Here is a 56,670-nt window from a genome sequence, read left to right as displayed (position 1 = left end):
TGACCCGTTCCCGGCAGCCCTTCCGGGGGTTCCGCCTGCCAGAGATATGTGGGGGCTTTCCGCATATCCGGCCAGACGGCATCCAGGGTTTCCGCCTCGTACATCCGTCCGTTCTTGACCACATATCGGACGGTATTCGTATTGCGCAGGTCGTCCAGCGGATTCGCATCCAGGATAACCAGGTCTGCCAGTTTTCCGGCTTTCAGGCTGCCCAGGTCGCCATCGAGTCCCAGGGAACGGGCCCCCAGCAGGGTGGCTACCCGCAGGGCGTCTGAGTTTTCCATGCCGCTGCTGGCCACGGACCATAACTCCCAGTGGTAACCCAGGCCCTGCAACTGGCCGTGGGACCCTATCCCGGCCAATCCCCCGGCGTCTACCAGGTCCTTCATGAATTCGGCGTGCTTTTCAAAGACGTGTTCCTCGTCCATAAACCAACCCGGGCGTCTCCGAGATTTTGAGGCGAGTTCTTCGTAGGGCGTGAAATGCCGGATTTTTGAATCCCCCCAAACGTCTTCGGTGGCGTAGAAATAGTTCTCCGCCCAGGGCCCGCCATAGGCCACCAGCAAGGTAGGGGTCACCGCCATCCCCGCATCCGCAATGGTGCGGACCACGTCGTTGTAGATCGGGTAGATGGGCAGGGAGTGTTCGTGCCCCGGGTACCCGTCCAGGAGCTGGGTCATGTTCAGCTTAAAATCCAGCCCGCCCTCTGTGGTGGGCATCAGGCCGAGTTCTTTGGCCGCCATGATCACCCATTGCCGGTGCTTCCGGTTCCCGGTCAGGTACATCTTGATGGTCTTCGTATCGTAGTATTCGCTGTACTGCCGCAAAACTTTTTTGGTGTGCTCCAGGCTGGTCAGCTTATAGCGCCAGTACCCCACCCCGGGCCCGGTGCTGTAGATCCGGGGGCCCGGCATCATCCCGGCATTGACCATGTCCGAATAGGTCAGGACATCCGTGGTGGCTGTCTGGGGGTCGCGCGTGGTGGTGACCCCATAGGCCAGATTGGCCCCGTAGATCCAAATCCGGTTCTTGTGGATGCCCCAGGCCGGCCACATATGTGCGTGCGTATCGACAAAACCCGGGACAATTGTCTTCCCGCTCATATCCCTTACCTCGGTCCCCTCCGGGATTTGCAGGCTCCCCGCCGGACCCAGGGCGGCGATGCGGTTGTCCCGGATGAGCAGGTCCCCGGTTTCATGGACCGTATCCCCTTCCATGGTGATCAGGCGGGCTCCTGCAAGCAGCAGGGTCCCTTTGGGGATATCCTGACGGTATTTCAGGGGGATGCGAAACTCGTCTGCTTCGAAAACCGGTTCCTCCTCATCCTTGTCCGCCCCGCTTACGGAATCTTTTTTCACCGGGTTTTCCTTTTCGGCCTTTTTAACGGCTTCCAGGCTGTCCCGGAATTGTTCCCCGGCGGCGAGGTCATAGGTAAAATGGCTGGCGCCCAAAGACCAGTGTACCTTACCGCTATCCCCCGACCAGGCCGGGAATTCCCCGCCCAGTTGTGTGAGCTTTACTGCCGGGAATGCGGCATCCCCGGGCTTGGCTACCGAAACGGTGGGTGTTTTCCCATACCGGGGTACGTGCACCGAGTAAATGTCGTTGTTAATTTGTGCCAGGGCCCGCTTCCCGTTCGGGGAAATTCGCACTTCGGCCGGGCGGGAGGCCTTGTCGTCTTCTTCTCGCAAGCCGGAATCCTGGGGCAGCAATCCGTGTCCGCCATGCCCGGACTCCGTCAGGATATCCCGGGACCCATAGGTCTCAATCCCTTTGAGGATCAGGTGTTGTTTTTCGTCCGTCCCGTCCCACCGAAGCGACAGCAACCCGCGCTGCGGGTGGCTCAGGTAGATCCGGTCGTCCCCCCTGGTAAAATGCGGGGTTGTCCGACCCTCTGATTTGTCGATCAGCGTTTGCGCCCCGCCATCGGACGGGATCCAGACCAGGTCTTCCCGGCTGCCCCTGGTGTTCGGGCCCGTCCCTTCGTCATAAGCCTGGGCATAGCCCCGTAGGAATACGATGCGGTCCGAGTTGTAGGACCAGGCCGGCTGGGAATAGATACCCGGGACGCGGGTTATGGCACGCGCTCCCCCGCGCCCGTCAGTGCGGACCTTGTAGAGGTGCCCCCCGCCGGGTTGCCAGCCTGAAAAAACCAGTTCGCCCCCATCCGGGGACCAGGCCGGTTGCGCCTCGGTAAATTCGTGGTCGGTGAGTCGCCGGGGGGTCCCGTCCGGGAGCTCCATCACATAGAGCCGGTTGAGGGCCGTAAAGGCCAGGTGTTTCCCGTCCGGGGAGGGAACGGCATCCCGGATTTGCGTTACGGGGAGTTCCGGGGTGTCGGAAATCGGGTATTTGAAATCCAGGCGCGGGCCCAGGTCCAGGGAAACCGGGGCAGTAAAGGGTATTTCGCGAACGGAATTGTCCGCAATGGACAGGGCCCGGATCTTCCCGCCATAGGAGAGGAAGAGCTCTTTGCTATCCGGGGAAAAGGCCATGGCCGGGAGTACCCCCAGCGGGGCGATGGATTCCTGTTCATCCCGCTGCACCGGGTAGGCGAGCCAGCGCTCCTCCCCGGTTTCCAGGTTGCGCAGCCGCAGCCCGGTGTGTTCTTCATAACGGCTCCCGAACACCAGCCATTTCCCGTCCGGGCTGGGCGTGGGGGTAAAAGCCGACCCGTATCGGGAGGTTATTACCGCCATACCGCCGTCCTCCATATCATAGGTACCTATCTGGTATTGGGGCAGTTGGGCATTGTAATTCCAGGCGCCCGTCCGCCGGGAGAAGTAGATGCGTTTGCCATCCGGGGAAAAGGCCGGGTCGATGGTTTTGAGATTCTCGGGTTTGTCCAGCAACTGGCTCCCGCCGCCACCCTCCCTGTGATACAGGTGCAATTTGATGTTGCGGCGTCCGGCAGCCCCTACCACATAGGTCCCGTCCGGCGACCAGTCCGCTGAAAAGTAGTGTTTGTTCTCCGATTTTGTAAGCTGGGTTTCCTCCCGGGATTCCAGGTCCATGATCCAGATATTCTCGGAGCCGCTTTTGTCGGAAATATACAACAGGGAGTTGCCGTCCGGGCTGAACCGCGGATGCACCTCATAAGGCAGGCCCCGGGTCAGGGCGGTGGCCGTGCCCCCGGTTGCCGGGATGGTGTAAATATCGCCCATCAGGTCAAAGGCAATCGTTTGCCCGTCCGGGCTGACATCCAATGAGATCCAGGTTCCCTGTTGGGCCTGAAAGGAAATTTTGCGGGACGGCTCCAGGGGGAGGCCTTCCTCTTTCTTTCCGGCGGTATCTTTTTCGGTGGAATCCTTCCCTGAATTCTGGGAATGAGCAGTCAGGAGAAATAACCCGGTGAGCAGCAGCAAGGCCCTGCGCACAAAGAATTTGGCAAACATTTTAAACGTATTAGCGGTTTCTCCGCTAAATATAGGGAATTATGCCCCCTGTCTGCGGGGGTCGACCTGCTCTTTTCCCGGATCGGCCATGCGGTTCAACAGGGGTTTCCCATACGTCGCCGGGGTCTATCCTTTCTTCCCGGGTGTGTTTGCGGGGGCAGGTCCGCTCCCGTCTGCATCCGCTTCCTGGCCCTCCTCAGCAGCGTCCGGGTCCGAAAAATCTTCAAAACCGTTGTCCAGCAACAGGTTGTACCATTGGATCACCTTGCGGATGTCGCTCGGGTAGACGCGGTCCTCGTCGTAATTCGGAAGCACCTCAAAGAAATATTCCTCGAGCTCCAGTTTTCCCGCCTTGTGGTTGATGGAGGTGTTGCCCCCGTCCTCCTTCTTCTGGATCCTGGCAAAAACCTCCCGAAGCGGCAGCTCCTCATCCAGTGTGTAGATGGCAATTTCGGAGAGGACGCTTACATTGCCGGTCATCCCGACGCTGATCTTCCTCCCGTCAGCCAGGGATTCGGCCACAAAGCCGGAACGGGTTTGCGTTACCAGACGAAACAGGCCCGGCTTTCCGGCGATGGACAATATCTTATCTAAACTCATAAAGTGATTTTCGGCTGCAAATATGCTAAAAATTAAGTCTACCGCCCCCGTTTTACGGCCGGGAACCGCATCTTATAATCAATCTGTACCTTCCCTTTGGAAATATTGGTCAGTTTCCCCTTGAGCAGGCGCTTTTTCAGGGAGGAGATGTGATCCGTAAAAAGGATCCCCTCAATGTGGTCGTACTCGTGCTGGATGACCCGGGCCAACAACCCGTCAAAGGTCTCCGTATGCTCCTTGAATTCCGCATCCTGATAGCGGAGGGTAATCGTGTCCTGCCGGGTGACGTCCTCGCGGATATCCGGGATACTCAGGCAACCCTCGTTGAAAGCCCATTTCTTCCCGGTCTCCTCCTGCATCTGCGCATTGATAAAAACGCGCTTGAACGCCCGGAGCTTTTCCTGCTCCTCGGGGGAGAAATCCTCGTCCTCCGCAAAGGGCGAGGTGTCGACCAGGAACAGCCGGATGGGCCGGCCCACCTGGGGGGCTGCCAGCCCCACCCCGTTGGCCTGGTACATAGTTTCCCACATATTCTCGATCAGGGTGGCGAGTTCCGGGTATTCCGGCCCAATCGTTTCGCATTTCCTGCGCAGTACCGGGTCTCCGTATGCGACTATTGGTAAGATCATAATTCTTTGCTGCTTAAATACGATTGCAGGATCAGGGTGGCGCTGATTTTGTCCACGGCTGCCTTATCGCGTCGTTTCTTTTTCTTCATCCCTCCTTCTATCATGGCCCGGACCGCCATTTGCGAGCTGAACCGTTCGTCCTGCCGGCTCAGGGGTAGATCCGGAAAACGTTTTTTTACACGCTCAATAAAGCTGCGGATTTCGGCTTCGATCCCGGACGGGCTGTTATCCATCCGACGCGGCTCCCCGATCACAATTCGTTCCACCTGCTCCTCCCCCATATAGCTTTCCAGGAAATCCAGCAATTCCGGGGTCCGTACTGTGGTCAGCCCGGAAGCGATCATCTGCAACGGGTCGGTCACGGCAATGCCGGTGCGTTTCTGCCCATAGTCCAAAGCGAGTATCCTGCCCAAATAAATTTTTTGGCAAAAATAACGGATAAATCGTTACAGGTATAAATCCGGCAGGACAATTGGGCAACAGCAGCTATCTTTGCGCAAATTCTAAAGACCCGATGGACACGTTAAAAACCAAGATCGAAGCCGCCTGGGAAAACCGGGAATTGCTCATGGAAGCAGAAACACAACAAGCGATCCGGGAGGTCATCGACCTGCTCGATGCCGGGGAATTGCGCTGCGCCAACCCGGGGCCTGACGGCTGGGAAGTCCAGGAATGGGTAAAGAAAGGCGTCGTACTGTATTTCCCCATCCAGAAAATGGAAACCCTGGAAGCCGGGATTTTTGAATACCACGACAAGATTCCCCTTAAGAAAGGGTATCGCGAAAAAGGCATCCGCGTGGTTCCCCATGCAGTAGCCCGCCACGGTGCATACATTGCCGGGGGGACGATCCTGATGCCCAGTTACGTGAATATTGGCGCTTATGTGGACCAGGGTACGATGGTGGATACCTGGGCCACAGTGGGCAGTTGCGCGCAGATCGGGAAGAACGTTCACCTGAGCGGCGGCGTCGGGATCGGCGGGGTCCTGGAACCCCTCCAGGCCGCCCCGGTCATCATCGAGGACAATGCCTTTATCGGCAGCCGGTCCATTGTTGTAGAAGGCGTGCGGGTGGAACGGGAAGCCGTACTCGGGGCCAACGTGGTGCTCACGGCATCCACGCGGATCATCGATGTCAGCGGGGCATCCCCTGTGGAATACAAAGGTCGCGTTCCCGCCCGTTCCGTAGTAATCCCCGGCAGCTATACCAAGGAGTTCCCGGCCGGGACCTACCAGGTGTCCTGTGCGCTGATCATCGGGCAGCGCAAGGAGAGTACGGACAAGAAGACCTCCCTGAACGACGCGCTCCGGGAATACGACGTCGCGGTCTGAGGCAAAAGGGCCGTTCACAGGGGCCCCGGTAGGACCGGGCGTTCCGGAAATACAGCGCCGGGGAAGCTCTTTTTTGGCAAAAATTATACTAATCGGGCCGATTTGCTGTTATAACTAGGCAGCCCTTAAATCCATCCCGATATGCGTGTCCCTCAGAAGGAAACACCCGAGATATCCGCACTCATCATTACCTACAACGAAATCGAACAGATAGCAGCCTGCATCGAAAGTATCGATTTTGTATCGGAAATCGTCGTGGTGGACTCCTACAGTACGGACGGCACCTATGAGTACCTGCAGGCCCATCCCCGGGTACGCGTCATTCGCCATGCCTTCAGGAATTTTACCGCCCAGAAGAATTTTGCACTGATGCACGCCCGCCACGACTGGGTCCTGTTCATCGATGCGGACGAACGAATCCCGGCGGGCCTCCGGGATGAAATCCTCGGCGAGCTTTCGAATCCCGGGAATGAAACAAATGCGTATTGGTTCTACCGCAAATTCATGTTTTGCGGCAAACCGCTCCGGTTCAGCGGCTGGCAGACCGATAAGAACATCCGGCTCTTCCGCCGCAGCAAAGCGCGTTATTCCTCCGAACGGATTGTCCACGAGCGCCTGGAAGTGGAAGGCCAAACCGCCTGCCTCTCCGAGCGAATGATTCATTACTGTTACCAGGGGTATTCCGATTACAAGGGCAAAATGCAACTCTACGGCCAGATGAAAGCCCTGGAGGCGTTCCGGAAAAACCGTCGATTCACCTACCTGAAATGGGTGGTCAAACCCCTCTGGAGGTTCCTCTTCAATTTCATTTGCCGGCTGGGCTTCCTGGACGGCTACCGCGGGTTGGTTATATGCTTTCTCGGCGCTCTGGAAGACGTACAGCGCTACCGGGTGCTGCGATTGATTGAACGGGAGTACCGGGCCGCACAGTACAGTCTGCCCCGCCTCAGTAAAAAAGGCTTCCTGGTAAGCGCCCTGACCCCTCAGCAATAGGGAGCGGCTTCACTACACGTGCCATTTCCCGTCGCCCCATTTACGACTTCGCTTGATTTCCGGCCCGTTGTTGCCGATATAACAACGCCACTCCCAAAAACCTCCCAGGTTCGCAAAAAATAAAAATTCATTTTGTTCATACTTTGAGAATGCTTTTTTTCGTTCTCTGAAAGTAATCGGAATCGTACGCACCCATGAATAAGGCCGAAGGTAACACCCGGTTGACCGCGCTCATTATCACCTACAACGAAATCGGGTATATTGAGCGATGCCTGGAATCGATTGCCTTTGCGGATGAAATTGTGGTAGTGGATTCCTTCAGTACGGACGGCACGTACGAATACCTGCTGGAACAACCCAATGTTCGGGTAATCCAGCATCCCTTCGAAAATTTCACCCTGCAGAAATCCTTTGCGCTGACCCAGGCCTCCAACGACTGGGTCCTGTTCCTGGATGCGGATGAGGTAGTACCCGGGGCCTTGCGCCGGGAAATCCAGGATACCATTGCAGGCAATACCGACCACGCAGCCTTCTGGTTTTACCGGCAATTTATGTTTGCCGGCAAACCGCTAAGGTTCAGCGGCTGGCAGACCGATAAAAACTACCGCCTGTTCCGACGGAGCAAAGCCCGGTTCACGGACCGGAAAATCGTTCACGAAACCCTGGAAGTAGACGGGTCTTCGGGAATCCTGCAGGAGCGCCTGATCCATTACTGCTATAAGAACTACGAAGACTACCGGTCTAAAATGTTGCATTACGGCCGGCTGAAGGCGCGGGAAGATTTTTTCAGGGAGAAAGGCTTTAATTACTTCTTTATGATGTTGAAGCCCCTGTGGAAATTCTTTAACCACTATATACTCCGCCTCGGGATCCTGGACGGCCGAAAGGGTATGGTCATCTGTTACCTGAACGCCCTGGGCGTCCTGGAGCGATACCGGGAATTGAAGAAGCTCGAACAGAAAAATGAGCTGGCCTACTACTTGTTGATGCCGTAGTGCGTCCAGACGTGCCTGCCGCGGCGCGTTTCCTTTCGTATCGCCGCGTTCTTGGCCAGTGTCTCCGGCGTCTTGTACCCCCGCTTGTGGTCCAGGTGTACACACACCGCGCTGTAGCGCAATTGTTTCGGCCGGATTCCGAAGTTTACCAGCCGCTCGCCCAGTTCCCGGTCCTGCCCCCCGTACTGCATGCGCTCGTCAAAACCATTGACATTCAGGATGTCCTTTTTCCAGCCCGATGAATTGTGCCCGTTCCAGCTGGCATTGGTGGGGGTGAGCCGGTTGAAGAGCCTGGAAGCCAACCCCCTGACGATCAGTTTCGTGTTCTTGAAAGTCTTCGGGATTCCCTGTTCCTTGAGCCAGTGGATATTGAAGCAGCGTTGCTTCTCGATATCCTCCCGGGTAATGGCCAGGGAGATATTCATCGGGAGCATGTAATAGCCCCCGGAAATAAAACATCCCTTTTCCTTGTTGAAGTGGTGGACCTGTACAAAATCGTTTCGCGGGATGCAATCCCCGTCGGTCATGATGATGTACGCTGCCCGGCAGGCCAGCAGCGCCTTGTTCAATATCCGGGATTTCTGGAATCCGTCATCCTCCTGCCAAACGTGGAGGATGTCGTAGAACACCTCCCCCCGCATCCGGTCAATCAGTTCCCGGGTGGCCTCCCGGGAGCCGTCATCCGCAATGACAACCTCAAAGTCCCTGAACAACTGGCAATTGAAGCCGATCAGCACTTTTTCCAGCCATTTCTCGGCATTGAAGGTGCTGATGATTACCGATATTTTTGGTTGATCCATAATCGAAAATACGCAAAAGCAAAAATAACGAACGCATATTGCATATTTTTGTCCGAAGCCTGGAAATTGCCCGGAATTTTCCGGAAACCGACCTGAGATGAAAGTAAAGGAAATCCCGAAATCGCTGTACCGCCAATTCCGGTTGCGGGCCACTCCGGTTAAAAAGCTGAAAAATTCCAGCCAGCCGGAAGCCCCGCTTGTGGTGTCCCTTACCTCTATCCCCGAGCGGATCCGATCGGTAGACCTGGTCATCCGGAGCTTGCTGAAACAGCGTTTGCTGCCGGAGCAAATTGTAATTTGGCTCCCGGAATCCCTGCAGGGGCACATACCGGATAGCCTGAAATCCCTGGAACACGGACGTTTCCGGATTGCTTTCAGCCCGCTCACCTGCCCGCATAAAAAACTGATCCACAGCCTGGAGGAATTCCCCGGCAACCCCATTGTTACCTGCGACGACGACTTGATGTACCCGCCGGGCTGGCTGGAAAAGCTCTACCGGACGCATCTGGAATATCCGAAGGACATCGTCGGGCACCAGATTCGTTACATCCGCTATGCGGAAGACGGGACGCTGCTCCCCTACCCGCAGTGGGTAGTGCCCCCGGACGGCGGCAGCAACCCCAAGGCGTTTATGGCAGTTGGTGCGGGGGGCGTGCTCTACCCGCCGGGCTCCCTGGACCCCCGGGTTCAGGACCGGCAATTATTCCTAAAGCTCAGCCCGCGGGCCGACGATCTCTGGTTCAAGGTTATGGGGCTCCTGGCAGGCACCCGGGTCCGGGCTGCCCTGGAGGCTTCAGGGGAACCCGTCCCCATCCTCGGTTCCCAGAAAACTTCATTGAAAAAAACGAATATCAATAAAGACAAAAACCGCGTACAGTGGGAGCAACTAACCGAATATTTCGGCCTGCACCCCCTATAACCGGGTATCCGGCAAAACAGGGGGTACGCGATGAAAACCGCTATGAAGAATATATTGGACAATTGCCTGCAAGTTCTTGAATCCGGGGGGCTGATCCTGTATCCGACCGATACGGTCTGGGGCATTGGGTGCGACGCCACAAACCCGGAAGCCGTTGCCCGGGTCTACACCCTGAAACAACGGCCGGACAGCAAGGCGCTCATCTGCCTGGTGGGGTCCGGGCGGCAGCTCGAACAGCTCATCCCGGAAGTCCCGGACGTGGCCTGGGACATAATGGACCTCTCCGAAAAGCCCGTTACGATCGTATATGACAACCCGCAGGGTGTGGCGCCGAACCTGGTGGCCGCAGACAACTCGCTGGCGGTACGCATTGCATCGGACAACTTTTGCCGCGAGCTGCTCCGGCGCTTCCGCAAACCCCTGGTTTCGACCTCGGCCAACCTGGCAGGGCAGCCGACGCCCGATTCCTTTTCCGGGATCGCCCCGGATATTTTAAATGGTGTGGACTATGTGGTACCTTTGCAACAGGAAACCGAGCTCCGCACGCCTTCCTCCATTATCCGGCTGAAGGCAGACGGACAGGTGCAGGTGATCAGAAAATAACTATGTCCGAGCCCTATTACAGAGAAGCCCTGGATCATCCCATATTTAAGAAACTCTCCGATACGGCCAGGGAACTATCCCTGGAGACCTATGTGATCGGCGGGTTTGTCCGCGACTATTTCCTGGGCCGCGAACAGAAAAAGGATATCGACATCGTAGCCGTGGGCAGCGGGATTGCCCTGGCGGAGAAATTGGCCGCCGGTCTCCCCGGGAAGCCCAGGGTGAGCGTATTTCGGAATTTCGGGACCGCCATGGTCCGGCACGGCGAACTGGAGCTGGAGTTTGTCGGGGCCCGCAAGGAGAGTTACAACCGGGACAGCCGGAAACCGGCCGTGGAGGACGGAAGCCTAGAAGACGACCAGAAGCGACGGGATTTTACCATCAACGCCCTGGCGCTGTCCCTGAACCCCGAAGACTTCGGTAGGTTGCTGGACCCGTTCGGAGGGATGGACGACCTGGAGGCCGGGCTTATCCGAACGCCCCTCGCCCCGGCCGAAACCTACAGCGACGATCCGCTGCGCATGATCCGGGCCATCCGGTTTGCCGCACAACTCGGCTTTCGCATCGAACGGGATTCCCTCAATGCGATCGCCTCCCAGCACGAACGCCTCCGTATCGTTTCCATGGAACGCATCGTGGAGGAGCTCAATAAAATATTACTCACGGAAAAACCGTCTGTGGGCCTTGGACTCCTATTTAAAACCGGCTTGCTACGGCATATCCTCCCCGAGCTCGTCGCCCTCCAGGGAATTGAGGAAAAAGAAGGGCAGCGCCACAAGGACAATTTCTGGCATACCCTGGAAGTTGTGGACAACATCTCCAAAAACACAGACAACCTCTGGTTGCGCTGGGCAGCCCTGCTGCACGATATCGGGAAGGCCCCCACCAAGCGGTTCGACAAGAAAGTCGGCTGGACCTTCCACAGCCATGAATTTGTCGGGTCCAAGATGGTGTATAAGATCTTCAGGCGCCTCCGGCTGCCCCTGAACGAGAAGATGAAATACGTCCGGAAGCTCGTGATGATGAGTTCCCGCCCGGTTGGTCTGTCGGGAGACGACGTCACCGATTCGGCTGTGAGGCGGCTCGTCTTTGATGCCGGGGACGATGTGGACGACCTGATGACGCTCTGCGAGGCGGATATCACCACCAAAAACCCGCGGAAGCAAAAACGCTACCTGGAGAATTTCGGGGAGGTGCGGCAGAAAATCGCGGAGGTCGAGGAACGGGACCGGGTACGGAATTTCCAGCCGCCCGTAAGCGGGGATCAGATCATGGCGGCTTTCAACCTGGAGCCCTCCCCGGAAATCGGCCGGGTAAAAGACGCCATCAAAGAGGCCATCCTGGAAGGTGAAATCCCGAATGAAACCGGGGCCGCCTGGCAGTTTATGCTGCGAAAAGGCCGGGAAATCGGGTTGGAACCCACCCCGGAGGCCTTGAAATACACCCCCGAAAACCATGCGTAACAGGCTGAAGAAAAATTACATCCGCTTTGCGCGCATCTCCCTGGTACTCGTATACCTGGTCATTTTGGCCGGGGCAGTGGTGCGCATGACGGGAAGCGGGATGGGGTGCCCGGACTGGCCCAAATGCTTCGGGTACCTGATACCCCCCACGGAGGCCTCCCAACTAAACTGGTCCCCGGGCAAAGCCTTTGATAAAGGGCAGGTGATCATCCGGGACGAAGCCCTGCTGCTCGCCCGGGCCGACTTCGTCACGGGTACAGATTTCGAATCCGGGAACTGGGAACCGTATACCCGGCACGATTACGCGGTCTTCAACGCCGCCCATACCTGGACGGAATACATCAACCGCCTCCTCGGCGCGCTGGCGGGCCTCTCCATCCTGATCATGGCCGGGTGTTCCCTGGCCTGGTGGCCCGAGCGAAGGTCCCGCGTGATTTTTGCCTGGCTCACCGTACTTGCCATCGGGTTCCAGGGGTGGCTGGGGGCGACGGTCGTCTACTCGGTCCTGGCACCCGTACGCATTACGCTGCATATGATGATGGCCCTGGTACTCGTGGGCATGCTGCTGTGGATTGTCTTCCGCAGCGAAGCGGGCAGGCGCGTCCGCACGTACGACCGGTTAACCGCCCGCCTCTGGCTGGCAACCGTGGCCCTGAGCCTGTTGCAAATCCTGCTGGGGACCCAGGTCCGCCAATATGTCGATGACCAGACGGATATTCTGGGATACGGCGCCCGGGACCAGTGGCTGGCCAACCCCACCTGGGTCTTTTATGTCCACCGCTCCTTTTCGGCCCTGCTGCTCCTGCTCCACCTGTGGGTCGCCTACCGGATTGCCACACTCCGCCTGGGGTTCCGGAAAATATTCCCCACCCTCGGTGTCCTGTTGCTGATACTGGTGAGTGGCCTGGCCATGGCTTACCTGGATTTTCCCTGGGGCTCCCAACCGATCCACCTGGTGATGGCCTCGGTACTCTTTGGCCTGCAGTGGTATCTGCTCCTGGAAATGCAAAGGGCTGCCCGTGCCGGTATTTCTTTGTAACTTTGCCGGAATCTCAAAACGATCGCGCAGATGGTATACAAAATCCGGATCATACTGGACGCCCAGGAGGATATTTTCCGGGATTTGGAGGTAGAAGCAGACAGCAACCTGGAGGAATTGCACAATGCAATCTCCCAGGCTTTCGGCTTTCTGGGAGAGGAGATGGCGTCATTTTACACCTGTGACGAAAACTGGAACCAGGAAGAGGAAATCCCGCTGTTCGATATGAGCGAGGGCGGAAATGATATCCGGCTGATGCAGGACACCCCGATGGCCGAGGTCCTCAACGAGGACGAACCCAAATTGCTGTACGTCTACGATTTCCTGAATATGTGGACATTCTTCGTGGAACTGGCGGATATTGCCGAAAAGGAAGACGGGAACAGCTATCCGAACCTGTTGTTCAGCTTTGGAGAATTGCCCGAATCCCCGCCGGAAAAGCGCTTTGAAGCCGAATCGGAAGGTCCCGTGGAGGATGAACCCTTTGGCAGTTACGACGACCTGGATTTTGACGAAAACTGGAATTAGCCCTGCCTTCCCGCGGCATTTCCACATCCTGCCACCCCAGAATTTATTCCCAATTTAAACCGGCACCCGCATGTTAAACCTGTATGCAACCCAAATCGAAACCGTTTCCCTCCACCGCGTGGGAAACAAACACCGGGCAGAGCCCCTGTTCCTGTCCGAGGCCCCCTATCGCCTGAATGATGAGATCGGCGGCCTGCTGAAGGAGTATTTTTTCAAACCCTTCCGCGAAAAAGAAGAAAATTACTACTGTTTCAGGCATGAGGCCGACCTGGAATTCCACCCGGTCTACCAGGCAGCCTGCCAGGTTTTCGATAACCCGGGCCGCCTTCACGAAGTGAGCCGGGAAATCGCCCGCCATCTGTTTTCCCAGTCCAATCACCCCCATATCAAAAGCGGCGAGTGTTATGTGGCCTACCTGACGGATGTGATGCTGGACAACGAGAAAACGGATGCCCTGGGGATTTTTAAGAGCGAGGTCAAACAGGACTTCCTGCAATTTGAGGAGCAGGGTGCCAACCTGGATATGCTGGTCCGTCAGGGTGTCAACCTGAACCGGCTGGACAAGGGCTGCCTGATCTTTAACCGCGAACGGGAAAACGGCTTCAAGGTCCTGTCCTCGGACAGCAACCGCTACGACGCGAAATACTGGCTGGAGGAATTCCTGGGCCTGGCCCCGCTCACCGACGAGAACTTCTACACCAAAAACTACCTGAAATTCTGCCAGAATTTTGCAAAGGATGTCGTCCTCCCTGCCGAGGACAAACAACAGGAGGTCCTGTTCATGAACCGGGCGGTGAACCATTTTGCCAAGAACGACGATTTTGAGGAAACGCGGTTTTTGAACGAGGTGATGGACAACCCGGAACTTATCCCGGAATTCAAACATTACAAAACCGAGAAAGGGCCCAAGTACAGTATCGAGGACGTTTCGAACTTCCAGATTGCCAACAAGGCGGTAAGCGATTCCCGGAAGAAGATCAAAAACGTCATCGACCTGGATACCAATATCCAGATCAAACTAAACTTCATCAACCCGGATTCGGCCGAGAAATTCGTCGAAAAAGGCTGGGACGAGGAGCGGCAGATGTACTACTACCTGGTGTACTTTAACCGGGAACAGAAGAGCTGATCCGCCAACCTTTCGGGTTCCGGCATATTACGCGGCACCCTTTACAGGGAGGTTTTGCGTACTCCCCGGAATCAAATCTCGATTTTCCGTTCGATAATCTGTTTCATACTGACGTCCTGGTAGTTCCGCTTGACGAAGTCCAGGGCCAGGGCAAGCACCTCCCCCATGGTTTCGCTCTTCTTGAATTGCATGTCCAGGGTGAGGTCGTAGATTTCGGATTTCAGCTGATCCACATGTGCCGGCACGGAAATCGCGTCCTTACGGGCGATCTTTATCAGCCGTTTGATGCGGTTCCCGGAACTGATGATCCGCTTGGCGACAATGGAGCGCTCCTCCACCTTGTACTGGTCGACGGAATCGCGGAGTAATTTGTTTTTTACCAGGTCCACCATCGCATTGTTTTCCTTGAAGAATTGCGGCCGGTAAACTTTGAGTTTCCCCTCGTAACTCTGCTGGTCGAAGTCGATGGCACGGATGCGGTATACCACGTGGTCAAAATCATGCACGGGTACGATCACGTAGTTGTAGGATCGCATATCCCCGAGCAGGCGGATCATGCAGCGTTCGTTGAACTTGACGAATTCCTTGGCGAGCTGGGCCTTTTCAGATTCGGAACAAACCGGCAACATATCCTTGATGAATACGTCCCCGGGGATGCCGGCGATGTGCTCCTCGATGAGCGTGTCCTTGAACACCAGGAAGTTCAGGTTATAGGGCGACAACATGTGCTCCAATTCCAGGCCGTAGATACGGGAGGCATCCGTACGCTTGACGTAGAAGTAGGTGAAGTTGTCGTTCAGGATATTCCGGACCTTGATGCGGAATGGCTTGGAATTGCCGAACGTACAGTAATCCACGGCGTCCACGTTCAGGTACTGGAAGATCCGGTCGCTCCCGTCCGAATGCAGCATCGAATAGACCCGTTTCAGGCTCAGGTCGATTTCCTTTCGTTCGGAATCCGAATAGTACACCCGCACCCACAACGTGTCCTGGTCGTTCGAATCGTAGACCACCACCGAACCGGAAAAGCGCAGCAGGTCCTCATAGAAAATCGGGATTTCTATGGTCCTGCTGTAATCCGATAAATAGGCATCCAGCTCCGGGATCACGGGGAACGGCGGCTTTTTGCGCGACATGAGTTTCTCCTTGGACATAGAAAGGATTTGGGTTTGCTTGTAACAAATTACGCATTTCTTCGTCAAGTTTAGTAAGCGAACCTAAAACTCCCCGCCGTTGGAAACCATTCTGACTGTCACCAACCTCACTAAAAAATTCGGAGCCCTGACGGCCGTCAAAGACCTGAGCTTCACCATCGAAAAAGGAAATGTATACGGCATCCTCGGGCCCAATGGAAGCGGGAAATCCACCACGCTGGGCATTGTGCTGAACGTGGTAAACCGCACCTCGGGCCAGTTCAGCTGGTTTGACGGGACAAGTACCACCCACCAGGCGCTTAAAAAAGTCGGGGCCATCATTGAACGGCCGAACTTCTACCCGTACATGTCCGCCCAGCAAAACCTCCGGCTGGTCTGCCGGATCAAGGAGGTGCCCTATACGCGGATTCGGGAAAAACTCGAACTGGTGGGTCTCTGGGACAGGCGCAATAGCAAATTCAAGACATATTCCCTGGGGATGAAGCAGCGGCTGGCCATAGCCTCCGCCCTGTTGAACAACCCGGAAATCCTGATCCTGGACGAGCCGACCAACGGCCTGGACCCCCAGGGGATCCACCAGATCCGGGAACTTATCAAACAGATTGCGGCCCAGGGCACTACCATCCTGCTGGCCTCCCACCTGCTGGATGAGGTCGAAAAGGTCTGCTCGCACGTAGTCATCCTCCGGAAAGGGGAAAACCTCTACACGGGCAAGGTAGACGGCATGCTGGCCAGCCACGGTTATTTTGAATTGAAATCCGCCGATATCGATGCCCTGGAGGCATTCCTTGGAAACCAACCGGAATTCGGCAGCTTCACGCGGGAAAACGGCCTGCTCACGGGGTACCTTGAGGACCCCCTGGAACCGGAAGTGCTCAACGAACGCTGTTTTAAAAACGGAATCCGGTTATCCCACCTGGTCAAGCGCAAAGAAAGCCTCGAACAGCAATTCCTGGCCATCACCAACAAACAGGAAGCCCGCAATTCCTAAAATACAACCTGCATGAAACGCCTGCTCCAAATAGAATTCATCAAACTCTGGAACAACCGGGCCAGCCGCTTTTTGGTCCTCGCCTACTTTGGGCTGATTGCGCTGATCGCCCTGGTGACCTCCATCAAAATCGACTGGGGGCCCCTGAAATTCAACGTAGCGGACATCGGGATTTTTAACTTCCCCTATATCTGGCATTTCAACACCTTTATGATTGCCTTTTTAAAGGTTTTCCTGGCCATCGTCATCGTCTCGATGATCTCCAACGAGTACAGCAACAAGACGATCAAGCAGAACCTCATCGACGGGTTGTCCAAGAAAGAGTTTATCGCCTCCAAGGTCCTGACCATCGGCGTGCTCGCCATTGCCTCTACCCTTTTTGTGTTCCTTATTTCGCTGGTTTTGGGGCTGATGCATTCGGATTACGATGAAATTGCAATCATTTTTTCCGACCTGGAATACCTGGCGGCCTACCTGGTAAAGTTGTTCGGTTTCTTTGCCTTCTGCTTCTTTGTGGGCATGCTGGTGAAACGGTCCGCCTTCGCCCTGGGCTTCCTGTTTATCTGGTTTATCGGAGCGGAGTTCATCCCCTGGGTCTACCTGACGTCCAAATACACCAAGGGCTACGCGGATTCCATCTACCAGTTCTTCCCTTTCGGGTCCATGTGGCAAACGCTGTCCGAACCGTTTACACGACTGTCCGTGATCCAGTCGGCCGCCCGGGAAGTTGGGGAGGAAATCGTAAAGGACTACGCAGTCCACGGTTTTCAATTGCTCATCGTCCTGGCCTGGTCCGCGATATTTATCTACCTGTCCTACGTCCTGCTCAAAAGACGCGATCTCTGATATCCGTGCGACGCGATCTCTGATTTCCGCAGTTGCGGCATCCAACCGGACCCCGGAGGGCCGTTTATCCGCAATGTCTTCCCCCTGAACGCCTTTCGGTCCGGGATCCGGGAATATTTCGTAATTTACCCTTCCTGGACCGATGAAAATGTTTCAAAAATTGCTATGTGTGGCCGGGCTGCTCTGCGCGCTCGCTACCCGGGGTCAGGAATGCCCCCAACCGGTCTTCCCGGCAGACGGCCAAACGGCTGTTGCCGTGGATGCGAGTATCCAGTGGACCGCCGTGACCGGGGTTACCGCCTACAGCCTGACCATCGGTACCACCCCGGGTGGGACGGAAGTCCTGCCGCTGACCTCCGTGGGGCTTGCCACCTCTTATGCCCCGGCCCGCGGCCTGCCGGATAACCAGGAGATTTTTGTAACCCTGTACATCTTTAACCTGACCCAGGGAACAACGCCCTGCACATCGTTTAGCTTTACCACCGAAGATGTCACCACAGCACCCGGATGCACGGTGCTGCTCAGCCCCACTGACGGATCCCGGAATGTCCCGGTGGGGACGGACATCCGCTGGGCGTACAGCCCGACGGCCACCTCCTACACCATTTCCATAGGCACCAGCCCGGGCGGCTCCGACCTGGTTGACGGGGCCACCGTTGATGATGCGCTCCGCTTTGTGCCGCCCGCCGACCTGCCGGAGGAACAGGATATCTACGTCCGTGTGGTGCCGCAAAACGAAAACGGGGAACCCACCGGCTGTTCCGAGTCTACCTTCAGGACCGGCCCCCTGGCCACCCTCCCCGGCTGCTCGGTGCTCCGGTACCCGGCGGATGGGGAATCCAATATCCCCCTGTCACCGGTCCTGGAGTGGGATCCGGTACCCGGGGCCACCGGGTACATCGTGTCCATCGGCACCTCCCCGACCACCAACGATGTCCTGGACAGCGCTGATCTTCGCAATGTCACGGAAACCGACGTCATCAATTTTTTGCCGAATACCATCTATTTCGTCCGCATCGTTCCCTATAATTCGGCCGGGGAAGCCCTGGGTTGCGGGCAGACGACTTTTTCCACCATCCTGGGATGCGGCCCGTATTTCGACGCCGGCGGAAATCTGGTGGACCTCCATCCGGAAATTACCTTTCCCGCAACGGTAGGAATCTGCCGGGACAACCCGGTCAATACGGTCAGCGCTACCGATGCGGCAGACGGCTACCGGTGGTACCTGGTGGAGGCACCCGGGCGGGAGCGGCTACTGGCGGAAGGCCCGGACTTTGAAATTCCCGGGGAAGGCACCTACCGGCACGAGATCTACAATACTTTCACAGGGGTTTCCGGGGATTTTGAGTGCAGTTCTTCCCGGGAATTCACAGTGGCCGTTTCTGAAGCTGCCATCCCCGAAGACACCGATATCCGGCTGGGTGCCGGGGTGATTCGAATTGAGGCAAATGTATCCGGAATCGGGGATTACGAATTTTCCCTGGGCAATGCCGACGGGCCCTACCAGGAGAGCAACGTCTTCAGCGACCTCCCCCTGGACTCCTACCGGATATACGTCCGGGACCGCAATGGGTGCGGGATCACGGAAATTTTGGTGGAACCGGACCTGACAGCAGAGGGTTTCCCGAACTTCTTTACCCCGAACGGGGACGGACGCAACGACCGCTGGCAGTTTATCCTCCCGGAAAGCGGCATCAGCCCGGTTCGCGAAATCTCGATCTTTGACCGGTACGGCAATTTGATCGCCCGGGTGGACCCCCAGTCCGATGGCTGGGACGGAACCCTCCGGGGAAATCCCCTCCCACCGAGCGATTACTGGTACCGGGCTGTAGACAACCAGGGAGGCGTAGTCACCGGGCATTTTACCTTAAAACGCTGAAACAGGATGGAAACCAGAAGCCTATATTTCCTGCTCTTCGCGCTCCTGTTTGGCCAGCTGGCCCCCGGTCAGACGTGCCCCCAACTTATATCCCCGGCCAACGGGGAGGAGGACGTCCCGGTAGATGCGGCCATCTCCTGGACGGACCCGGGAAGTTTTTCAGGTTTTATCGTCTCCATCGGCACGACCCCGGGCGGGGTGGACATCCTGACCAACCGCACCTCCTCGCCCATCAGCGGGTATAAGCCCGAAACCGGGTTGCCGGAAGACACCTGGATTTATATCAGCTTTATCCTGATCCTGGCGGACGGGACGGAAATTTCCTGTCCGGGATACCGGTTCCGGACGGCCCCTTTTGACAGGCCCCCGGACTGTACGCGCCTGCTGGCTCCCCGCAACAACGCCGAAGAAGTCGCCCTGGGGGAAGAATTAATCTGGGACTACGCACCACGGGCCACGGGGTATCTGCTGACCGTACTGACTTCCCAGGGTGACACGCTGGTGGCCGAACGGGACATGGGGAACATCCTCGACTTCAACCCCCCGGGGAATTTCCCCCCCGAGACGGATATATTTGTACAGATCACGCCGTACAACCGGCTGGGGCCTGCGCCAGGGGGGTGTCCGGCGGAGCGCTTCCGGACCGGGGCTTCCACGGTGGATTGCGGCCCCCAGCGACCGGAAATTCTCGGCTTTCCGGGGGCTGTTGGCCTGTGTCCGGAACTGGGTTATGCGGAGGTATCGGCTCCGGCAGGGGCGGACGGGTATAACTGGTTCCGGGTGGCTGCCGACGGGTCGCAGCAACTCGTTGCGAGCGGCAGAGAAGTCCGCCTGGACGTTACGGGCAACTATTTCCTGGAGGCGTACAACGAAGTAGGCTCTATCAACGAGTTTGCTATCTGCAATACGCTCGTGGAATTTTCCGTGGTGACCACCCCTCCCCCGATGATCCGGCGCACGCAGGTATCCCGGGAAGTGGACGGGTTGCGCATCCAGGTTTTCCTGGAACAAAACGGGGCGTATGAATATTCCCTGGATCCCGTGTCGGGGTTCCAGTCGTCCCCGATCTTCAGCGGGCTGCCCCTGCAGGGATATACCGTCTATGTTCGGGATGCCTTTGGGTGCGGGCAGGTGCAGCAGGAGGTTGCCCGGAGCCTGAGCGCTGCCGATTTTCCGCCCTTTTTCACCCCGAACAACGACGGGGCCAACGACCTCTGGCGGTTTGACCCGCCGCAGGACCTCTCGGACGCCTATGTGGAAACTATCCGGATATTCGATCGATATGGGAATTTCCTGATCGAACTCGACCCGGAATCCCGGGGTTGGGATGGCAATGTCAACGGCAAACCCGTGCCCGCCTCCGTGTACTGGTTTGTAGCCGTTTCGCTCCGGCAGGAGGTGATCCGGGGCTATTTTGCCCTGAAACGATAGGGATGCCCACCGCAATTTCCATCCCTGCCCGAAAGATCCGCACCCCGCGGCAAGATTCTGCTTCCGGGCGAGGAAGCCTCCCGGGGCTTTTGTATTTTTAAGGCATGAAATTCAAGGTAGTTTCGGAATTCCAGCCGACAGGGGACCAGCCGGCCGCCATCGCCCAGCTCAGCGGGGGGATTCGCGAGGGGGATCGATACCAGACCCTGCTGGGGGTTACCGGGTCCGGCAAAACATTTACCGTTGCCAACGTCGTGGAACAGGTACAACGACCTACCCTTGTGCTGGCGCATAACAAGACCCTCGCGGCCCAGTTGTATTCCGAGTTCAAGATGTTTTTCCCGGAAAATGCCGTGGAGTATTTTGTGTCCTACTACGACTATTACCAACCCGAGGCCTACATCCCCACAAGCGGCCTGTACATCGAGAAGGACCTATCCATCAACGAGGATATCGAGAAACTCCGGCTGAGTACCACCTCCTCCCTCCTCTCCGGGCGGCGGGACGTGCTGGTGGTTGCCTCGGTTTCCTGCCTGTACGGTATCGGGAACCCGATTGAATTCCAGAAGAACGTAATCCATCTTGAACGGGACCAGGTACTGGCCCGCACCCGGTTGATGCACCAGCTGGTCCAGAGCCTGTATTCCCGGACGACAGCGGATTTCCGCAATGGGAACTTCCGGGTTCGGGGCGATGTCCTGGATGTCTTCCCCGGCTATGCGGACCACGCTTTCCGCATCCATTTCTTCGGGGATGAAATCGAGGCCATCGAAGCCTTTGATCCTTATAATAACAAGGTGATCGAAGAATATGAAACCCTGAATATCTACCCGGCCAATATGTTTGTGACTTCCCCGGATGTCCTCCAGGAAGCCATCCACAAAATCCAGGACGACCTGACTGCCCAGGTTGCCTATTTTAAGGAAATCGGCAAGCCCCTGGAGGCAAAACGCCTGGAGGAACGGACAAACTTTGACCTGGAGATGATCCGGGAGTTGGGGTACTGCTCGGGTATTGAAAATTATTCCCGCTACCTGGACGGGCGCGAGCCAGGTACCCGGCCGTTCTGCCTGCTGGATTACTTCCCGGACGACTACCTGATGGTGGTGGACGAAAGCCATGTGACCATCCCCCAGGTACACGCCATGTACGGAGGCGACCGGTCGCGGAAGGAGAATCTGGTGGACTACGGGTTCCGCCTGCCTGCCGCCATGGACAACCGTCCGCTGAAATTCGAGGAATTTGAAGCGCTTCAAAATCAGGTAATCTACGTCAGCGCCACCCCGGCCGACTACGAGATGCAGCAGAGCGGCGGGGTGTATGTGGAACAGGTCATCCGCCCTACCGGCTTGCTCGACCCGGTTATTGAGGTTCGGCCAAGCGAAAACCAGATCGACGACCTGGTGGAGGAAATCCAATTGCGGGTACAGCGGGACGAGCGCACCCTGGTCACCACGCTCACCAAACGGATGGCCGAGGAACTGACCAAATACCTGACCCGTATTGATGTTCGCTGCCGGTACATCCACAGCGACGTGGATACCCTGGAGCGGGTGGAAATCATGCAGGACCTCCGCAAGGGGATTTTCGATGTGCTGGTGGGGGTCAATTTACTGCGGGAGGGGCTCGACCTGCCCGAGGTATCCCTGGTGGCCATCATCGATGCGGACAAAGAAGGGTTCCTCAGGAGCAACCGTTCGCTGACCCAGACGGTGGGCCGGGCAGCCCGCCACCTGCAGGGCAAGGCCATTATGTATGCGGATACCGTGACGGACAGCATGCAAAAGACCATAGACGAAACGAATTACCGCCGGCAGAAACAACTCGATTACAACAAGGAACACGGAATCACCCCCAGGGCCCTGAAGAAAAACCTGGACAGCGTGCTGGCCAGAAACTCGGTCTCCACCTTCCACTTCGAGAAAAAGGAACGCGATGCACGGGAACCCGACCCCGCCTACCTGACCAAGGAGCAAAAAGAGGAACTGATACGCAAAAAACGCAAGGACATGGAACGGGCCGCCAAGGACCTGGACTTTATGCAGGCGGCCAAATTGCGGGACGAAATAAAAGTGCTGCAGGAGAAAGCCTGATTGCAGGAGAAAGCCTGATTGGAGGAGAAAGCCTGATTGGAGGAGAAAGCCCGATTGCGGGAGAAAGAACATTTATTGGCCCACTTTGAATTCCGGGTGATGTGCCACATACCCTGCCGGCCGGGATTTCCACAAAAAAAAGCGCCCCGAAACCGGGGCGCTTCCCTAACTAACCAACTAAACAAACCAACCATTATGAGGCCCGTTAGGTGGGCCAGCCATAATTCGTTTACTTGCCAATTTCAATAAGCCGCTTTGGCTTCGGCAAGGCTTCTTCTTTCTTAGGGAGTGTAAAACGCAGGATACCGTCTTCGTAGTTGGCTTCGATGGCCTCCTCGTTTACGGATTCCGGCAGGGTAAAGGCCCGTTTGAAATTCGAATACCAGAATTCCCTGCGGGTATACCCCTTTTCGTCTTCCTGTTTCTCCTCTTTGTGCTCCATGGAAATGGTCAGCACGTTGTCGTCGACCTCAATGTTGAAGTCTTCTTTCTTCTGACCCGGGATGGCCAGCTCCAGGGTAAAGTCGGTCTCCCCCTCGCGGATATTCACCGCAGGCAGGTTTTGGTTGTAGCGATCTACCCCGCCGAACCAGTCGGGCATCATCACGTCGTTCCAGAAGCTTGGAAACAATCCGGTGTGTTTACGTACTAGTGTCATGATATGTAATTTTTTGTTGTTTTAAAATTTCACCCTATAGAGAGCAAACTACATACCGATTGGGAAATGCTGTCTTTATGACATATATATTGGAGTTATTCCTGCCTTATTGGCAGGTGCCGGTGGCGGCTCCGCAGGTTTGTCGGGGTGTGAACGGCACGCCCCCTCAGGGACAAACAGCTACCTTCCTTGAATTGCCGCAGGCCTTAAATGAAGTGGGCGTTAATTGCGGTGGACTGAATTGTAGCGGGTTTAATTGTAGTGGGCCTTGAAGATATTGATCAAAACGTCCGGGGGGACGATCTTATCCGGGTAGCGGTGCATGATAGTCAGCACCTGCTCGATAGCGGAAGGCCGCAGGCCCATACCCAATCCGATATCGTGTAATCGGCGTATCTCCTCCGGGTGGCGGTCCTTGTCTACATTCATCAGCAGGACGAGCCGGTGGAATTGCAGGATGCGGTCTGCCTGGGTTTTGGGCATGATCTTTTCGACCTGGCTCTCAAAGAGCGAATCGAAGTCCTCCCGGTGCACCCCCAGTTGCTCGGACACCCCCAAAAGAAAGGAATATTCCGAATCCTTGATAGCGGTATCGGCCCGAGCAAAGGAAATCATTTCCGAAAGTATGCTGAGTTTCTCCTCGTAGGTGCTCATAGCCGGGACCGGGTTGGGTGATCGTTACTTAGATAACTCGAAATTCCGGAATTTCGTATATCCGGAACCCGTGGATCCCAACCCTCCGAAAAGGCATCGCCGCATGGTATAATCACATAAAAAATCCCGCAAAACCCAATGACCGGATGCCACCGAAAAGGTCCTGCGGGATTATCCTAAATAGGCTGTCCCTTAGCTGGTAAACCGGATCGGCACCTCATAGGTCCCGCCGCTTTGAAGCCCGGTACCCGCAATGTTGTGGTAGTTCAGCTTGGCCTTTACATAGCGCTCCAGCCGTTCGTTGTCCGTGCGTACGGAGAGGACGACAATCTCATTGTCGTTGTTGACGGTAAAACGCACCCAGGCGCTCAACTCCTGATTGTCTTCCAGAACAATGTTGTTGTCTTTTAAAATGTCCCCGATCTTGGCGCACACCTTGGTTTCGGGAGCAATCGGTTCGGTGGTACCCTCTGTTGCCAGGGCATTGGCGGAAAACAAAAGGGCAGCTGCTACGGATAAAACACTAAATTTTCTCATGACGTTGTTTGTTTTGATGATTGATGAATGAAGTTCTTTGATTAAAAAGACGAGTGCTGCAGGCAATCGTTACAATTATTTACGCTTTTAACATTTTTTTAATCGATTTTCTGATAATTCCATACTCCCTGGCGGTTATTTCCAAAAAGACTTCAAAAAATACCTCCGGAACCCTGAGCGTCTGTTCAGCAGACGGTTATCGGATACGAAGACATGGCAAATGTCCGCCCGATCTGCGAGACCGGCAAGGAGGCAGGTGAAATTTCACCCAGGCTTAATACCCGGACGCCTTCCGTATCAATAACAAAAAAAAGGGGTCATGTTCTCGTAACATGACCCCTCCGGTTTGTTTCCTGAAAGAATTTCAGGCAAGCACTTCCTTCACCTTGTCCGCGGCTTCCTGGAACTGAACTGCGGAGTGTACCGCCAACCCGGAATTATCCAGGATCTCCTTGGCGAGTTCGGCATTGGTGCCCTGCAGGCGCACGATGATCGGCACCTTGATGGCGTCCCCCATATTCTTATAGGCATCCACGACACCCTGGGCCACCCGGTCGCAGCGGACGATCCCCCCGAAAATGTTGATGAGGATGGCTTTGACGTTGGCGTCCTTGAGGATGATCCGGAAGGCTTCCTCCACGCGTTTTGCATCGGCCGTCCCTCCGACGTCCAGAAAATTAGCAGGTTCGCCACCGGCCATCTTGATCAGGTCCATGGTTGCCATGGCCAATCCGGCCCCGTTCACCATGCAACCGACATTCCCGTCCAGGTCCACGTAATTCAGCCCCACGGCACGCGCCTCCACCTCGATGGGGTTCTCTTCCCTCAGGTCCCGCATTTCCGCATACTGCTTGCGGCGGAAGAGTGCATTGTCGTCCAGGGACACCTTGGCATCCACAGCCAGGATTTTATCATCCGAGGTCTTCAGTACCGGGTTGATTTCAAACAAGCTCGCATCGCTTTGCTCATACGCCTTGTAGAGGGAGCTTACAAATCGTGTCATTTCCTTGAAAGCCGTACCCGAAAGCCCCAGGTTAAATGCTATTTTGCGGGCCTGGAACGGCAGCAGGCCGGTAGCCGGGTCTATCTCTTCTGTGAAGATCAGGTGGGGGGTCTTATCGGCTACCTCCTCGATATCCATCCCGCCTTCGGGGGAATACATGATCATCACACGCGATTCCGCCCGGTTGAGCAGTACGGACATGTAGTATTCCTCCGTGTCGCTGTCTCCCGGGTAGTAGACGTCTTCCGCAACCAGTACCTGGTGCACTTTTTTACCTTCGGCAGATGTCTGGGGGGTTACCAAATTCATCCCGATGATCTCCTCGGCGATGGATTCCACCTCTTTCAGGTTTTTGGCCAGTTTCACCCCGCCGCCCTTGCCACGGCCCCCGGCGTGGACCTGGGCCTTGATGACATGCCAGCTCGTGCCGGTTTCCTGTGTGAGCTGCTTGGCAGCATCCACGGCTTCCTTCTTGTTATGGGCCACGATGCCGCGCTGGATGCGGACGCCGAAACTCGCCAGAATCTCTTTTCCTTGGTATTCGTGTAAATTCATGTTGGTTTTATAAGGAGTTGCATGCAAAAATAGCAAACCGCATGGACTTCCCCTAATGCAAATGCCTTCGGGTCACTCCGGCTCAATATCCTTGAAGTCGAGCGGGTCAAAATTGCGGAAATGCCCGTTCATTTCGATGCGTTCCCGCGTTTCATTCAACTGCTGGAGCACCCGGATGGTCTCCCTGAGGTGGTCCAGCAAAAAATCCAGGCGCGCGGCCTCGCCGGGAATCTGCAACAGGCTGTATTCCTGTTCAAAGGACAAACCCATTTTATGGGCCAGGGTATAGCTGTTGAACAGTTCCCGCTTTACCGGGCCAAAGGGCAGGTCCATCAATTCGTAGAGTTCCCGGCACGCCTGGTATACCGCTTCGGTCTGAACGGGCACGGCGTCATTCACCGCGTCCAGGAACCGGATTTCGCCCCCCGGGTAGCTTTTACCCTCCAGTACCGGCTGGAAGCGCACCACCCGGAACACCTGCCGCGCCACACAGACGACGTCCATCGAACCGTCTGCATAGGTATTCACGATGTCCTTTAGCTGGACCTCCGTACCATAGGCAATCGTATTCTCGATGTAAACGGGTATCCCGAAGGTCTGGGCCTCCTGCCGGCAGTCTGTGATAAGCTGCTTGTAGCGCTCCTCAAAAATATGGAGGGGGACGGACTCCCCTGGAAAGAAAACGGATTGTAAGGGAAACAGCGGTAAGACCATATTGGGATTTTGCTTAAATCTACAAAGCGGCAACAGAAGATTCAACTTCCCGGGTATTTTATATTTGTTGTATTTATAACAATTTGTTTTAATTTAAAATCACTGTCGGATTTTTTTGACGGTACGGTATAAGTGAATTAGTTTTGCCCAAATTCATTCGATTATGAAAGGGAAGGATCTACTGGGGATTGCAAAGGATTTTGGTGCACCTGTGTACGTTTACGACGCAGGGAAGATCCAGTCGCAGTTTAAACGGCTTACCCATGCATTCCGGGTAGTTCCCAAGCTCAAGCTGAACTACGCCGCCAAGGCTTTGTCCAACCTGTCCATCCTCCGGTTGCTGAACAACCTGGGGAGCGGCCTGGATACCGTCTCCATCCAGGAGGTGCAACTGGGGCTCCTGGCCGGTTACCGACCGGAAGACATCATTTACACCCCCAACGGGGTGTCCCTGGAGGAAATCGAGGAAGCCGCCAGCCTGGGGGTGCAGATCAATATCGACAACCTTTCCATCCTGGAGCAATTTGGCAGTAAACACCCGGACATCCCGGTGTGTATCCGGATCAACCCGCACGTGATGGCCGGGGGCAATTCCAAGATATCGGTGGGCCACATCGATTCAAAATTCGGCATCAGCATCCACCAGATCCCACACCTGCTTCGTATTGTGGAGCTCACCAAAATGAAGATCAACGGGATCCATATGCATACGGGAAGCGATATCCTGGATATCGACGTCTTCCTGTACGCCTCCGAAATCCTGTTCGATACTGCCATGCATTTTAAGGACCTGGAATTCATCGATTTCGGCAGCGGCTTCAAAGTCCCCTACAAAGAAGGAGATATCGAGACAAATGTGGAGGAATTGGGCGAAAAGCTCGGGGGTCGCTTCCGGGAGTTCTGCGACGCCTACGGGCGGGAACTCACCCTGGCTTTCGAACCCGGCAAATTCCTGGTGAGCGAGGCCGGGTATTTCCTGGCCAGGGTAAACGTGGTCAAACAGACTACATCGACTGTATTTGCGGGGGTAGACTCCGGTTTCAACCACCTGATACGACCCATGCTCTACGGGGCCAACCACCATATCGAAAACCTCTCCAATCCCGGGGGCAAGGAGCGCTATTATTCCGTGGTGGGCTACATTTGCGAAACGGACACCTTTGCAAGCAACCGCAGGATCCGCGAGATATCCGAAGGGGATATCCTCTGTTTCCGGAATGCCGGAGCCTATTGCTTCACCATGGCCAGCAACTACAATTCCCGCTTCCGGCCTGCAGAAGTGCTGTGGATGGACGGCAAGGCACACCTGATCCGCAAAAGGGAGAATTTTGAAGACCTGATCCGCAACCAGGTGGATGTCCCGGCGCTGGCCGAGCGGCCCAGGCAGACGACAGACCCCAACGAGGCGCATAGCAAGGTGAAATAATTCGGCCCTCCGCGCGTTAGTTCTTTAACGGGATTCCGACTATTTTCCCGTAAATTGCGGAAATGATGAGAAAATTACTACCCCTCGTTGTATGGGCGATTTTGATGAGCCCGGTAGCAGTGGCCGCCCAGCAGGTCAATTGGATCAGCTGGGACCAGGCTGTGGCAACCGTTCAGGGCGGGTCCAACGACAAAAAAATATTCATCGACGTCTACACGGACTGGTGCGGTTGGTGCAAGCGTATGGACAAGGATACCTTCCAGAACCCCGAGGTGGCCGCCTATATGAACGAGAATTTCCTGATGGTGAAACTCGACGGCGAGCAGAAAGAACCGATCGAATACAATGGGAAAACCTATAAGTTCGTCCCCTCCGGCAGGAAAGGCTACCACGAATTGGCGGCCGCCCTGCTCCAGGGCCGTCTCAGCTACCCCACCGTGGTATTCCTGGACGAAGAACTCAATATGCTGTCGCCCGTACCCGGTTATCAAAAACCGGATGCCTTCCTGCAGATAGCCAGGTATTTCGGGGATAATATCTACAAGGAAAAAGACTGGCAAACCTACAGCGGTACGCGATAGGAAGCCGGCGGGCTGAAAGGGACCGAAATACCTACAAGAAAAAATAAAAAACCCGGTGGCTACCGGGTTTTTTTATGGGTTTCTAGCGGCTGTAATTGGGCGACTCCTTGGTGATGGTAACATCGTGCGGGTGGCTCTCGTGGATGCCGCTGGAGGTAATCTTGACAAAGCGGGCCGTCTCCTTGAGCGTGGCAATGTCTTTGGCCCCGCAATAGCCCATTCCCGCGCGCAGGCCGCCGATAAATTGATGGATGCTTTCGTACAGGTCGCCCTTATAGGGAACCCGCCCGACGATCCCTTCCGGCACCAGTTTCTTGATATCGTCTTCCACATCCTGGAAATAGCGGTCCTTGCTGCCTTCCTTCATGGCCTCTACGGAGCCCATGCCCCGATAGGACTTGAATTTCCGCCCTTCGTAGATAATGGTTTCCCCCGGGGATTCCTTGGTCCCCGCCAGGAGCGACCCGAGCATCACGGTATCCGCACCTGCGGCCAGCGCCTTGGGGATATCTCCGGTATAACGGATGCCCCCGTCGGCGATAACGGGCACCCCGCTCCCCTTGATGGCCGCCGCCACTTCGAGAACGGCTGAGAATTGCGGAAACCCAACGCCGGCCACCACCCGGGTGGTACAAATGGATCCGGGCCCGATCCCGACTTTTACGGCGTCCGCCCCGGCGTCTACCAGGTACCTGGCGGCTTCCCCGGTGGCGATGTTCCCGACAATGACCTCCAGGTCCGGGAAGGCTTTCTTGACCTCCTTCAGGACCCCGACCACCCCTTTGGTATGCCCGTGTGCCGTGTCGATCACCACGGCGTCTACCCCGGCGCCCACCAGGGCACGGGCCCTGTCGACCGCATCGGGGGTAACGCCCAGGGCTGCGGCAACCCGCAGACGGCCGTAATGGTCTTTGTTGGCAATGGGCTTCTGGGTGAGTTTGGTAATATCCCGGAAGGTAATCAGCCCGATCAGCCGGTTGTCGTCGTCCACCACCGGCAATTTTTCAATCTTGTTTTCCTGCAGGATGTCCTCGGCCTCCGCCAGGGAAGTCCCTTCCCGCGTGGTAACCAGGTTCTCCGAAGTCATCACCTCGGATATCGGCCGGTCGTTGTTCTTTTCAAATCGCAAATCCCGGTTCGTCACAATCCCGATCAGCTCGCCGCCCCCGTTGACGATCGGGATACCGCCGATGCTGTGTTCCTTCATGCTCGCCTTGGCGTCCCGGACAAAGGCATCCTGCGGCAGGGTTACCGGGTCCAGGATCATCCCGCTTTCCGCCCGCTTCACCCGGCGGACTTTCAGCGCCTGCTGTTCGATGGTCATGTTTTTATGGAGAACGCCCATCCCCCCTTCCCGGGCCATGGCAATGGCCATCCGCGACTCGGTAACCGTATCCATGGCAGCGGAAACGATCGGGACGTTGATACGGATGTTGCGGGTAAACTGGGAGGTGATGTCGACTTCCCGGGGCAGGACCTCCGAAAAGGCAGGCACGAGCAGTACGTCGTCGTATGTCAGGCCTTCCCCGAGGATTTTAGAGTGGTGGGCTTCCATGGCAATTAAGGATTAATTGCGTGCAAATATACTACAAATTCTCCGGGCAACCATCCGCCGGTACCCAGGAATTGCCTGTCCCTCAAAGTTCTGTCGGGAGACGTAGAAAATTATTTTTATTTATTCCAAATAAACTTGGAAAACAGGGTGGCAGCAATTAGTTTTGCTTCGCGAAATTTATTTTTAACCAGTCTAAATAAATCAATGAGGCGTATTCTATTCCCCCTGCTGGCCCTCCTGTTCGCGGATGCGGCCGCCCAACAAGCCGATTCGATACAAACCGGCAACAACCCCCTGCAACCCACCATCCCACTGGATGAGGTAATCCTGGAAGCGAAGGTAATCTTTGGCAGTAAATTCCAGGCACGGAACCGCACGGGTTCCTCCTATTATATTTCCCCGGAAGAAATCCGCAAATTCAACTATACGGACGTCAACCGCACCCTGCGGACCGTCCCCGGGGTAAATGTGTACGAGGAAGATGGATTTGGGCTTCGCCCGAACATCAGCCTGCGGGGAACTTCCCCCGAGCGCAGCGCAAAAATTACACTGATGGAAGACGGGGTACTCATTGCCCCCGCTCCGTACAGCGCCCCGGCCGCCTATTACTTTCCCACGATCGCTCGTATGCAGGCGGTAGAAATCCTCAAAGGCAGCAGCCAGGTGCAATTCGGGCCCTATACCACGGGAGGTGCCATCAATATGATCAGCACCGAGGTGCCGGACCAGTTCGGCGCCCGGCTGCGCACCAGCTACGGAAGTTTTCAGAGCGGCCAGCTGCACGCCCTGCTGGGGGACAGTAAAAAGCATTTTGGATATTCCGTGGAGTACCTCAATTACAATTCAAACGGGTTCAAGAACCTGGATGGCGGCGGGGATACCGGCTTCGACAAGAACGACCTGGTCGCGAAATTCCAGGTCAGGATCAACCCGGAGGCCCGGTTGCAGCAACGGCTGGAATTCAAATTCCAGTATTCGGACGAGGTCTCTGATGAAACCTACCTGGGGCTGACCCAGGAGGATTTCGACGCAAGCCCCTTCCGCCGGTATGTCGCCTCAGCGGCAGACCGCATGGATACCGAACACACCCAGTTTATGCTCTCCCATATCCTGGACCTGGGCCGATCCCTTCGCATTACCACCACGGGATACCGGAACCAATTTGAACGGAACTGGTACAAACTCAACGACGTCACCCTGGGAGGAGAGCGGGAAGGCATCGCGGGTATCCTGGAGAACCCGCAGCAATTCCAACCCTATTACGAGGTGATTACCGGGTCCGCGGACAGCCCTGAAGATGCCCTGGGCGTCAAGGCCAACAACCGGGCCTACCTGAGTACCGGGGTACAGACCAAACTGGACTACCACTGGAATGGGGAAAATACGTTCCACGACCTGGAGGCCGGGCTCCGTTACCATTTTGACGAGGAAGACCGGTTCCAGTGGGTGGACGGGTACGCCATCCAAAGCGGTACGCTCGTGCAGACCACCGAGGCTACCCGGGGCACGGACGCCAACCGCATCAGCGATGCACGGGCCTTTGCAGCCTATGCCATGTACAAGTTCAAAACCGGCGACCTGACCCTTACCCCCGGATTGCGATATGAAAACATCACCCTTTCCCGGGTCAATTACGGGAGTTCGGACCCCGGACGTACCGGTTCGGACCTGAGCGAGCGGGAGAACCAGGTGGATGTGTGGATCCCCGGGATGGGCTTTAACTACAACCTGGGAGATGTATCCGTTTTCGGCGGCGTGCACAAAGGCTTTTCACCCCCCGGGAACCAGGATGGCCAGGATCCGGAAGAAAGCATCAACTACGAATTGGGGACCCGGTTTTCCCTGGGCGGCCTCTCGGGAGAAGTTGTCGGGTTCTTCAACGACTACAGCAATTTGCTGGGAAGCGACCTGGCCGCCACCGGGGGCACGGGAACCCTGGACCAGTTCAACGCCGGGGAGGTGGACGTGGCAGGCCTGGAGCTGCTGCTGAATTACAATTTCCTGCCCGGGAACCAGAAGTACCAGTTACCCGTTACTTTCGGGTACACGCTGACGGACTCCGAATTCCGGAACGCCTTTGGAAGCGAGGACGGACTTTGGGGTGAGGTAGCCGAAGGTGATGAAATGCCCTATATTTCCAGACATCAATTCCACACCTCCCTGGGGCTGGAGCACAGCCGTTTTGAACTTCACTTCAACGCGAGGTACAACGGGGCTTTCCGAACCCAGGCCGGCCAGGGCAGCATCCCTGAGGACGAGCGCGTGGCCAGCAATTTCATCCTGGATTTTACGGGGAAATACCATATCACCCCCAATGTCAGCCTCCAGGCCAACGTGGTCAACCTAATGGACGAAACCTACGCAGTGGCACGGGTTCCTGCAGGTTTGCGCCCCGGCCACCCATTTGGCATCTACGGAGGAATCACCCTACAGTATTAAGGTTCAGGCAACCTTTTGCAGCCATGGAAAGAGGCACCTGCTGATCAATCGGCAGGTGCCTTTTTTAATTACAACGGTTCAAAGCAAACCGTTCAATGATAGCGAGTGAAGATTTCGGTAGCCTTATTATAGGCGGCCTCGAAGGCCATCCAGCGGACCCCGGTATCCACCTGGCGGGAGGTAAAAAATGAAAGCATTTTCTCCGTCGGCATATTGCCGGTGAGTTCGTCTTTGGCCATCGGGCAACCCCCAAAGCCCTGGACCGCCCCGTCAAACCTGCGGCATCCGGATTCCCAGGCTGCCTGCACTTTTTCCTTCCAGCTCCGGGGATGCGTGTGTAGGTGGGCTCCGAATTCCACCTCCGGGTAGGCGGGGATCAATTCGCTGAACAGACCGGAAATCGTTTCCGGATCCGAGCTGCCGATGGTATCGGAGAGGGAAAGGATCCCCACCCCCATATCCACGAGCCGCCGAGTCCAATCCGAAACGATACCCGCATCCCAGGGGTCGCCATAGGGGTTGCCGAACCCCATGGAAATATAGGTAACCACCTCTTTGTCGTGGGCCCGGGCGAGTTCCAGGATCTCCGTCAGGATTTTCAGGGATTCGGCGATGGTCTTGTGCGTGTTGCGCATCTGGAAGTTTTCCGAGATGGAAAAGGGATAGCCCAGGTAACGGATTTCCGGATGGCGCACCGCATCCTCCGCCCCCCGCACGTTCGCCACGATGGCCAGCAGTCGGGTGGATGTACGGCTCAGGTCCAGGCCGGAGAGCACCTGGGCCGTATCGGCCATTTGGGGGATCGCCCTCGGGGAGACAAAGCTCCCGAAATCCAGGGTATCAAAACCGCAACCGAGCAGTGCCTGCAGGTAGCGGATTTTGGCTTCCGTAGGTATAAATTCCCGGATTCCCTGCATGGCGTCCCGGGGACACTCCACAATTTTTACCCGATCGGACATACTTTTCACGGCTAATGCTGTCTTCTTTCTCCCGGACGGAGACCCGGTCCAATCGCACCGGGGCCTAAAATTACCATTAATTCGCGGAATGCTGCGCCCTAATCGTCCAGCTTACCGGCTCTGCGCTAAATCGCTTGCATTCAACTAATTTTTAACCCGTACACCCAATGGATTATGTCGTCGGATAATCATTGATTAAACTTGTGGTTCAATGGCGGCAGCCCTGCGCGAAACTATCAGACTATGTCCAAACCCCTGATCATCAATTTCACCCCTACCGGGATGATCCCCACCAAGGAGATGACCCCCCATGTCCCCGTTCAGGTGAACGAAATTGTGGAAGATGTACACGAGGCCTGGGAAACCGGGATTAGCATGGTGCATTTGCACGCCCGGGATGCCCAAACAGGTACGCCTACCTACCTGCGGGAGATCTATGCAGACATCATCGGGGGGATCCGCAAATTCGCCCCGGAGCTCGTGGTGTGCGTTTCGCTGAGCGGGCGGAATTTCGGGGAATTCGAACAACGCGCGGACCCGCTTTTCCTGGAGGGCGACCACAAACCGGATATGGGCAGCCTTACGCTGAGTTCCCTGAATTTCAATCGAACGGCGAGTGTCAATGCCCCACAGATGATCCAGGATTTGGCCCGGACCATGTTGGAGCGGGGCATCCTGCCGGAATTGGAAGCTTTTGATATCGGGATGATCAATTACGCCAAATACCTGGAGCGAAAAGGCCTGTTGAAGCCCCCCCATTATTTCAACCTGTTGCTGGGGAATATCGCCTGTGCCCAGGCCAACCTGATGCAGGCCGGCCTGATGATCAATGAATTGCCTGCAAACTCCCATTGGAGCCTGGCCGGTATCGGGGAGGCCCAACTCCATATGAATTCCGTCGCCATTGCCATGGAAGGCGGGGTCCGCGTGGGCCTCGAGGACAATATCTGGTTCGACAAGGGCCGTACCAAACTCGCCACCAACGGGCAGCTGCTTCGACGTATCCACGCGCTGGCCGAGGCGAATGAACGGACATTGATGTCTGCCGCAAATCTCCGGGAATTGCTGGACCTGCAGGCCGGGAACGGGAAATACGGACGCGCATGAGTGGGGAAGCCTCAAACACCCGCAAGGAAACGGGCCGGTTTTACAAATTGCACCTCATTTGGTACAGGGTCCGCCACGGCATGATCCTGCTGAGCATCCGGAACCTGTTGCTGCGATTGAAAATCAATATCAACCCCTATTGGATCGATCGGGAGGGCCTGGACCTGTCTGCGGAACCCCGGCTGCCGGAACCCCCTGAAACGTATCGGCTGGAGGCCGTCCCCCGCAAACAACTCCGGCCCCTGTTTGAATTGCTCCGGTATAACCTGGACATGCTTGAGGATCGGCCGGAATCTCCCTATGAAGCCCTTGGACTCTACAAGGGGGAAGAGCTGGCTGCCTTTACGATGATGCGGTACGGGCAATTTGAACTCAGCGGGAAAAAATTCCTGCTCTCGCCCGGGGAGGCCTACCTGGAAAACATGTACACATTTGAGAATTTCCGGGGAAAAAAGCTGGCCCCTTACCTGAGATACCAGTGTTACAAATACCTGGAGGGCAAAGGAATCAGCCGGTGTTACAGCGGAACCCAATGCCTGAATACCGCCTCCCGCCGGTTCAAGGCCAAGCTGAATATCCAACACGAAACTCTCTACCTGCACATCGACCTGTTCAAGCGGTTCCGGCGGACCTACCTGCTCCGGAGATATACCCCTTCGGCTCCCCCGGCGAACTAGCAGTCCAGGTTTGTGGGAATTAAGCAGGTCAGCAGGAATCAGGCAAACAGCAGGAATCAGGCAAACAGCAGGAATCAGGCAAAACAGCAGGAATCAGGCCTGCTCCAGAAGTTTTTGGTTGATTTTTTTCACCAGCCCGGGCCCCTCGTAAACGAACCCGGTCCAGAGTTGTACCAGGCTGGCGCCGGCGTCGAGTTTCTCCAGGGCATCCCCGGCCGAATGGATTCCGCCCACGCCGATAACCGGGAACGCGCCTTTTCCCTCCTCAACCAGGAAGCGGATTACCTCGGTGGAACGTTTGCGCAACGGGCGGCCACTGAGCCCCCCCTGCTCTTCCTGCAGGTACATGTCGGATTTCAGGTCGTCCCGGGCGATCGTGGTATTCGTGGCGATCACCCCGTCGATACCCGTTTCCCCGACAATTTCGATAATGTCCCGCAACTGCGCATCCGTCAGGTCCGGGGCGATTTTCAGCAGGATGGGCTTTTCCCGCGTGGCATTTACCAGGGCGCATTTGGTGTTTTCCCGTTTCATGATCCGAAGCAGCTCGGTGAGCGGCTTCTTCTCCTGCAGCTCCCTGAGCCCCGGGGTATTCGGGGAGCTTACATTGACCACAAAGTAGTCTACATGGGGGAACAGGGTTTCGAAACAGATCATGTAGTCCTTGACCGCTTCCCGGTTGGGAGTCGCCTTATTCTTGCCGATATTCCCGCCGATCAGGACCCGTCGGGTCCCGGCCAGGCGCTCGGCGGCCTCGAAGACGCCCCGGTTGTTGAAACCCATCCGGTTGATGATGGCCTTGTCCGCCCGCAGGCGGAATAGCCGCTTTTTCGGGTTTCCCGCCTGGGCTTTGGGGGTAAGGGTTCCAATCTCCACAAACCCGAAACCGAAATCCGCCAGTTCGTCAAACAATCGGGCATCCTTGTCAAACCCTGCGGCAAGCCCCACCGGGTTGGGGAATTTCAAACCGAAAACCTCCCGTTCCAGACGCGGGTCGTCCAACCGGTACATGCTTCTGAGCAAACCGCCCAGGCCCAGCCGGTGCAGGGTCCGTATAGCGAAAAAGGAAAAATGGTGGACTGCTTCAGGATCGAATAGAAACAACAGGGGCCGAAGCAGAAGCTTGTACATAGGGGGTGCGAATTTCGTCAAAATTACAAACTATCCGCGCACCCTACCAAGCTTCACGGGTGAAAGTCGACAAACGGCCGCACCTATTCCGCCCCGGGATTATTCCGGGACCCCGGAACCTCCTCCGGATTCCGCTGCCGGCGCCATCGGGGCCCGCATGACCTCCTGGCAAAGTTCCACATACCGTTGGTATTGCAATTCGTTGAACGTACCGAGCAACATCCGGTCGTACCGGAGCGAATTGGCGAGCATCATCTCCTTGATTTCCCGGTATTTTGTGCCGAGGACCTCCACTTCTTCTGTGGTTTCCTGAGGGTGCGTATTGAGCAGGTCACGCGCCCGGGACTGGAGTTCGGCATTCTCGGTTTCCAGGGCTTCCGTCCAGCGGTTCAGCTTTTCCTGTTGCGCATCGTTCAGCTGGAAAACCAACACGATAAGTTCCGTATCCTTTCCCCCTACCCCCAGGGCGCATTCCTGGGAAACTGCAGGAAACAGGCAGAAAGTCAGCAGCAGGGTTGTCAGAAATCTTCGGATCATCTTTCTTTGCGTTGCACCCTGCAAATGGCTTACAAGCCTTCGTACCGCAGGATCGTTCTTAATACTAACTCCTGATTCCTGTAAAAATTATATGTCCGACCTCCTCGAGCGCTTCCTCCGCTATGTCCGTATCGACACCCAGAGCAACCCGGACTCCGCATCCACCCCCAGCACGGAAAAGCAATGGGAGCTGGCCCGCCTGCTCGTTCGGGAGATGGAGGAAATGGGCCTGGAAGACGTCCGGATAGACGAAAAAGCCTATATCACTGCAACCCTGCCCTCGAATGTCCCCGATCGGTTGCCGGTAATCGGTTTTATCGCCCATTTCGATACGAGCCCGGATTTCAGCGGCACGAATGTCCGGCCGCGGCTGGTTCCGGACTACGACGGGGGGGACATAGTCCTGAATGCCGAATCCGGGGTTGTCCTCTCCCCCGAGTACTTCCCGGAACTCCGGCGATACACCGGGCAGACCCTGGTGGTTACCGATGGGAATACGCTGCTGGGAGCGGATGACAAGGCTGGAATTGCCGAGATCCTGACAGCCGCCGAATATCTGATCCAACACCCCGAAATCCCCCATGGCACCATCCGAATCGGTTTTACGCCCGACGAGGAAATCGGACGTGGCGCCCACCACTTTGACGTCGGGGCATTCGGGGCCGACTGGGCCTACACCATCGACGGAAGCCAGGTTGGCGAACTCGAATTCGAAAATTTCAATGCAGCCCGTGCGGTGCTTACCGCTTTCGGAACCAGCGTCCACCCGGGCTATGCCAAAAATAAAATGGTGAATGCCATCACCACCCTGCAGGAAATCCTCTCCGGCCTCCCGCCGGGGGAAGTCCCGGAAAAGACCAGCGGTCGCGAGGGTTTCTTCCACCTACACCAGTTCCAGGGCGGGATCGAGGAGGCCCGGGCGGAACTGATCATCCGGGACCACGATCGGGAAACATTTGAAAAACGCAAATCCCTGCTCAGGGTACTGGCGGAGGAAACGGCCCGAAAGCGGCAAGCCCGGGTGGAAGTACAAATCGAAGACCAGTATTACAACATGCGGGAGAAAATCCTCCCGGTCTACCCCATTGTGGAAGTGGCCGAACAGGCGATGCGGTCCGTTGGGGTGGAACCCCTGATCCAACCGATCCGCGGGGGCACGGACGGGTCCCAGCTGAGCTATAAGGGACTTCCCTGCCCGAATATCTTTGCCGGGGGGCATAATTTCCACGGGAAATTCGAGTACGTTCCGGTTGAAAGTATGGAGAAGGCCGTGGAAGTTATTGTGAAAATTTGCGAACTTACTGCCAGCAAACCGCCCGATTCATGGAAAAATCAGCCAAAATAGCCGCATATTTCGAAAAAGAGGGGCCTTTTCGGGAAGGGATTGCCCGGTTGCGCGACCTGGTCAGCGACACGGAACTGGAAGAAGACTTCAAATGGAGCTGCCCGGTTTATACGTTGGGAAAGGAAAACGTCGTGGGGGTACTCGCATTTAAGAACCATTTCGGGCTCTGGTTCTTCAATGGGGTATTTCTCTCGGATCCGCTCGGGGTACTCGAAAATGCCCAGGAAGGCAAAACCAAAGCCATGCGGCACTGGAAGTTTACCTCTGTGGAGCAGATCGACCCCCGGCACGTAAAAGCCTATGTACTCGAGGCCATTGCCAATGCCCGCAAAGGGGTCCGGCTGGATCCGGTCAAACCCAAAAAAACCGCAATACCCCACCTGTTGCAGGCCGCCCTGAATTCCGACCCGGAACTCCAGGCCGCTTTCGGCAACCTGGCCCCCTATAAACAGCGGGATTACGCAGAGCACATCGCCTCGGCCAAACAGGAAGCCACGAAAAAGCGGCGTCTGGACAAAATCCTCCCGATGATCCGACAAGGGGTCGGCCTCCATGACAAATACAGGAACTGTTAATGGGCTACCCCTGTAGGGCTATTGGTTTTCCGATTGCCCGGACCCCCGGACAGGCCCCTAGCGGAGCTCCCAGCCGTTGTGGTAGTCCGCACGCATCAGGCGGTTCGCCCCGGCATCCGTAAATGCCGACTGCCCGGCATCCCACTTAAGTTTCCGACCCGTTTTGTAGGCGATATTCCCCATATGGGATACCCGCGCCGCATGGTACCCCACCCGGATAGGCGCCCGGAGGATTGCAGCATCCCGGTTGCGTACCGCTTCCAGGAAATTTGCGGTGTGCAGGTCCAGGCCATTCCCTTCGGCCGAACGCAGCGGTACCGCTTCCATTTTTGGCTGGTCCGGCAGTTGCCGCCAGCTCTCGTGTTCCACCTCGGGAATTACTTCCCAACCGCCCCGGTCCAGGACCAGGGTGCCATTGTTCCCGATAAATGCAATACCGTGATTCCTGCCGTAATTCCCCCCGTCAATACCCGTGGCGTGCTCCCAGAGGAGGTTGAAGCCATCGAATTCATAGACGGTCTGGAGCGTATCGGGCGTCTCGGAGGCGTCGTCGGCATAGGCAAACTTGCCCCCGGAGGCCATGACAGAATTCGGGGCGGTTGCTTCCATCCCGTATAAGGCATAATCGATGAGGTGCACCCCCCAGTCGGTCATCAGGCCGCCCGCGTAGTCCCAGAACCAACGGAAATTAAAATGGAAGCGGTTTGGGTTAAAGGGGCGTTCGGGCGCCGGCCCCAACCACATCTTGTAGTCGACCCCCTCAGGCGCCGGGCTGTCCGGCAATACGGGCACTGGCTGCATCCAACCCTGGTACGCCCACGCCTTTGCCAGGCGGACGGGCCCCAGGGCCCCCGTGCGAAGGAAATCAATCGCATCCACAAAATGCGGCTGGCTGCGCTGCCACTGGCCAATCTGGACCATCCGCCCGCTGCCCTCAACTGCTTGCAGCATCCGGTCGCATTCCTCAATGGAGTTTGCAATGGGCTTCTCGCAGTACACGTCTTTCCCGGCGTCCAGGGCATCCAGGAGTTGCAGGCAATGCCAGTGGTCCGGCGTGCCGATAATCACGATGTCAACATCCGCATTCTCGAGTAATTCCCGATAATCGCCGTACTGTTTGGGTTTGCCGTGCCCCGCCTCGGTGAGCTGGGCAGTTCGGCGCTCCAAAACGCCTTGGTCCACATCGCAAAGGGCAGTTACCTGTACCTCGGGCAGCTTTAAAAAGGAACTGAGGTTTGAAAAACCCATGCCGTTGCAACCGATCAGGCCAATGCCGATCCGTTCGTTCGCCCCCAGAACCCGGGATCCGCGGCTCCACAGGGGCGCGGGCACCAATAAGGCGGAGGCCGCAGCCGAGGCACCCAGGGCCCCTTTGCGGATAAATGATCTGCGTGTTTCCATAGTCCGATGTTGTTGAAAACAAGGTACTACATTGGCAGGGCAAAAAAAAACGCCGGCTGTTGCCGGCGTTTTCCATGCGATTGCGTCAGGGCTTGCACGCCCCGAAGAAGCGGAATTCTAATCCTTGGGGTCGTTCGCCTTTTTGCTCAGTTCCATGGAAATGGCAGAGCGATCGAATTTCATACGGCCTGCCATCGTTTCGATGATGCAGGAGAAGTCCTTGTCGTTCAGGTCCACAACCTTTCCGTACAAACCGCTTTTGGTTACGATCTTATCCCCTTTTTTCAGGGCTTTGGCAAACTTTTTCTCGTCTTTCTGACGCTTGATCTGCGGGCGGATCATAAAGAAGTACGCCACTGCAAAAATCAGGATCATGGGCAGGAACTGCCCGATTTGGTCACTCATTCCGTTGCTGATTTACGAATCTTAGTTCTTAACCGGGCCCACTGCTGCCGTTCCGCCGGCCGCTTTCGGGTTTACGAAGGCCTTGATGCGGAGCATCTCCTGCCCTCCGGCGGTGTTCGCCATAACCGTTACGGTCTTGGTGACCTGCCCGCTGCCGCTGCCGTTGAAGCGAACCTTGATTTCGCCTTTTTCGCCCGGGGCAATCGGCTGGTTGATCGGGGCGTCCGGGGTGGTACATCCGCAACTGGCCGAAGTATTGGTAATGATCAGCGGGGCGGTACCCGTGTTGGTAAAGGAAAAGGTGGTTTCCTGGGGCGTCCCCTGCTCGATAGTTCCGAAATCGTGTTCCTTATTGTCAAAGGTAATGGCGGCCATGTTCTTGGATGCCGCGTCGCGCTGGGCGGCGACCTCGACGTTCTCTGCATTGATCTTCTCGGAAGCTTTCTCTTTGCATGAAGACAGGGCTGCTACTGCAAGCACGCTCAGGAATACTGTCGCTTTTCTCATGATTCTGCTGTTTTTTTTATTAATAGATGCAAAAATACGGAATATTTGATTACATGAGTCCCCGGCCTGTTTTTTTAAGCCTTCCGGCCTCCCGGTATTCGCGGATGAGCTTATCCAGGATGCCATTGATAAAAATGCTGCTCTTCGGGGTGGAATACTCCTTGGCGATCTCCAGGTATTCGTTGATGGTTACCCGTTCCGGGATGGAGGGGAAATACAGCAATTCCGCAATGCCCATCTTCAGCAGGATCCCGTCTATTTCGGCTATCCGCTCCTTGTCCCAATTGGGGGTCTTCCCCTCAATTTCTGCCTCCAGGGCGGCGTTCTTGTTCAGGGTTTTCCGAAGCAGGTCCATGGCGAATTCCATGTCCTCCGAATTCTTGAGGAGGGCGGGGAGCAGGTAGGATTCCGGGGCCCCTTGGTGGAGTTTGCCTAGGTGTTTGACGATAAAGGTATTCACCAACGGGATATCGTCTACCCAGGTGATCCCCTCGTCTTCCAGAAAATCGTAAATCTTGTCGTTCGGGGCGATGAATTCCCGGAAAATGGTCAGAGCAAATGCCCGGTCCCCTTCCCAGGTGGAGGAGGAAGCGGCATATGAGGCGTACTCGGGGCTTTCGGTCAATTGCCTGTAGACAATTTTCACATATTCCTCGTTGAGGTACCACTGCCGGAGTTTCCGTTTGTCGATGGCGGAAGCCAGGCCTGCATGGCCGGAGAGGTACTCCAGGAACTGATTGGCGGCAAGGGCCTGAGGCCCGGGGTGCCCGGATGCATCCTCCTTCAGGTACTTCTTGCGGCCTTTATCGGACCGCGACAGGGCCATCTGGTGGATTTCACGCAGCAGGGCGAGCATCACTACGTAAAGTGTAAAAGTCTGGCCAATGCTTTTTTTCAGGAATTTCTCCTGTGTTTCCGCAGACCCGTCCCGGGACAGGGTCAGCGCATAAATGCTCTGCATTACTTTTACCCGGATTTGCCTTCTCGTTAGCATGTAAAGAACTTTGCTGAAAATCTTGGGGCAAAAATAGGCATTGCATCCGAGTTGCGCCACCCCTTCCGGTTTCTTATCATATTTATAACACAACCATCCGAACCAATCTGCTATCTTTGTCCGCAGGCTGCTGCTTTCCCCGCAGCCTGCGACCAAGCATCCATGAAGGAACTCAGGCATCTCAACAAATATTTCCGGAAATACTGGGTAAAACTTTTCCTGGGCGTACTGATCACCATCATCGCGCGGGTTTTCCAGCTGGTGATGCCTTCCTACGTGAAGAATATCGTTGAAGTTGTCGAAAAATACAGCGCCGGGGAACTGGCCCTGGAAGCGGCCCGGTCCGACCTGCTGGAATACATCGCCATCATTGTGGGGGCCGCCCTACTATCCGGGTTCTTCACCTTCCTGATGCGGCAAACCATCATCAATGTGTCCCGCTACATCGAATACGACCTGAAAAACGAGGTGTTCGACCACTACCAGCGGCTGAGCCTGAACTTTTACAAAAGCAACCGAACCGGCGATTTGATGAACCGCATCAGCGAGGATGTCAGCCAGGTACGCCTGTATGCGGGCCCGGCCATCATGTACGGGATCCAGACGCTGACGCTGTTTGCCTGCCTGATCCCCCTGATGTTTATCAAAGCCCCTACCATCGCCTTTTACGCCCTGGTGCCCCTGCCTGTACTTTCCGTGCTGATCTACTGGATCAGCCGGATCATCCATCAGCGCTCCACCCGGGTTCAGGCATTCCTCTCCTCCCTTTCCACCTTTGCCCAGGAGTCCTTTTCAGGCATCTCGGTAATCAAGGCCTATGCAATGGAGCCACGAATTAACCGGGAAGCGGGCAGCCTCGCCCTGGAGGGGAAGGACAAGAGTATGGACCTGGCCAAGGTAAATGCGTGGTTTTTCCCCCTGATGATCCTGTTGATCGGGGTGAGCAACATCTTTGTCATCTACGTCGGGGGCATGCAATATTTCCGGGGCGAAATCAGCAGCCTGGGTACCATCCTGGAGTTTATCATTTACGTGAACATGCTGACCTGGCCGGTGGCAATCGTCGGCTGGCTCACCTCCATCGTACAACGTGCGGAGGCTTCCCAGAAACGGATCAACGAATTCCTGGACCAGGAACCGGACATTGCCGACCCGGGCACCCCCCTCGTACCTATCCGGGGGAAAATCGAATTCGACCGCGTGAGCTTTACCTACCCGGATACGGGTATCCGGGCCCTGAGGAACCTCTCCTTTACGGTGAACCCGGGGGAAACGCTGACCATCCTGGGGAAAACCGGATCGGGGAAGTCCACGATACTCGACCTGATTGCCCGTTTGTACGACGTGAACGACGGCACCATCCGGATTGACGACAAGCCTGTGGAGGAAATCAACCTGGATTCGCTGCGGTCTGCCATCGGGGCGGTGCCCCAGGACGCCTTCCTCTTTTCGGATACCATTGAAAACAACATCCGTTTCGGGCGTGAACAAGCCGGTCTGGAACAGATTCGGGAGGCAGCAGCCCAGGCAGTGGTCGACAAAAACATCGAGGGCTTTGCCAAAGGTTACCAAACGGTGCTGGGGGAACGGGGAATCACCTTGAGCGGAGGGCAGAAACAACGGGTATCCATTGCGCGGGCCCTGATCAAAGACCCGGTTATCTACCTGTTCGACGACTGCCTTTCGGCCGTGGATACGGAAACGGAGGAAGCCATCCTGGCCAACCTGAAACGGGCCTCCCGGGACAAGACGACCATTATCGTAAGCCACCGGATTTCCTCGGCGATCAATGCAGATAAAATCCTGGTACTCGAGGACGGCCGGATCCTCCAGCAGGGTACACACAGTGAACTCCTCGAAACAGAAGGCTATTACAAAGAGCTATATATCAACCAGCTATCTGGGAAAGAAAACTAGAAAAATGTTGTTCTATTAGCATTTTTTTCACATTTTTGGTGACTTTAACTAACCACTGCTTAAGATTACCATACGATGAGTGAAAATGACCTAATGGATCAGGAGGAAATTAATTCCAAGGTACTCCGCGCTGGCAGGCGCACTTATTTTTTTGACGTTCGCAGTACCCGTGCCGGGGATTATTATCTGACAATTACCGAGAGTAAGAAATTCACCCACGAAGACGGGTCCTTTCATTACAAAAAGCACAAAATTTACCTGTATAAGGAAGACTTCGAAGCCTTTCGGGAAATTCTCGGCGAGATGACCGATTTCATCATCGAGGAAAAAGGGGAAGAAGTCATTTCGGAACGCCACCAGAAAAACTACAAACAGGCAGAGCCTTCCCAGAACGGAACCACAGAAGGCACCGGGAAATTCGTCGATGTGGATTTTGACGACATCTGAACCCGGGAAACCGCCTCCGGCAAACTTATGCCGCTTACAAAGATACCACAGGCCCCGCAAGGGCCTTTTTTTTAGCCCCTCCCCGCCGCACCCCTTTGAAATGCCTGGCCCTGTTTGGCGCTGCGTCCCCGGCTGCTTATCTTTAGGCCTGCTAATTCAAACACGGGGCCAGCCCCAATTTTAATCCGAATCACATGATGAGACAACTTGCAATCCGATTGCTTACCTTCTGTCTGGGCCTCATGGCCATCCACGCCCAGGAAGTACCCGGGCTCGAATACTACCTTCCTTCCGGGATGGAATACAACGCGGAAATACCCACGCCCGAATCCGTAGTGGGGCACCAGGTTGGGGAATGGCATATCACCCACGACAAACTGGTACAATACATGCAAACCCTCGCCGCCGTCAGCGACCGGATTGAAATTGAGGACCGCGGGAACACCTTTGAAGACCGGCCCCTGATCCTGCTGAAGATTACCGCTCCGGAAAACCACAACCGCCTGGAAGCAATCCGCAGGCAACACGTGGCGCTGACCGAGGCAGGTGCCGAATCCCTGGACCTGGACAATATGCCCGTGGTGGTCTACCAGGGCTTCTCCGTCCACGGAAACGAACCGAGCGGGTCCAATGCATCCCTGGCCTATGCGTATTACCTGGCGGCTGCCCAGGGGCCGGAAATTGAGGATATGCTTCGCAACACGGTTATCCTGCTGGACCCGAGCTTCAACCCGGACGGGTTGCAGCGCTTTGCCTACTGGGCCAACACCAACCGCAGCATGAACCTCAACCCGGACGAAAACGAACGGGAATACCATGAGGTATGGCCAGGGGGCCGCACAAACCACTACTGGTTTGACATCAACCGGGACTGGTTGCCCGTACAGCTCCCGGAAAGCCGCGCCCGCATCGAGACGTTCCACGATTGGAAGCCGAACATCCTGACGGACCACCACGAGATGGGCACCAACAGCACTTTTTTCTTCCAGCCCGGGGAACCCTCGCGGGTCCACCCCCTGACGCCTGTTCGGAACCAGGAACTCACCGCCGAAATCGGGACCTACCACATCCGGGCGCTGAACCGGATCGGGTCGCTGTATTATTCGGAGGAAGATTACGACGACTATTATTACGGCAAGGGCTCTACTTTTCCCGATGTAAACGGGAGTATCGGCATCCTTTTTGAACAGGCGAGTTCCCGCGGGCACGTGCAGGAGAGCGACAACGGGTTGCTCACCTTCCCGTTTACCATACGCAACCAGTTCACCACGGCCCTTTCCACCATCGAGGCAGCGCGGAACATACGAACAAAACTGCTGGATTACCAGCGGGATTTCTACTCCGGGATGCGCGAGGAAAACAACCGGGGTGGGTATGTCTTCGGCGATTCCAAGGACGGGGCCAGGGCCCGCCACCTGGCAGAAATCCTTCGCCGGCACCGTATCGAGGTCCGGCCTATCCGCGGGCAGCAGACCATCGGCGGCAAAACCTATACGGAAGGCCACGGGTACGTGGTTCCCTTGCAACAGCAGAACCCGCAGCTAATCCGGGCGATGTTCGAAACGAGGACTGCATTCACAGACAGCCTCTTCTACGACGTTTCCGCCTGGACCTTCCCCCTTTCTTTCAACCTGGATTACTCCCAGGTCAACAGCCTGCCGGAGTCCGGTGAGCCGATTACCGACTTGCCGCCCCTGGGCGGAGGCGTCGACAGCCGGAGCGAATATGCCTATCTGTTCGAATGGCACGAATACTATACGCCCAAACTCCTGAACACCATCCTGAACAAGGGGCTGCGCGCCAAAGTAGCCCGGGAACCGTTCACCCTGGACGGCCGGAAATACGACTACGGCACCATCCTGGTCCCGGCCCGGAACCAGTCCATGGATCCCGGTGCCATCTACGACCTGCTGCGCAACGCGGCTTCCGGAAGCGGGATTTCCGTATATGCCGCCAACACCGGGCATACGGTGGGAATCGACCTGGGGAGTCGGGAGTTTGAAGCGCTGAAGCCCCAAAAGGTAGCCATCCTGGTAGGCGACGGTATCCGGTCTTACGACGCGGGGGAAATCTGGCACCTGTTCGATACCCGTTACCAGATGAAACTCACAAAGATCGACACAGACTACCTGGGCCGGGCGGACCTGAGCAGCTATACGGATATTATTATCCCGAGCTCCTGGGGCTCCGGCGCCATAGGGGAAGGAGCTGCAAAAGCCCTGAAGGAATGGGTCCGCGAAGGGGGTACACTTATCGGGTACCGGAATGTGGCAAACTGGTTCAACTCCCAGGAACTTATGAAACTGAATTTCCGGAAAGATTCCACCCTGCAGGCTAAAAACCTGCGGTTTGACCAACGGGACGAATTTTTCGGGGCACAGGTTACCGGGGGGGCCATATTTGAAGCCCGGCTGGACCGGTCGCACCCTGTAAGCTGGGGGTACAAGAACAACCGGCTCCCGCTGTTCCGCAACACAAACATCTACCTGGACCCGGAAAAAAACAGTTTTGACAACCCAATCCGCTATACGGACAACCCGCTGCTAAGCGGGTATATCTCCGAGGAGAACGCTGCCCTGATTTCAGGAAGTGTCCCGTTCAAGGTGAACCGTATGGGGCAGGGCCGGGTGATCCTGTTTACCGACAACACGAATTTCCGCGCTTTTTGGTACGGGACCAACAAACTGCTGATGAACGCCATCTTCTTCGGCCACATCATGTAGGCAGGGGAACCGGTGGAAACGTTTCAGCGGAACTTGACGTACAGCACATTGAACAGGAAGAGCCCGGGGAGGCACCAGTATGCCTGTGGGGGAGCACCCGTAAGGGCAAACGTCGCCGCGAGCAGTCCCAGGTAGAGCGGGAAAGCGAGGAGGGCGAAGAGATACCGGAAGGTGCTCATGAATTCGGGTTCCCAGACCTTGTTTGCCGCAATCCAGCGCCAGAGCAACCAGGCAGGCAGGTTTAGCGCCCGAAACAGGAAGTCCCAGATTTTGTGGACGCCGTCCTCCCGGTTAGAATGGGTCGGAATTTCCACGGCATGACCGGACAGCCGGTCGTTGATCGGGCCCGGCAACAACCAGTCCGGAGAATCGGCTTCGAGTTCCTGAAGGGTCGCCTCGTAATCGCATTCAGGAGGGATATGCGTGGTGAGCTGTTTCAGCCGGGAGCTGACCGCCGATTTCATTTCCCGGGATACCCGTTGCTCATCGCCCGCTTTCAGGAAGGATGCCGCGGGAAGCGCCTCGCCGAAATAACAGGCCACCCGGTCCGGGAAACCCGCCGCCCGGTGGTAGTTGAATCCGACCGGCACCAAGTGCAAATCCGTATCCGGATACTTCTTCAGCGTATGCAATACAATCCTAGTAAACCCCTTGCTCAGGGGCCGTACCTGCCGTTTCAGGTTGTGGTTGGCCTCCGGGAACAACAACAAGTCCCCGTTAGCGGCCAGCAGGTCGGCGCAGCGTTCAAAGATTTCCTCGTTCCGGTGGAGCGTGTCGCGGCCATCCCGCAACCGGTATATGGGGATCATCCGGAGCATATCGAAAAACCATTCGAGCAGCCCCCCCTGAAACACATCGGAACGGGTGAGGAAATACGGGCGGCGCCCCCGGATATACGCGGCAATCAGCAGCGGGTCCAGCAGGGCGTTGTGGTGGTTGGGGAGGAAGACTACCGGCCGGTCCCGGGGAACCCGTTCCATTCCTATCATCCGCACCTCCCGGTAATAACAGAAAAAACCTGCCCGGATCAGTGGTTTCAGGACGGAATAGAGTAGTTTCTTCAAGCGGTACGTTGTTTTTTGAGTGGATTGCTGCCCCAATATCCGGCGAGCAACAGGCCGGAGACCAGGTGCCAGATCCCCCAGCACGCCGCCACCAGGGCCATGCCCCCCATTCCTCCAAAAAACGTAAAAATCAGCAAAAGGCCCAAACCGGAATTTTGAATGCCGGTCTCCAGGGTGAGGGTCCGGATATCCGCACGCCGCAGGCCCAGTGCCTTTCCCGTGAGGAAACCGGTGGCCAGGGCCAGCAGATTGTGCAGGAGAACCATCCCGAATACCAGGCCCAGGGCCTGGGCCAGTACCGAACGGTCCTTCCAGACGGCGATCCCCACCAAAACGATAAAAAAGAGCAGGGAGCCCCCCCGGAAATACCGCGCCAGGGACCGGGCCAGGCCCGGTCGGAGGCGACGGAGCCCCATCCCCGCCAAAAGGGGCAGGGCCAGGAGGAAGCCCACGAGCTGCACCATTTCCGTCGGGTTGATATGTACCTGTTGCAGGATCTGGCCGGCCGGTGCGTACTGACCGCCCCAGAAAGCGAGGTTCAGCGGGGTCATTACCACTGCCATCAGGGTGGCAATGGCCGTGAGGCTGACGGAAAGTTCCGTATTCCCCCCGGCCAGATGGGTCATAAAATTGGAAACATTCCCGCCGGGGCAGGCAGCGACCAGAATCATCCCCAGGGCAAAGCTCGGTTGTGGCTGCAGCCATAACACGAGGAGAAAAGTCAGGAGCGGTAAGAGGAAAAACTGGCAGGCAACTCCGCCGCAGAGGGCCCGCGGGGATTTGAGTAGCGAACGAAACCCCGCCACGCGGATATCCAGGGCAATCCCGAACATCACCAGCGCAAGCGCGCAATTCAATGCGAACAGGCTATCGCTGTCAAAGGCGATCCGGAGCTGATCGAACTGGACTTCCATCGATCGGTCTCAGCGGACGATGCGTAATTTTTTAACGATGTCCCGGGGGATGGTGCCGGTATACGCCCCATAGGCATCCACCAGGAGCCCTTTGTGGCCGTCCGAGGTTTCAATGGCATAGAGGATCGTGTTATCGCCCGGATTGGTCTTTCCCTCAAAGCGGTAAAACTGGGCCACTTCCAGTTCGGACGCGGGGTACACGCAGGATTTGCGTTTGTTTTCCAACCCGGTATCGCAATAGTTGAGATTTTCCGTGTAACCCTGGCTTTGAAGGGCCTCGACGGCCTCCGAAAGCGTGTCATATGCCTGTTTATCCTTCACTGAATGTGCGTTTTTGGTTTACTATTCCGGGGCTTCCCCGCACCAAGAATATAGGGAGAGTTCCGAGAAAAAACAAGTTAATTCATACCTTTAGGGTCCCAGAAAAAAGGCAATTATGGCACGAACTCCCAGCAATATGCTGCCCCTCGGCACCCGGGCACCCGAATTTGAACTCCCCGACACCGTTTCGGGACAGGTCAGAGACCTGCAATCCCTCCAGGGGGAAAAAGGAACGCTGGTGATGTTTATCTGCAACCACTGCCCGTTCGTAAAGCACGTCAACAGCGAATTGGTCCGGCTGGCCAACCAGTACATGCCCAAAGGGATCTCGTTTATCGCCATATCCAGCAACGATGTGGAGAACTACCCGGACGACAGCCCGGAAAAAATGAAGGAAAATGCCCGGCTCCAGGGGTATCCGTTCCCTTACCTCTACGACGCCTCCCAGGAAGTTGCCCGCAGCTACCAGGCAGCCTGCACCCCGGACTTTTACCTGTTCGACGACAAACTCGACCTGGTCTATCGGGGGCAACTGGACGATTCCCGTCCCGGAAACGGGATCCCGGTAACCGGCAAAGACCTGGAAGGGGCCATCACGGCGCTGCTAAACGGCGAATCCATCCCGGCCGACCAGAAGCCCAGTATCGGCTGCAATATTAAATGGAAACCTGCATCTTAAAACGCATGACCTCCCGGTTTCCCCCTGACAAAACGGGATTTTGAGATCCGAAGACGTATCCCTTGAATCCCTGGAAACCGCCACCCTCCGGGAATTCCTCCTCGCGGGTGTGCAGGCTTATACGGATCACTATTGCCATTTGTGGCCGGATGGAAACCCGGCGCCATACATCGATCGCAACCTGCGGGGGCCCATCGTGCGCAAAGAAATGACCGACCCGGCATTTCGCCACTGGCTGGTCCGCACCCCGGATGGCGTGGCGGGCATCTGCGTTGTGAACACCGGGGCGAAGTATCCGGGCTTCCACCCGGGGAATTCCCTTTTTATCGACAAGATCTACCTGAAAAAAGCGTATACCGGCCAGGGCGTCGGTACCCACGTAATGGATCAACTCCTGGGTTATTGCCGGCGCTCAAGACTTGCCGGAATCTGGCTGAAAGCAATGGCCAAGGGCCCGGCACGGGAATTTTACCTAAAGGCCGGTTTCCGAAAAATCGGCAATTCCTCCATTCCCTACCCCGAGGTACTGCCCGCCGAAGCCGCCATGTGGGTGATGGGCAGGGACGTGTGATTGGACACTTCGACAGGGCGCCTGCCAGGCCTTGCGGCTACCACCCCATGCGGGCCACCAGCGCTTCGATATGGGCCAGGTGGTGGTTCCCGTGCCAGGCATACCGGCCGATATTCTCTTCCAGCGTCGTTGCGCTTCCCGTGTCCGGGTGGATGAATTGACGCCGGAGTTGCCCGCTGTCCAGACCCCGGAGCAGATAAACCAATTTGATGTGTACGGCCTGCAGGTGGTCCAGGGAAGGGCCCACCGGTGCCTTCCGGGAATCGAAAAGTTCCGCCCAGGCCTTCTCGTCATAGGCCTTGATAGTGGGTGTGTCTTCGGTAAGCCCCCATTTGAAGCGTATATAGCTGTTGTGGTGGCTGTCTGCCAGGTGGTGCACTACCTGACGCACGGTCCAACCCCCCGGGCGGTAAGGGGTATCCAGTTGGTCTTCGGACAAGGCGGACACTACGTCCCGCAGTTTGGTAGGCAAAGCTTCCATTTCGGCGATCCAATCGGACAACTGCCGGGGGCTGACCGCCTCATGGGGGGTGAAATGCCCGATCGGGTATCGCAGTGATTCGAGTTCCTGTTCATTCATGGTTTTCCGGTTTCTGTGGTTATGCGGATCGGGCGGGGAATTCCAATCCCGTTTCCAGGGGTTTAGCCGTAAATTTAATAGAACTTTAACCCCCGGGCAAGCAGGATGCCAACATCAATCTAGTAAATTTATCGGGTAAATAGTAATCACTAAAACAAAATCATATGGCAACTCTTAGACTGGGGGATACCGCCCCGGATTTTACAGCGGAAACTTCTATGGGAACCCTGAACTTTTACGATTACCTCGGCGACGGCTGGGGCATCCTCTTTTCGCACCCGGCAGACTTTACGCCCGTCTGCACTACCGAACTCGGGACGGCCGCCAAATTCAAGGAGGAATTCGACAAGCGCAATGTCAAGATGATCGCCCTCAGCGTGGATGGTACGGAGTCCCACCACGAATGGATCAAAGACATCAATGAAACGCAGCAGACTACTGTCAACTTCCCCATTGTGGCAGACGAAGACCGGAAAGTGTCCGACCTCTACGACATGATCCATCCGAATGCCGACGATACCCTGACAGTGCGTTCGGTGTATATCATCGGCCCCGATAAAAAAATCAAGCTGACCCTCACCTACCCGGCATCCACCGGCCGGAACTTCTACGAGTTGCTCCGCGTGGTGGATTCCCTGCAACTGACCGCCTACCACAAGGTTGCGACCCCTGCGAACTGGGAGCACGGACAGGATGTGGTGGTGAGCCCGTCCATCCCCACGGAAGAGGCCAAAACGCTATTCGAAAAAGGGGTGAAAGAGGTGAAGCCCTACCTGCGGCTGACCCCGGACCCCACGGCGTAATATTACCGGATTGCCACGAGTTCCACATCGAAGAGCAGGGGGGCGTTTGGCGGGATAACCCCCCCGGCCCCCCGGGAACCGTAAGCGAGTTCCGCCGGGATCAGCAGGCGCGCCTTGTCGCCTACGCGAAGCAATTGGATGCCCTCGTCCCAACCCGGGATTACCTGGCCTTCGCCCAGGAGGAATTCAATGGGGTCTCCCCGGCGAACGGAGCTGTCGAACACGGTGCCGTTCAACAGGCTGCCCTCGTAGTGCACGGCCACGCGGTCGCCCCGCGAGGGCTTCTCCCCGTCACCGGTTTCCAGCATCTTGTATCGCAGGCCGCTCGGGGTGGTTTCAAACCCTTCGGCATGTGATTCCAGCTGTTGTTCCATTTCGGCCTTGGCCGCTTCCTCCTTCTTTCTGGCCGCGTCCCGGAATTCATCAAAAGCCGCCAGTGCATCCCAGGACTCAGCGGCATCCCCTACCCGGACAATTTCCAGGGTTTCGATCCGGTCGCCCTGCGCTATGCTGTCCACAACCTCCTGCCCGGAAGCCACATGGCCAAAAACGGTGTGCTTCCCATCCAGCCAGGGGGTGGGAACATGGGTGATGAAAAACTGACTGCCATTGGTCCCCGGGCCGGCATTCGCCATGGAAAGTACGCCCGGCTGGTTGTGTTTGAGATCCGGGTGGATCTCGTCGTCGAATTTATAACCGGGGTCACCGGTACCGGTACCCGACGGGCAGCCGCCCTGAATCATAAAATCCGGGATGACCCGGTGGAATTTCAGACCGTCGTAATACGGTTTGCCGGCATCCCGGGCAGAATTGGGCTGGTCGCCCTCGGCGAGGGCCACAAAGTTGCCCACCGTCCCGGGTGTTTTTTCGTGTGTGAGTTTTACGAGGATCTCCCCCCGCGTCGTATGGAATTTAGCGTAAATGCCTTCTTGCATGTCTCTGGATTTAAGCCGCAAATATAGGGCTTTAAGGCCTATTTCCTAAGGCCGGGCTGGTCCGGCAGGCCGTACCGGTCGCACAGGTACACCAGGGAGGCCATGGCCGCCGCCCCGAGTTCGAGTTCCCGCCGGTTAATGGCCTCGAAGGTATCCGTCTCGGCGTGGTGGTGGTCGAAATACCGCTGGGAATCCGGGCGGAGTCCGGATAAGACGAGGCCCTGGGGTTTCAGCGGGCCGATATCCGCACCGCTGCCCCCGCGAATAAACTGGTGGATCAGGTAAGGTTCGAACAGGGGCTTCCAGGCGACAATCCTGTCAAAGGCTTCCGGGGTGCAATCAAACGAAAATCCCCTCGGGGTAAAGCCCCCTGCGTCGCTCTCCAGGGCAAACACGTGCTTCTCCCCGGCATTCAGTGCTTCCTGGGCGTATTTATTGCCCCCGCGCAGGCCGTTCTCCTCATTCATAAAGAGGACCACCCGAAGGGTCCTTTTCGGCCGGTAGCCGGTAGCTTTCAACAAGCGGAGCACCTCCATACTCTGTACGCAGCCGGCCCCGTCGTCATGGGAACCGTCGCCCAGGTCCCAGGAATCCAGGTGCCCGCCGACAACCATGATCTCCCCCGGGAATTCGCTTCCTCGGATTTCCCCAATCACGTTATAGGACAGTACATCGGCCATCTGCCGGCAATACTGGCGGAAAAAGAATTTGATTCCCGGGTTGAGTTTCAGTGTGGTGCTGAGCAATTCCGCTCCGTTGGTGCTGATAGCCGCCGCCGGGATGCGCTGGGACTCGGGAAGGTCGCCGTAGCTCATCGAACCCGTATGCGGGTAATCGTCCAGGCGCAGGTTCATCGATCGGACAATGACCCCCACCGCCCCCATGCGCGCAGCCGCCTCGGCCCCTCCATGGCGCTGGTCCACGCATCCGCCGTAGGCCTGGAATGTATTGATCAGGGAAGCGTCCATCGGGCGGTTAAAGAAGACGATCTTCCCTTCCACCTCTTCCCGGTCCAGCTGCTGCAGCTGTTCAATGCCCTGCACCTCGACCACCCCTGCCTTGATGCCACCGACAGGCGTGGCCACGGACCCACCCAGGGCGCATATCGGGACGTTGTTCGTATTTCCGGGCTCGCTCTCAATATAGGCGAACTCGGAAGTGCCGCGGACCCATTTCGGGACCATCACCGGCTGCAGCCAGACCCGGTCCAGGCCCAGCGCCTCCAGCTCTTTTTTGGTGTATTCCACGGCTTGTTTGGCCTGTACCGACCCGGATAACCGACCGCCTATCTGGTTGGACAAGTGGTTCAGCCAGTCATAGGAACGGCCCCGCAGCAGGGACTCGTCAAAGATTTTTCGTATTTGCAGGGAATCGGCGGACTGGCCGGAAAGGCTCAGTCCGGCCAGGAATAACACGGCTGCCAGCGCCGCGGACTTCCAGTTTCTGCTGCCGGGGAACAAGGTAAACGGAGGGGTCGTATGCATCTGGAATATGAATTTAAGAATTAACGGGGTTGATCTTCGGCCGGGTTATCCTCGCCAGGGGCTGCCTTGCCAGGGGCTGCCTGGCCCGGTGCTTCCGCCAGGAGCTGGTTCCGGTAGGTATGCAGGTGTTCCTTGACGTCGTCCGGCAGTTCCGGCTCGCGGATATCTTCAAAAGCTGTAAGGGTCTCCAGCAGGATGGAGGCGACGATTACGCGGGCGGCCCGTTTGTTTTCCGAGGGGATAACATACCAGGGGGCCACATCGGTATGCGTGCGGCGGATGGCATCCTGATAGCATTCCTGGTAGGAATCCCAGAGTTGCCGTTCCTCCAGGTCGCCCGGGGAAAACTTCCAGTTTTTCTCCTTCAGGCGAAGCCGGCGAAGCAGGCGCTGCCGCTGCTCTTCCCTGGATATATTCAAAAAGAACTTATAAATGAGCGTTCCATTCTCAGCCAGGGTCTTTTCGAAATTATTGATTTGTTCAAAGCGGCGGCGCCAGAAGGCGTCGTCAATATCCGCCACGGACTGCACATCCGGCAGGTATTCCCCCAGGATGTACTCCGGGTGGACGCGTGTCACCAGGACATTTTCGTAGTGCGTCCGGTTAAACACCCCGAATTTCCCCCGGGCAGGCAGGGCGATGTAATGCCTCCAAAGGTAATCGTGTTTGCGCTCGAGTTCTGTGGGCACCTTAAAACTGTGGACCACCACCCCCCGGGCGTTGAAATCCTTGAATACCTCCCGGATGAGGCTGTCCTTCCCGGCCGTATCCATCCCCTGCAGGCAGACCAGTACGGCGTATTTGCCATGGGCATAGAGTGTGTCCTGGAATTTTCCGAGCCTTTTGCGGATCCTGGCGAGGGCCTTTTTCAGCTCCCGGTCCGACATGCCCAGGTCTTCGTGGGTATCGCCCTTGCGGAGTGTAAAATCACTCCCTGCCAGGTAATCCTTTGCGTAGATGTCCTTCATGGGGTTAATATAGAATAATTGGCGGTCTGTGGCAATTCCCCGGGGAATTTATACCGTTGGACGATGCGGATTGCGGGATAACCCAAACTTTGGCCCGCTGGACGAAAAAAGCGGGCAGCACCTGCCGCACGCCCTATCTTTATCTTCCCCAAATCGCCACCTTGGTGGCACTTATAAACCTACGCTATGACTATCAGGACTCTCTCAGTTGTCTTGGGCAGCTTATTGATGACGGCTGCCGCCCATGCATCCCCCGGATGTATGGATGCCGGTTCCATGATCGGTTTTGTGGAAACCCACCTTCGAAATTCCCTGAAAGCCGAAGAACTCCCCCTGGCGCGATACCACGCCTACAAGGCGATAAACACGATGGAAAAATCCCGGACGCAATTTGAGGACTGCGGATGCGACTACGCCAAAAAACATATTTTTGAAAGCCTGGATAACCTGAAGCTCGCCACCCGGGTCAATTCCCTGGAAGGCACCCGTATCCTGGTACGACGGGCCCTGAATGGCGCCCTGGCCGGGGAGGAAGCCCTGGAGCTCCACGACGAGCTCCACGACAGCCCGTATGACAGCGATGTCCTGGCCATGAATACCGGCGAGCAGCCAGCCCGCGTTACCTTTGGGGACGATCCGGATGCCGCCCGCAAGATTGAACAGCAGATCGACGAATCCCTGCAGGCG

The 56,670-nt window shown here is 56.5% G+C and carries 55 protein-coding genes (3 of these 55 running past the window's edge); 29 read left to right on the top strand and 26 right to left on the bottom strand.

All coding sequences use genetic code 11. The features are described from left to right. Positions 1–3: the end of a beta-N-acetylhexosaminidase gene (locus tag AC3DKS_RS11850; RefSeq protein WP_015754271.1), read on the top strand. It extends 1,611 nt beyond the left edge of the window; the window shows 3 of its 1,614 coding nt (coding positions 1,612–1,614); its start codon lies beyond the left edge, outside the window; the stop codon is at positions 1–3. On the opposite strand, the gene AC3DKS_RS11845 is transcribed toward AC3DKS_RS11850, so the two are convergent. From AC3DKS_RS11845 to ruvX, 4 genes are all read right to left on the bottom strand, one after another. After that, positions 1–3,395 carry the 5' portion of an amidohydrolase family protein gene (locus AC3DKS_RS11845; protein ID WP_272607984.1) on the bottom strand. 58 nt of this gene lie to the left of the window's left edge, so the window shows 3,395 of its 3,453 coding nt (coding positions 1–3,395); it begins with the start codon at positions 3,393–3,395; its stop codon lies off the left edge, out of view. The two genes, AC3DKS_RS11850 and AC3DKS_RS11845, sit on opposite strands and share 61 nt — an antisense overlap. A gap of 126 nt (positions 3,396–3,521) precedes the next feature. Then, positions 3,522–3,995, bottom strand: a complete 474-nt coding sequence (locus AC3DKS_RS11840) for a DUF5606 family protein (RefSeq protein WP_272607983.1) — start codon at positions 3,993–3,995, stop codon at positions 3,522–3,524. A gap of 38 nt (positions 3,996–4,033) precedes the next feature. Beyond that, entirely contained in the window at positions 4,034–4,624 is a 591-nt protein-coding gene (gene def / locus AC3DKS_RS11835) for a peptide deformylase (protein ID WP_272607982.1), read from the bottom strand. Next, entirely contained in the window at positions 4,621–5,037 is a 417-nt protein-coding gene (gene ruvX, locus AC3DKS_RS11830; protein WP_272607981.1) for a Holliday junction resolvase RuvX, read from the bottom strand. Before ruvX ends, def begins: the two co-directional genes overlap by 4 nt. A 101-nt stretch (positions 5,038–5,138) precedes the next feature. Here ruvX and AC3DKS_RS11825 point away from each other — a divergent pair, with 101 nt between their 5' ends. From AC3DKS_RS11825 to AC3DKS_RS11815, 3 genes are all read left to right on the top strand, one after another. Continuing rightward, positions 5,139–5,954, top strand: a complete 816-nt coding sequence (locus AC3DKS_RS11825; protein ID WP_272607980.1) for a 2,3,4,5-tetrahydropyridine-2,6-dicarboxylate N-succinyltransferase — start codon at positions 5,139–5,141, stop codon at positions 5,952–5,954. Between the two features lie 141 nt (positions 5,955–6,095). Next, positions 6,096–6,947, top strand: coding sequence for a glycosyltransferase family 2 protein (locus tag AC3DKS_RS11820; RefSeq protein WP_015754265.1), 852 nt, complete (start codon positions 6,096–6,098; stop codon positions 6,945–6,947). A 194-nt stretch (positions 6,948–7,141) separates the two neighbouring features. After that, positions 7,142–7,942 carry a glycosyltransferase family 2 protein gene (locus tag AC3DKS_RS11815; RefSeq protein ID WP_015754264.1) on the top strand — a complete coding sequence of 267 codons (801 nt, stop codon included), beginning with the start codon at positions 7,142–7,144 and terminating at the stop codon, positions 7,940–7,942. On the opposite strand, the gene AC3DKS_RS11810 is transcribed toward AC3DKS_RS11815, so the two are convergent. Next, positions 7,924–8,742 (bottom strand): glycosyltransferase family 2 protein, encoded by an 819-nt coding sequence (locus AC3DKS_RS11810; RefSeq protein WP_015754263.1) that lies wholly within the window; start codon positions 8,740–8,742, stop codon positions 7,924–7,926. The genes AC3DKS_RS11815 and AC3DKS_RS11810 overlap by 19 nt on opposite strands. A gap of 97 nt (positions 8,743–8,839) precedes the next feature. Here AC3DKS_RS11810 and AC3DKS_RS11805 point away from each other — a divergent pair, with 97 nt between their 5' ends. The 6 genes from AC3DKS_RS11805 to AC3DKS_RS11780 all read left to right on the top strand — a co-directional run bounded on the left by AC3DKS_RS11805 (position 8,840) and on the right by AC3DKS_RS11780 (position 14,423). Then, positions 8,840–9,661 (top strand): glycosyltransferase, encoded by an 822-nt coding sequence (locus tag AC3DKS_RS11805; protein ID WP_272607979.1) that lies wholly within the window; start codon positions 8,840–8,842, stop codon positions 9,659–9,661. A gap of 42 nt (positions 9,662–9,703) precedes the next feature. Next, entirely contained in the window at positions 9,704–10,264 is a 561-nt protein-coding gene (locus AC3DKS_RS11800; RefSeq protein WP_041327634.1) for an L-threonylcarbamoyladenylate synthase, read from the top strand. Between the two features lie 2 nt (positions 10,265–10,266). Next, complete coding sequence (locus AC3DKS_RS11795; RefSeq protein ID WP_015754260.1) at positions 10,267–11,727, top strand: CCA tRNA nucleotidyltransferase; 1,461 nt, start codon at positions 10,267–10,269, stop codon at positions 11,725–11,727. Then, positions 11,720–12,766, top strand: a complete 1,047-nt coding sequence (locus AC3DKS_RS11790; protein ID WP_272607978.1) for a COX15/CtaA family protein — start codon at positions 11,720–11,722, stop codon at positions 12,764–12,766. The genes AC3DKS_RS11795 and AC3DKS_RS11790 overlap by 8 nt, the downstream gene beginning before the upstream one ends. Positions 12,767–12,796: 30 nt before the next feature. Further along, positions 12,797–13,294 carry an IS1096 element passenger TnpR family protein gene (locus AC3DKS_RS11785; protein WP_015754258.1) on the top strand — a complete coding sequence of 166 codons (498 nt, stop codon included), beginning with the start codon at positions 12,797–12,799 and terminating at the stop codon, positions 13,292–13,294. Between the two features lie 70 nt (positions 13,295–13,364). Then, on the top strand, positions 13,365–14,423 hold the full coding sequence (locus AC3DKS_RS11780) for a nucleoid-associated protein (RefSeq protein ID WP_015754257.1): 1,059 nt from the start codon (positions 13,365–13,367) through the stop codon (positions 14,421–14,423). A gap of 71 nt (positions 14,424–14,494) precedes the next feature. Here the strand turns inward: AC3DKS_RS11780 and AC3DKS_RS11775 are convergent, their stop codons facing one another. Then, positions 14,495–15,577, bottom strand: coding sequence for a hypothetical protein (locus tag AC3DKS_RS11775; RefSeq protein WP_272607977.1), 1,083 nt, complete (start codon positions 15,575–15,577; stop codon positions 14,495–14,497). 79 nt (positions 15,578–15,656) lie between these two features. Here AC3DKS_RS11775 and AC3DKS_RS11770 point away from each other — a divergent pair, with 79 nt between their 5' ends. From AC3DKS_RS11770 to uvrB, 5 genes are all read left to right on the top strand, one after another. Next, on the top strand, positions 15,657–16,568 hold the full coding sequence (locus tag AC3DKS_RS11770) for an ABC transporter ATP-binding protein (protein ID WP_272607976.1): 912 nt from the start codon (positions 15,657–15,659) through the stop codon (positions 16,566–16,568). A gap of 12 nt (positions 16,569–16,580) precedes the next feature. After that, on the top strand, positions 16,581–17,414 hold the full coding sequence (locus AC3DKS_RS11765) for a DUF2705 family protein (RefSeq protein WP_015754254.1): 834 nt from the start codon (positions 16,581–16,583) through the stop codon (positions 17,412–17,414). Positions 17,415–17,556: 142 nt separating this feature from the next. After that, the gene (locus tag AC3DKS_RS11760; protein ID WP_272607975.1) at positions 17,557–19,293 is read left to right on the top strand and encodes a T9SS type B sorting domain-containing protein; all 1,737 of its coding nucleotides are present in this window, start codon (positions 17,557–17,559) and stop codon (positions 19,291–19,293) included. Positions 19,294–19,299: 6 nt separating this feature from the next. After that, the gene (locus tag AC3DKS_RS11755; protein WP_272607974.1) at positions 19,300–20,724 is read left to right on the top strand and encodes a T9SS type B sorting domain-containing protein; all 1,425 of its coding nucleotides are present in this window, start codon (positions 19,300–19,302) and stop codon (positions 20,722–20,724) included. A gap of 104 nt (positions 20,725–20,828) precedes the next feature. Then, the gene (gene uvrB / locus AC3DKS_RS11750; RefSeq protein ID WP_272607973.1) at positions 20,829–22,817 is read left to right on the top strand and encodes an excinuclease ABC subunit UvrB; all 1,989 of its coding nucleotides are present in this window, start codon (positions 20,829–20,831) and stop codon (positions 22,815–22,817) included. Positions 22,818–23,046: 229 nt separating this feature from the next. Here uvrB and AC3DKS_RS11745 read toward each other — a convergent pair whose 3' ends face one another. The 5 genes from AC3DKS_RS11745 to AC3DKS_RS11725 all read right to left on the bottom strand — a co-directional run bounded on the left by AC3DKS_RS11745 (position 23,047) and on the right by AC3DKS_RS11725 (position 26,938). Continuing rightward, the gene (locus AC3DKS_RS11745; RefSeq protein WP_041327084.1) at positions 23,047–23,475 is read right to left on the bottom strand and encodes an Hsp20/alpha crystallin family protein; all 429 of its coding nucleotides are present in this window, start codon (positions 23,473–23,475) and stop codon (positions 23,047–23,049) included. Between the two features lie 252 nt (positions 23,476–23,727). Beyond that, complete coding sequence (locus AC3DKS_RS11740) at positions 23,728–24,129, bottom strand: hypothetical protein (protein ID WP_015754248.1); 402 nt, start codon at positions 24,127–24,129, stop codon at positions 23,728–23,730. 192 nt (positions 24,130–24,321) lie between these two features. Then, complete coding sequence (locus AC3DKS_RS11735) at positions 24,322–24,666, bottom strand: hypothetical protein (protein ID WP_041327083.1); 345 nt, start codon at positions 24,664–24,666, stop codon at positions 24,322–24,324. A gap of 364 nt (positions 24,667–25,030) precedes the next feature. Continuing rightward, the gene (gene sucC / locus AC3DKS_RS11730) at positions 25,031–26,224 is read right to left on the bottom strand and encodes an ADP-forming succinate--CoA ligase subunit beta (RefSeq protein WP_015754245.1); all 1,194 of its coding nucleotides are present in this window, start codon (positions 26,222–26,224) and stop codon (positions 25,031–25,033) included. Positions 26,225–26,296: 72 nt separating this feature from the next. Beyond that, positions 26,297–26,938, bottom strand: a complete 642-nt coding sequence (locus tag AC3DKS_RS11725) for an LON peptidase substrate-binding domain-containing protein (protein WP_272607972.1) — start codon at positions 26,936–26,938, stop codon at positions 26,297–26,299. Between the two features lie 163 nt (positions 26,939–27,101). Between AC3DKS_RS11725 and lysA the strand changes: the two genes are divergently transcribed. Next, positions 27,102–28,364: a diaminopimelate decarboxylase gene (gene lysA / locus AC3DKS_RS11720; protein ID WP_272607971.1), complete on the top strand. Its 1,263-nt coding sequence runs from the start codon at positions 27,102–27,104 to the stop codon at positions 28,362–28,364. Between the two features lie 65 nt (positions 28,365–28,429). Next, positions 28,430–28,945 (top strand): thioredoxin family protein, encoded by a 516-nt coding sequence (locus tag AC3DKS_RS11715; RefSeq protein ID WP_041327081.1) that lies wholly within the window; start codon positions 28,430–28,432, stop codon positions 28,943–28,945. 82 nt (positions 28,946–29,027) lie between these two features. On the opposite strand, the gene guaB is transcribed toward AC3DKS_RS11715, so the two are convergent. Then, positions 29,028–30,500, bottom strand: a complete 1,473-nt coding sequence (gene guaB / locus AC3DKS_RS11710; RefSeq protein ID WP_015754241.1) for an IMP dehydrogenase — start codon at positions 30,498–30,500, stop codon at positions 29,028–29,030. Between the two features lie 204 nt (positions 30,501–30,704). Here guaB and AC3DKS_RS11705 point away from each other — a divergent pair, with 204 nt between their 5' ends. Next, positions 30,705–32,939 carry a TonB-dependent receptor family protein gene (locus AC3DKS_RS11705; RefSeq protein WP_272607970.1) on the top strand — a complete coding sequence of 745 codons (2,235 nt, stop codon included), beginning with the start codon at positions 30,705–30,707 and terminating at the stop codon, positions 32,937–32,939. A gap of 92 nt (positions 32,940–33,031) precedes the next feature. Here the strand turns inward: AC3DKS_RS11705 and AC3DKS_RS11700 are convergent, their stop codons facing one another. Continuing rightward, the gene (locus AC3DKS_RS11700) at positions 33,032–33,898 is read right to left on the bottom strand and encodes a hydroxymethylglutaryl-CoA lyase (protein WP_041327079.1); all 867 of its coding nucleotides are present in this window, start codon (positions 33,896–33,898) and stop codon (positions 33,032–33,034) included. Between the two features lie 243 nt (positions 33,899–34,141). Between AC3DKS_RS11700 and AC3DKS_RS11695 the strand changes: the two genes are divergently transcribed. Together AC3DKS_RS11695 and AC3DKS_RS11690 are read left to right on the top strand one after the other, a co-directional pair. Further along, entirely contained in the window at positions 34,142–35,005 is an 864-nt protein-coding gene (locus tag AC3DKS_RS11695) for a beta-keto acid cleavage family enzyme (protein ID WP_272607969.1), read from the top strand. Beyond that, a complete protein-coding gene (locus AC3DKS_RS11690; RefSeq protein ID WP_272607968.1) occupies positions 35,002–35,682 on the top strand; it encodes a GNAT family N-acetyltransferase in 681 nt (226 codons plus the stop codon). Before AC3DKS_RS11695 ends, AC3DKS_RS11690 begins: the two co-directional genes overlap by 4 nt. Before the next feature lie 93 nt (positions 35,683–35,775). Here the strand turns inward: AC3DKS_RS11690 and AC3DKS_RS11685 are convergent, their stop codons facing one another. After that, the gene (locus AC3DKS_RS11685) at positions 35,776–36,813 is read right to left on the bottom strand and encodes a quinone-dependent dihydroorotate dehydrogenase (protein ID WP_015754236.1); all 1,038 of its coding nucleotides are present in this window, start codon (positions 36,811–36,813) and stop codon (positions 35,776–35,778) included. Positions 36,814–36,912: 99 nt separating this feature from the next. Next, positions 36,913–37,350, bottom strand: coding sequence for a hypothetical protein (locus AC3DKS_RS11680; RefSeq protein WP_272607967.1), 438 nt, complete (start codon positions 37,348–37,350; stop codon positions 36,913–36,915). Between the two features lie 91 nt (positions 37,351–37,441). Here AC3DKS_RS11680 and pepT point away from each other — a divergent pair, with 91 nt between their 5' ends. After that, on the top strand, positions 37,442–38,695 hold the full coding sequence (gene pepT / locus AC3DKS_RS11675) for a peptidase T (protein ID WP_272607966.1): 1,254 nt from the start codon (positions 37,442–37,444) through the stop codon (positions 38,693–38,695). After that, positions 38,674–39,270 carry a YdeI/OmpD-associated family protein gene (locus tag AC3DKS_RS11670; protein ID WP_015754233.1) on the top strand — a complete coding sequence of 199 codons (597 nt, stop codon included), beginning with the start codon at positions 38,674–38,676 and terminating at the stop codon, positions 39,268–39,270. Before pepT ends, AC3DKS_RS11670 begins: the two co-directional genes overlap by 22 nt. 57 nt (positions 39,271–39,327) lie before the next feature. On the opposite strand, the gene AC3DKS_RS11665 is transcribed toward AC3DKS_RS11670, so the two are convergent. The 4 genes from AC3DKS_RS11665 to nusB all read right to left on the bottom strand — a co-directional run bounded on the left by AC3DKS_RS11665 (position 39,328) and on the right by nusB (position 42,577). Then, a complete protein-coding gene (locus AC3DKS_RS11665) occupies positions 39,328–40,671 on the bottom strand; it encodes a Gfo/Idh/MocA family protein (RefSeq protein WP_272607965.1) in 1,344 nt (447 codons plus the stop codon). Between the two features lie 117 nt (positions 40,672–40,788). Next, on the bottom strand, positions 40,789–41,076 hold the full coding sequence (gene yajC / locus AC3DKS_RS11660; protein ID WP_015754231.1) for a preprotein translocase subunit YajC: 288 nt from the start codon (positions 41,074–41,076) through the stop codon (positions 40,789–40,791). A gap of 21 nt (positions 41,077–41,097) precedes the next feature. Beyond that, on the bottom strand, positions 41,098–41,583 hold the full coding sequence (locus AC3DKS_RS11655) for a DUF1573 domain-containing protein (protein ID WP_015754230.1): 486 nt from the start codon (positions 41,581–41,583) through the stop codon (positions 41,098–41,100). A 49-nt stretch (positions 41,584–41,632) separates the two neighbouring features. Then, complete coding sequence (gene nusB, locus AC3DKS_RS11650; protein ID WP_041327631.1) at positions 41,633–42,577, bottom strand: transcription antitermination factor NusB; 945 nt, start codon at positions 42,575–42,577, stop codon at positions 41,633–41,635. A gap of 162 nt (positions 42,578–42,739) precedes the next feature. Here nusB and AC3DKS_RS11645 point away from each other — a divergent pair, with 162 nt between their 5' ends. The 3 genes from AC3DKS_RS11645 to AC3DKS_RS11635 all read left to right on the top strand — a co-directional run bounded on the left by AC3DKS_RS11645 (position 42,740) and on the right by AC3DKS_RS11635 (position 47,664). Further along, the gene (locus AC3DKS_RS11645; RefSeq protein WP_272607964.1) at positions 42,740–44,494 is read left to right on the top strand and encodes an ABC transporter ATP-binding protein; all 1,755 of its coding nucleotides are present in this window, start codon (positions 42,740–42,742) and stop codon (positions 44,492–44,494) included. Between the two features lie 75 nt (positions 44,495–44,569). After that, the gene (locus AC3DKS_RS11640) at positions 44,570–44,941 is read left to right on the top strand and encodes a PUR family DNA/RNA-binding protein (RefSeq protein WP_015754227.1); all 372 of its coding nucleotides are present in this window, start codon (positions 44,570–44,572) and stop codon (positions 44,939–44,941) included. A gap of 194 nt (positions 44,942–45,135) precedes the next feature. Continuing rightward, positions 45,136–47,664: a M14 family metallopeptidase gene (locus AC3DKS_RS11635; protein WP_474731779.1), complete on the top strand. Its 2,529-nt coding sequence runs from the start codon at positions 45,136–45,138 to the stop codon at positions 47,662–47,664. A gap of 23 nt (positions 47,665–47,687) precedes the next feature. On the opposite strand, the gene AC3DKS_RS11630 is transcribed toward AC3DKS_RS11635, so the two are convergent. Genes AC3DKS_RS11630 through AC3DKS_RS11620 form a run of 3 tightly spaced genes read right to left on the bottom strand, consistent with a single transcriptional unit; the run spans position 47,688 to position 49,963 of the window. Further along, a complete protein-coding gene (locus AC3DKS_RS11630; RefSeq protein ID WP_272607962.1) occupies positions 47,688–48,728 on the bottom strand; it encodes a lysophospholipid acyltransferase family protein in 1,041 nt (346 codons plus the stop codon). Continuing rightward, positions 48,725–49,642 (bottom strand): bile acid:sodium symporter family protein, encoded by a 918-nt coding sequence (locus AC3DKS_RS11625; RefSeq protein ID WP_272607961.1) that lies wholly within the window; start codon positions 49,640–49,642, stop codon positions 48,725–48,727. The genes AC3DKS_RS11630 and AC3DKS_RS11625 overlap by 4 nt, the downstream gene beginning before the upstream one ends. Before the next feature lie 9 nt (positions 49,643–49,651). Next, entirely contained in the window at positions 49,652–49,963 is a 312-nt protein-coding gene (locus AC3DKS_RS11620; RefSeq protein ID WP_015754222.1) for a hypothetical protein, read from the bottom strand. 115 nt (positions 49,964–50,078) lie between these two features. On the opposite strand from AC3DKS_RS11620, the gene AC3DKS_RS11615 reads away from it, so the two are divergent. Both AC3DKS_RS11615 and AC3DKS_RS11610 read left to right on the top strand, forming a co-directional pair. Further along, positions 50,079–50,642 (top strand): thioredoxin family protein, encoded by a 564-nt coding sequence (locus AC3DKS_RS11615; protein WP_272607960.1) that lies wholly within the window; start codon positions 50,079–50,081, stop codon positions 50,640–50,642. 40 nt (positions 50,643–50,682) lie between these two features. Further along, entirely contained in the window at positions 50,683–51,213 is a 531-nt protein-coding gene (locus tag AC3DKS_RS11610) for a GNAT family N-acetyltransferase (RefSeq protein ID WP_272607959.1), read from the top strand. Positions 51,214–51,250: 37 nt separating this feature from the next. Here the strand turns inward: AC3DKS_RS11610 and AC3DKS_RS11605 are convergent, their stop codons facing one another. Continuing rightward, entirely contained in the window at positions 51,251–51,793 is a 543-nt protein-coding gene (locus tag AC3DKS_RS11605) for a YfiT family bacillithiol transferase (protein ID WP_015754219.1), read from the bottom strand. Between the two features lie 164 nt (positions 51,794–51,957). Between AC3DKS_RS11605 and AC3DKS_RS11600 the strand changes: the two genes are divergently transcribed. Further along, on the top strand, positions 51,958–52,596 hold the full coding sequence (locus AC3DKS_RS11600) for a peroxiredoxin (protein WP_272607958.1): 639 nt from the start codon (positions 51,958–51,960) through the stop codon (positions 52,594–52,596). Between the two features lie 2 nt (positions 52,597–52,598). Here the strand turns inward: AC3DKS_RS11600 and AC3DKS_RS11595 are convergent, their stop codons facing one another. Genes AC3DKS_RS11595 through AC3DKS_RS11585 form a run of 3 tightly spaced genes read right to left on the bottom strand, consistent with a single transcriptional unit; the run spans position 52,599 to position 55,983 of the window. Then, positions 52,599–53,531, bottom strand: coding sequence for a peptidylprolyl isomerase (locus tag AC3DKS_RS11595; RefSeq protein WP_272607957.1), 933 nt, complete (start codon positions 53,529–53,531; stop codon positions 52,599–52,601). Positions 53,532–53,569: 38 nt separating this feature from the next. Next, complete coding sequence (locus tag AC3DKS_RS11590; protein ID WP_272607956.1) at positions 53,570–55,015, bottom strand: M20/M25/M40 family metallo-hydrolase; 1,446 nt, start codon at positions 55,013–55,015, stop codon at positions 53,570–53,572. A 20-nt stretch (positions 55,016–55,035) separates the two neighbouring features. Beyond that, positions 55,036–55,983, bottom strand: a complete 948-nt coding sequence (locus AC3DKS_RS11585) for a PPK2 family polyphosphate kinase (protein WP_272607955.1) — start codon at positions 55,981–55,983, stop codon at positions 55,036–55,038. Positions 55,984–56,169: 186 nt separating this feature from the next. Between AC3DKS_RS11585 and AC3DKS_RS11580 the strand changes: the two genes are divergently transcribed. Beyond that, a protein-coding gene (locus AC3DKS_RS11580) for a hypothetical protein (RefSeq protein ID WP_041327076.1) crosses the window boundary here: on the top strand, positions 56,170–56,670 show its 5' portion. It continues 207 nt past the right edge of the window; only the first 501 of its 708 coding nucleotides appear in the window; the start codon lies at positions 56,170–56,172; its stop codon lies off the right edge, out of view.

The organism is Robiginitalea sp. (assembly GCF_982776155.1).
This window is presented reverse-complemented; position numbering and strand designations above follow the sequence as displayed.

Bases quoted from the DNA above. Each gene is read 5' to 3' on its own strand.
- AC3DKS_RS11840 (WP_272607983.1), bottom strand. From the start codon at position 3,995: ATGAGTTTAGATAAGATATTGTCCATCGCCGGAAAGCCGGGCCTGTTT.
- def (WP_272607982.1), bottom strand. From the start codon at position 4,624: ATGATCTTACCAATAGTCGCATACGGAGACCCGGTACTGCGCAGGAAA.
- AC3DKS_RS11825 (WP_272607980.1), top strand. From the start codon at position 5,139: ATGGACACGTTAAAAACCAAGATCGAAGCCGCCTGGGAAAACCGGGAA.
- AC3DKS_RS11820 (WP_015754265.1), top strand. From the start codon at position 6,096: ATGCGTGTCCCTCAGAAGGAAACACCCGAGATATCCGCACTCATCATT.
- AC3DKS_RS11815 (WP_015754264.1), top strand. From the start codon at position 7,142: ATGAATAAGGCCGAAGGTAACACCCGGTTGACCGCGCTCATTATCACC.
- AC3DKS_RS11810 (WP_015754263.1), bottom strand. From the start codon at position 8,742: ATGGATCAACCAAAAATATCGGTAATCATCAGCACCTTCAATGCCGAG.
- AC3DKS_RS11805 (WP_272607979.1), top strand. From the start codon at position 8,840: ATGAAAGTAAAGGAAATCCCGAAATCGCTGTACCGCCAATTCCGGTTG.
- AC3DKS_RS11800 (WP_041327634.1), top strand. From the start codon at position 9,704: ATGAAGAATATATTGGACAATTGCCTGCAAGTTCTTGAATCCGGGGGG.
- AC3DKS_RS11795 (WP_015754260.1), top strand. From the start codon at position 10,267: ATGTCCGAGCCCTATTACAGAGAAGCCCTGGATCATCCCATATTTAAG.
- AC3DKS_RS11790 (WP_272607978.1), top strand. From the start codon at position 11,720: ATGCGTAACAGGCTGAAGAAAAATTACATCCGCTTTGCGCGCATCTCC.
- AC3DKS_RS11785 (WP_015754258.1), top strand. From the start codon at position 12,797: ATGGTATACAAAATCCGGATCATACTGGACGCCCAGGAGGATATTTTC.
- AC3DKS_RS11780 (WP_015754257.1), top strand. From the start codon at position 13,365: ATGTTAAACCTGTATGCAACCCAAATCGAAACCGTTTCCCTCCACCGC.
- AC3DKS_RS11775 (WP_272607977.1), bottom strand. From the start codon at position 15,577: ATGTCCAAGGAGAAACTCATGTCGCGCAAAAAGCCGCCGTTCCCCGTG.
- AC3DKS_RS11765 (WP_015754254.1), top strand. From the start codon at position 16,581: ATGAAACGCCTGCTCCAAATAGAATTCATCAAACTCTGGAACAACCGG.
- AC3DKS_RS11760 (WP_272607975.1), top strand. From the start codon at position 17,557: ATGAAAATGTTTCAAAAATTGCTATGTGTGGCCGGGCTGCTCTGCGCG.
- AC3DKS_RS11755 (WP_272607974.1), top strand. From the start codon at position 19,300: ATGGAAACCAGAAGCCTATATTTCCTGCTCTTCGCGCTCCTGTTTGGC.
- uvrB (WP_272607973.1), top strand. From the start codon at position 20,829: ATGAAATTCAAGGTAGTTTCGGAATTCCAGCCGACAGGGGACCAGCCG.
- AC3DKS_RS11745 (WP_041327084.1), bottom strand. From the start codon at position 23,475: ATGACACTAGTACGTAAACACACCGGATTGTTTCCAAGCTTCTGGAAC.
- AC3DKS_RS11740 (WP_015754248.1), bottom strand. From the start codon at position 24,129: ATGAGCACCTACGAGGAGAAACTCAGCATACTTTCGGAAATGATTTCC.
- AC3DKS_RS11735 (WP_041327083.1), bottom strand. From the start codon at position 24,666: ATGAGAAAATTTAGTGTTTTATCCGTAGCAGCTGCCCTTTTGTTTTCC.
- sucC (WP_015754245.1), bottom strand. From the start codon at position 26,224: ATGAATTTACACGAATACCAAGGAAAAGAGATTCTGGCGAGTTTCGGC.
- AC3DKS_RS11725 (WP_272607972.1), bottom strand. From the start codon at position 26,938: ATGGTCTTACCGCTGTTTCCCTTACAATCCGTTTTCTTTCCAGGGGAG.
- lysA (WP_272607971.1), top strand. From the start codon at position 27,102: ATGAAAGGGAAGGATCTACTGGGGATTGCAAAGGATTTTGGTGCACCT.
- AC3DKS_RS11715 (WP_041327081.1), top strand. From the start codon at position 28,430: ATGAGAAAATTACTACCCCTCGTTGTATGGGCGATTTTGATGAGCCCG.
- guaB (WP_015754241.1), bottom strand. From the start codon at position 30,500: ATGGAAGCCCACCACTCTAAAATCCTCGGGGAAGGCCTGACATACGAC.
- AC3DKS_RS11705 (WP_272607970.1), top strand. From the start codon at position 30,705: ATGAGGCGTATTCTATTCCCCCTGCTGGCCCTCCTGTTCGCGGATGCG.
- AC3DKS_RS11700 (WP_041327079.1), bottom strand. From the start codon at position 33,898: ATGTCCGATCGGGTAAAAATTGTGGAGTGTCCCCGGGACGCCATGCAG.
- AC3DKS_RS11695 (WP_272607969.1), top strand. From the start codon at position 34,142: ATGTCCAAACCCCTGATCATCAATTTCACCCCTACCGGGATGATCCCC.
- AC3DKS_RS11690 (WP_272607968.1), top strand. From the start codon at position 35,002: ATGAGTGGGGAAGCCTCAAACACCCGCAAGGAAACGGGCCGGTTTTAC.
- AC3DKS_RS11685 (WP_015754236.1), bottom strand. From the start codon at position 36,813: ATGTACAAGCTTCTGCTTCGGCCCCTGTTGTTTCTATTCGATCCTGAA.
- AC3DKS_RS11680 (WP_272607967.1), bottom strand. From the start codon at position 37,350: ATGATCCGAAGATTTCTGACAACCCTGCTGCTGACTTTCTGCCTGTTT.
- pepT (WP_272607966.1), top strand. From the start codon at position 37,442: ATGTCCGACCTCCTCGAGCGCTTCCTCCGCTATGTCCGTATCGACACC.
- AC3DKS_RS11670 (WP_015754233.1), top strand. From the start codon at position 38,674: ATGGAAAAATCAGCCAAAATAGCCGCATATTTCGAAAAAGAGGGGCCT.
- AC3DKS_RS11665 (WP_272607965.1), bottom strand. From the start codon at position 40,671: ATGGAAACACGCAGATCATTTATCCGCAAAGGGGCCCTGGGTGCCTCG.
- yajC (WP_015754231.1), bottom strand. From the start codon at position 41,076: ATGAGTGACCAAATCGGGCAGTTCCTGCCCATGATCCTGATTTTTGCA.
- AC3DKS_RS11655 (WP_015754230.1), bottom strand. From the start codon at position 41,583: ATGAGAAAAGCGACAGTATTCCTGAGCGTGCTTGCAGTAGCAGCCCTG.
- nusB (WP_041327631.1), bottom strand. From the start codon at position 42,577: ATGCTAACGAGAAGGCAAATCCGGGTAAAAGTAATGCAGAGCATTTAT.
- AC3DKS_RS11645 (WP_272607964.1), top strand. From the start codon at position 42,740: ATGAAGGAACTCAGGCATCTCAACAAATATTTCCGGAAATACTGGGTA.
- AC3DKS_RS11640 (WP_015754227.1), top strand. From the start codon at position 44,570: ATGAGTGAAAATGACCTAATGGATCAGGAGGAAATTAATTCCAAGGTA.
- AC3DKS_RS11635 (WP_474731779.1), top strand. From the start codon at position 45,136: ATGATGAGACAACTTGCAATCCGATTGCTTACCTTCTGTCTGGGCCTC.
- AC3DKS_RS11625 (WP_272607961.1), bottom strand. From the start codon at position 49,642: ATGGAAGTCCAGTTCGATCAGCTCCGGATCGCCTTTGACAGCGATAGC.
- AC3DKS_RS11615 (WP_272607960.1), top strand. From the start codon at position 50,079: ATGGCACGAACTCCCAGCAATATGCTGCCCCTCGGCACCCGGGCACCC.
- AC3DKS_RS11605 (WP_015754219.1), bottom strand. From the start codon at position 51,793: ATGAATGAACAGGAACTCGAATCACTGCGATACCCGATCGGGCATTTC.
- AC3DKS_RS11600 (WP_272607958.1), top strand. From the start codon at position 51,958: ATGGCAACTCTTAGACTGGGGGATACCGCCCCGGATTTTACAGCGGAA.
- AC3DKS_RS11595 (WP_272607957.1), bottom strand. From the start codon at position 53,531: ATGCAAGAAGGCATTTACGCTAAATTCCATACGACGCGGGGGGAGATC.
- AC3DKS_RS11590 (WP_272607956.1), bottom strand. From the start codon at position 55,015: ATGCATACGACCCCTCCGTTTACCTTGTTCCCCGGCAGCAGAAACTGG.
- AC3DKS_RS11585 (WP_272607955.1), bottom strand. From the start codon at position 55,983: ATGAAGGACATCTACGCAAAGGATTACCTGGCAGGGAGTGATTTTACA.